Below are 55,208 nucleotides of genomic sequence, written 5' to 3' on the forward strand. Positions count from 1 at the left end.
TCGGCTGAGGAGCTGAAGCCGGAGCCCGGTGTTCCGGCGGTTGCCGTGATCAAGTCGGCCCACGTGGTCGTCGAGAGACCGCGGACAAGCTCGCAAGAACGTAGCCGAGTCCGTCAGGACCTCAAGGGAGTGGACCCGTGATGACCCGTTCCGTGCGTCGGACCCGCCGGATGGTGCAGGTGACCGGTGTGAGCGCCGCCGCGCTGCTGGCCCTGAGCTCCTGTTCGTCCTCCGACGACTCCTCGACGAAGTCGGCCCCCTCCCCGTCGTCCTCGTCCTCGCCGAAGCTGTCGGGCACGGTGACCGTCTTCGCCGCCGCCTCGCTGAAGGAGAGCTTCACGACGCTGGGCAAGGAGTTCGAGAAGGCCCACCCCGGCACCAGGGTGACCTTCAGCTTCGGCGGCAGCGACACCCTCGCGGCGCAGATCACCGGCGGCGCCCCGGCCGATGTCTTCGCCGCGGCGAGCCCCAAGACGATGAAGATCGTGACGGACAAGAAGGACGCGGTCGGCACGCCCGCCACCTTCGTCCGCAACCAGCTGGAGATCGCCACCCTCCCGGGCAACCCGGACAAGGTCGCCTCCCTCAAGGACCTCACCAAGTCCTCGCTGAAGGTCGTGCTGTGCGACAAGACGGTGCCCTGCGGCGCCGCCGCCCAGAAGGCGCTGGACGCCGGCAAGCTGAGGCTCACCCCGGTCTCCTACGAGCAGGACGTCAAGTCCGCCCTGAACAAGGTGGCGTTGAAGGAGGCCGACGCCGCGGTGGTCTACAAGACCGATGTGAAGGCCGCGGGCGGCAAGGTGCAGGGCGTGGAGTTCCCCGAGTCCGCCGACGCCATCAACGACTACCCGATCACCCTGCTCAAGGACGCGCCCAACGCCGCGGCGGCCAAGGCGTTCATCGCTCTGGTGCGGTCCGCCGAGGGCCGGCAGGTCCTGACGGCGGCCGGGTTCCTCAAGCCGTGAGCTCTCCCTCCCGGGACAAGGCCGGTGGCGCGGACACCCTGACCGGTGGCCCGCGGCGTCGCCGTGTCCTCAGGGGCGGTGCTCCGCTGCCTCTCCTGGTACCCGCGCTGATCGGCCTGGCGTTCCTGGTCCTGCCCCTGGTCGCCCTGCTGATCCGGGCCCCGTGGCGGAGCATGCCCGGCCTGCTGACCAGCACCGAGGTGTGGCAGGCGCTCCAGTTGTCCCTGGTCTGCGCGACGGCGGCGACCGCGGTGAGCCTGGTGATCGGGGTGCCGCTGGCCTGGCTGCTGGCCCGCGTCGAGTTCCCGGGACGCGGTGTCGTACGGGCCCTGGTCACCCTGCCGCTCGTGCTGCCGCCGGTGGTCGGCGGCGTGGCGCTGCTGATGGCGCTGGGCCGCAACGGGGTCGTCGGGAAGTGGCTGGACTCCTGGTTCGGCGTCACCCTGCCGTTCACCACGGCCGGGGTGGTGGTGGCGGAGGCGTTCGTCGCGATGCCGTTCCTCGTCATCAGCGTCGAGGGCACCCTGCGTGCCGCCGACCCGCGCTACGAGGAGGCGGCCACCACCTTGGGCGCCTCCCGCTTCACCGCGTTCCGCCGGGTCACCCTGCCCCTCATCGCCCCCGGCGTCGCCGCGGGCGCCGTGCTGGCCTGGGCCCGCGCGCTCGGCGAGTTCGGTGCGACGATCACCTTCGCCGGCAACTTCCCCGGCCGTACCCAGACCATGCCCCTCGCCGTCTACCTCGCCCTCCAGAACGACCCGGAGGCGGCGATCGCCCTCAGCCTCGTGCTGCTCGCCGTATCGATCGCCGTGCTGGCCGGGCTGCGTGACCGCTGGATGACCGCTTCATGACCGGTATCGAGAAGGCCGCCGTGGGCGCTCCCGCGTACACCCGTGAGGGACTCGACGCCCGGCTGCTGGTCGAGCGCGGCGCCTTCCGCCTCGACGTGACGCTGAGCGCGGCGCCCGGTGACGTGGTCGCCCTCCTCGGCCCGAACGGCGCCGGCAAGACCACCGCCCTGCGCGCCCTGGCCGGGCTCGTCCCGCTCACCGGCGGCCATCTGCGCCTGGACGGTGAGGAGCTGGACCGTACGCCGCCCGAGTCCCGCCCGGTCGGGGTCGTCTTCCAGGACTACCTGCTCTTCCCCCACCTCACCGCGCTCGACAACGTGGCCTTCGGCCCCCGCTGCCACGGCGCCACCAAGGCCGAATCGCGCGCCGCGGCCGCCGTATGGCTGGAGCGCATGGGCCTCAGCGACCACGCCGGCGCCAAACCCCGCCGTCTCTCCGGCGGCCAGGCCCAGCGCGTCGCGCTCGCCCGCGCCCTCGCCACCCACCCCCGTCTCCTGCTGCTCGACGAACCGCTCGCCGCCCTCGACGCCCGCACCCGCCTGGAGGTCCGGGCCCAACTCCGCCACCACCTGGCCGGCTTCGAGGCCGCCGCCGTACTCGTCACACACGATCCCCTGGACGCCATGGTCCTGGCCGACCGCCTGGTCGTCGTCGAGGACGGCCGCGTCGTCCAGGAGGGCACCCCCGCGCACATCGCCCGCCACCCCCGCACCGACTACATCGCCCACCTGGTCGGCCTGAACCTCTACCGCGGGCAGGCCGAGGGCCACACGGTCCGCCTCGACGACGGCCCCGCCATCACGACCGAGGAGGACCTCACCGGCCCCGTCTTCGTGGCCTTCCCGCCCGGCGCGGTCACCCTCTACCGGGACCGCCCCACGGGTGCCAGCGCCCGCAACCTCTGGCGCTGCGAGGTGGCCGGCCTGGAGAGCCACGGCGACCAGATCCGCGCCGCCCTCTCCGGCGGACTCCCCCTCGCCGCCGACCTCACCACGGTCGCCGCCGCGGAACTCGACCTGCACCCCGGCGCCACGGTCTGGGCGACGGTGAAGGCGGCCCAGACGCACGCCTATCCCGCCTGACGTCATCCTCGCGGCCGGCGCCTCCTGTCGTTGCGCCAGTCATCCGTGGAGTACCGGGCGCGTGCGCGCCGCCGGCGGGTCCGGCGGCGCGCACGGGCGGCGGTCAGTCCTTGGTCAGGGTGACCTCGTGCCGCTCGTCGGCGTGGATGCGGGGCAGCGGCAGGATCCCCTCGAAGTGGAGTTCCGCGACCGTGGCCTCGACGCCGACCTTGCCCGGGCCGATGGCCGGCGACGGTCTGCTCGTGTTCTCCCAGCGGTGTGTCACCCCGTCGCACACGGCGATCGTGCCGCCGATGCCCTGGATCAGGGTCGAGGTGCCGTGGGCCGCGGAGGTCTTCGTGGTGCTCACGGAGGAGCTGACGAAGGCCGCGCCCGTGCTGCCCGTGCAGCGGTAGGTGCCGGAGAGGGTGACGGTGCCGTCCGCGGAGACATGGCCCGTCGGGTCGACGGTCACCGTCTCCTCCAGCTCCGCGGGCCGGTACGGGGCCGCGGTCGCCGAGACGGCAGAAGCGGTGAGCAGGAGCAGGGCGGCGCCGGCGGCGAGGGCCAGGGCGGGTCGCTTGAACATCGGAAACCTCCAGTGGGTGGGGCTTCCACTGGTACCCGGCGAGCAGCTCCCTGGCCGTGACCGTCACCCACTCGGTGGCGAGTCCGCACCGAGGGTCCTGGAACCGTCCTGGTGTTGTCCGCGTGTTGTCACGCTTCACGCCCGGCCGTTCCGATGAGTTCGGCACGAGAGCATGGTCTACCCATGGGGCCGGCGGACGGTCCCGACCGACGTGGAGGTGCGCCATGTGTTCCCACCAGACTTCGTGCCCTTCCTTCGACGAGCTTGCCGTGCACGTCGTCGCCGCCCACCCCGAGCAGGGCTGGAGCCTCCTGTGCGACGGCGCGATCGTGTTCGACGACAGCGGTGAGCTGACGCCCGACGGCCGGGCCGTCGCACCGCACCGGGCACCGGCGGAGCGACTGGCCGTCGCCGCCTGAGACAGCACTCCTAGGGCAGGACGGCGAACCCGTCGAGCTCCACCATCGCCTCCTCGTCCCACAGGCGTACGACCTCCACGACCGCCATCGCCGGGTAGTCGCGGCCGGCCAGCTCCCGCCACAGGCGGCCCAGTTCGGGGGCGTGGGTGCGGTAGGCGGCGACATCGGTGGCGTAGACCGTGACGCGGGCGAGGTCCGCGGGGGTGCCGCCCGCCGCGCGCAGGGCGGTGAGCAGGTTGGTGAGGGCCCGTTCGAACTGGGCGGGGAGGGTGTCGCCGATGACCTTGCCGTCCGCGTCGAGCGCGGTCTGCCCGGCCAGGAAGACGACACGGGTGCCGGTGGCGACGACGGCGTGGGAGAAGCCGGCGGGCGGCGAGAGGTCGGGCGGGTTGACGCGCTCGGTGCTCACTCGGATGCCTCCACGTCGGCGGACGGTCCGTTGTCCGGCTCGCTGACCTGCTCCTTGTACAACTCCTTGGCGATGATGCCGCGTTGGACCTCGCTCGCGCCCTCGTAGATGCGGGGGGCGCGCACCTCGCGGTAGAGGTGTTCCAGGAGGTGGCCGCGGCGCAGGGCGCGGGCGCCGTGCAGCTGGACGGCCTGGTCGACGACGTACTGCGCGGTCTCGGTGGCGAGCAGCTTCGCCATCGCCGCCCGCTTCGGGACGTCGGGGGCGTTCTCGTCGTACGCCGTCGCCGCCGCGTACACCATGAGGCGGGCCGCTTCGGTGCGCAGCGCCATCTCGGCGACCTGGTGGGCGACGGTCTGCAGGTCCTTCAGCTTGCCACCGAACGCGTCCCGCCCGGCGGTGTGGGCGAGGGTCGCGTCCAGCGCCGCCTGCGCCATGCCGACCGCGAACGCACCGACGCTGGGGCGGAACAGATTGAGGGTTGCCATGGCGACCCGGAACCCGCGGTCGACCTCGCCGAGCACATCGTCCGCCGTGACGGGCACGGCGTCGAAGTCGAGGGCGCCGATGGGGTGCGGCGAGAGCATGTCGAGGGCCCTGCCGGTCAGGCCGGGACGGTCGGCGGGTACGAGGAAGGCGGTCACTCCGCGGGCGCCGGCGCCGGGGGTGGTGCGCGCGAAGACGGTGTAGAAGTCGGCCTCGGGGGCGTTGGAGATCCAGCACTTCTCGCCGGTGAGCCGAAAGCGTCCGGGGCCGTCGGGAAGGGCGGTCAGCGACAGCGCCGCCGCGTCCGACCCCGCCCCCGGCTCGCTCAACGCGAACGCGGCGACCGCACTCCCCTCGCTCACCCGGGGCAGCCAGCGCTCCCGCTGGGCGGGGTTGCCGTATGCATGGACCGGATGGGCGCCCAGCCCCTGCAGCGCGAGGGCCGTCTCCGCCTCCGTGCAGGCGTACGCGAGCGACTCGCGCATCAGACAGAGGTCGAGGGCCCCCGAGGTGAACAGCCGCTCCAGGAGGCCGAGTTGGCCGAGTTCGGCGACCAGGGGGCGATTGACGTGCCCCGGCTCGCTCCTGTCCGCCTTCGCGACGAGCGGGCGCAGCCGTTCGGCGGCGAGGGCGCGCAGCTCGGCACACCAGGCGGTTTGTACGGGATCGAGCGAGAATACGGGCATTGGCGGTCCCCTCTCTCGACATGACCCCTCGACGATATCGCGCACCGTTGACTGTCGTCACCAACACGATACGCTCGAACGAGCCCACCAGGACGCCCACAACGGCAAGGGGGCGCACCGCCATGAACGTCTCGGCCCACGTCGACACCTTCGCGCGCGACCACCTCCCGCCGCCCGAGGAGTGGCCTGAACTCCGGTTCGACCTGCCGGAGCTGCACTACCCCGATCGGCTGAACTGCGCCGCCGAGCTGCTGGACCACGCCGACCCGGGCCGCCCTGTCTTCCACACCCCTGCCGGGCCTTCGTGGACGTACGGCGATCTGCGCGCCCGCGTCGACCGCATCGCCCATGTGCTGACCGGGGACCTCGGCGTCCTTCCCGGCAACCGCGTCCTGTTGCGCGGCCCGACCACGCCGTGGCTCGTGGCCTGTTGGCTGGCGGTGCTGAAGGCGGGCGGGGTCGCGGTCACGGTGCTGGCCCAGCAGCGGCCGCACGAGCTGGAGGTCATCTGTGACATGGCCCTGATCCGGCACGCCCTGTGCGACATACGTGCCGTCGACGACCTCGCCAAGGCCGAGATACCGGGCCTGCACATCACGACATACGGCGGCGACGCCCCCGACGACCTGCTGCACCGCCCGGCGCCCGACACCCCGTATCCGGCCGTCGCCACCGCGGCCGACGACGTCGCGCTGATCGCGTTCACCTCGGGCACGACCGGCCGCCCCAAGGGCTGCATGCACTTCCACCGGGATGTGCTCGCCATAGCCGACACCTTCGCCACACATGTGCTGCGAAGCCGTGCGGGCGACGTCTTCGCGGGCAGTCCCCCGCTCGGCTTCACCTTCGGGCTCGGCGGCCTTGTGGTCTTCCCGATGCGGGCCGGCGCCAGTGCGCTCCTGCTCGAACAGGCCCATCCCCGGCAGCTGTTGGCGGCGGTCGCCGAGCACCGGGTCTCCGTGCTGTTCACCGCGCCGACGGCCTACCGCGCGATGCTCGACGAACTCGACGCCCACGACATCTCGTCCCTGCGCCGCTGCGTCTCGGCCGGCGAGAACCTGCCCGCCGCCACCTGGCAGGCCTGGTACGAGCGGACCGGGCTGCGCATCATCAACGGCATCGGCGCCACCGAGCTGCTGCACATCTTCATCTCCGCGGCCGACGAGCACATCAGGCCCGGCACGACGGGCGTGCCGGTACCCGGCTGGCAGGCGCGCGTGCAGGACGAGCACGGCAGGCCCGTGCCGGACGGCCGGCCGGGGCTGCTCGCGGTGCGCGGGCCCGTCGGCTGCCGCTACCTCAGCGACCCGCGCCAGCGCGTCTATGTACAGGGCGGCTGGAACGTCACCGGTGACACATACGTCCGCGAGAGCGACGGCTACTTCCGCTATGTCGCCCGCGCCGACGACATGATCATCTCGGCCGGGTACAACATCGCCGGGCCCGAGGTGGAGGACGCCCTGCTGCGCCACCCGGACGTGGTGGAGGCCGCCGTCGTGGGACGGCCCGACGAGGCGCGCGGGCAGGTCGTCGTGGCGTACGTCGTCCTCAAGGAGGGAGCCGAGCGGGATGTCGAATCCCTGCGCAGCTTCGTCAAGTCCGAGCTGGCGCCCTACAAGTGCCCCCGCGAGATCGTCTTCCTGGACGCCCTGCCCCGCACGGCGACCGGCAAGCTCCAGCGCTTCAGACTGCGCACCGAAGGTGACCAGCACTGATGCCGAAGACCTAAGATGATCAACGTGTCCGACCAGCATGCACCACGGTCTCTCATCGTCACGCTCTACGGCGCGTACGGCCGCTTCGCGCCGGGCCCCGTGCCCGTCGCCGAACTGATCCGGCTGCTGGCCGCGGTCGGCGTGGACGCACCCTCGGTGCGCTCGTCGGTCTCCCGCCTCAAACGGCGCGGACTGCTGCTGCCGGCCCGTACGGCGCAGGGCGCGGCCGGGTACGAACTGTCGCCCGACGCCCGCCAGTTGCTCGACGACGGCGACCGGCGCATCTACGCCACCGCCCCGCCCGAGGACGAGGGCTGGGTGCTCGCCGTGTTCTCCGTGCCGGAGTCGGAGCGGCAGAAGCGGCATGTGCTGCGCTCGCGGCTGGCGGGGCTGGGGTTCGGCACGGCGGCACCCGGGGTGTGGATCGCTCCCGCCCGGCTGTACGAGGAGACCCGGCACACCCTCGAACGGCTGCACCTCGACCCGTACGTCGACCTGTTCCGCGGCGAGCACCTCGGGTTCGCGGCGACCGAGGAGGCGGTGGCCCGCTGGTGGGACCTGGCCGCGATCGCCAAGGAGCACGAGGCGTTCCTCGACCGGCACGCGCCCGTGCTGCACGAGTGGGAGCACCGGGCGGACACCCCGCCCGAGGAGGCGTACCGCGACTACCTCCTCGCCCTCGACTCCTGGCGCCACCTGCCCTACATCGACCCCGGGCTGCCCGCCCGCCTCCTCCCCGAGGACTGGCCCGGCGCCCGCTCGGCCGCGGTCTTCCGGGAGCTGCATGCGCGGCTGAGGGACGCGGGGGCCGGGTTCGCGGGCGTATGACCTACGAGGTCCTCGCACACAACGGCGTGCTCGGTCAGGTCCCCAGCGTCAGACGCGGTTTGGGGGCGTCCGTACGGCCGGTCTGGGGGCGGCGGCTGCCCGCCCGGTAGGGGGCAGGCCAGACGGCGCCGGGGCCTTCGTAGCCCTGCTCGGCTGCCGCGTGCAGGGTCCAGTGCGGGTCGTAGAGGTGGGGGCGGGCGAGCGCGCAGAGGTCCGTACGCCCGGCCAGGATCAGGGAGTTGACGTCGTCCCAGGAGGAGATCGCGCCGACCGCGATCACCGGGATGCCGGTGGTGTGGCGGATGCGGTCCGCGTACGGCGTCTGGTATGAGCGACCGAACTCCGGGTGGTCGTCGGCCACGACCTGCCCGGTCGAGACGTCGATGGCGTCGACGCCGTGCGCGGCGAAGGCGCGGGCGATCTCGACGGCGTCCTCGGCCGTCGTACCGCCCTCGGCCCAGTCGGTGGCCGAGATACGGACGGTCATGGGCTTCTCCTCGGGCCACACGCCGCGTACCGCGTCGAAGACCTCCAACGGGAAGCGGAGTCGTTTCTCCAGCGAGCCGCCGTAGGCGTCGGTGCGGCGGTTGGTGAGCGGGGAGAGGAAGCCGGAGAGCAGATAGCCGTGGGCGCAGTGGAGTTCGAGGAGGTCGAAGCCCGCGCGGGCGGCCCGCCAGGCGGCGGCGGTGAACTGCTCGCGGATATCCGTGAGTTGGGCGCGGGTCAGTTCGCGCGGGGTCTGGCTGCCCGGCTTGTACGGCAGCGGGGATGCCGCCACCAGGGGCCAGTTGCCGTCGGGCAGCGGTTCGTCCATGCCCTCCCACATCAGCCTGGTCGAGCCCTTGCGGCCGGAGTGGCCGAGCTGCACGCCGATCGCGGTGCCCGGCGACTGGGCGTGCACGAACTCGGTGATCCGCTTCCAGGACTCGGCCTGCCGCCCGGTGTAGAGGCCGGTGCAGCCGGGGGTGATCCGGCCCTCCGCGCTGACGCACACCATCTCGGTCATCACCAGGCCGGCGCCGCCGAGCGCCCGTGCGCCGAGGTGGACGAGGTGGAAGTCGCCTGGGACACCGTCGACCGCCGAGTACATGTCCATGGGCGAGACGACGACCCGGTTGCGCAGGGTCAGTCCGCGCAGCCGGAACGGGGTGAACATGGGCGGCGTACCGGGCGGGCAGCCGAACTCGCGCTCCACGGCTTCGGTGAAGCGGGCGTCGCGCAGGCGGAGGTTGTCGTGGGTGACGCGGCGGCTGCGGGTGAGCAGGTTGAAGGCGAACTGGCGGGGCGGCTGGTCGAGATAGAGCCCCAGGTTCTCGAACCACTCCAGGCTGGCGCGGGCCGCGCGCTGGGTGGAGGCGACGACGGGTTTGCGTTCCTCCTCGTAGGCCGCGAGCGCCTCGGCCGGTGTGGGCTGTTCCTCCAGGCAGGCGGCGAGCGCGAGGGCGTCCTCGACGGCCAGCTTGGTGCCGGAGCCGATGGAGAAGTGGGCGGTGTGGGCGGCGTCGCCGAGCAGGACCACGTTGCCGTGGGACCAGCGCTCGTTGACGACCGTGCGGAAGGTGGTCCACGCCGACTTGTTGGAGCGGAGGGGGCGGCCGCGGAGCGCTTCCGCGAAGATCTTGGCGCAGCGTTCGACGGACTCCGTCTCGTCGAGCTCCTCGAAACCGGCGGCGCGCCACACGTCCTCGTGCATCTCGACGATCACAGTGGAGGCGTCGGGGGCGTACGGGTAGCCGTGGAGCTGCATCACGCCGTGCTCGGTCTCGGCGATCTCGAAGCGGAACGCGTCGAACGCGAAGTCGGCGGCGAGCCAGATGTAGCGGCAGCGGTGGGTGGCCACCTGCGGGCGGAACAGGTCGGCGTAGGCCTCGCGGGTGGTGCTGTTGACTCCGTCGGCTGCGATGACCAGGTCGTACGACTGCGCCAGCCAGTCGGGGTACGGGGCTTCCGAACAAAAGCGCAGGTCGACGCCCAGGTCCCGGCAGCGGTCGTGCAGTATCTCCAGGAGGCGTTTTCTGCCGAGCGCGGCGAAACCGTGCCCTGAGGAGGTCTGGCGGTTGTTGCGGTGGACGATGTGGATGTCGTCCCAGCGGGTGAAGTGTTTTTGCAGGGCCTCGTAGACGACGGGGTCGGCGTGTTCGATGCCGCCGAGGGTTTCGTCGGAGAGGACGACTCCGAAGCCAAAGGTGTCGTCGGGGGCGTTGCGTTCCCACACGGTGATTTCGCGCTGCGGGTCGAGCCGTTTCAGCAGGGCGGCGGCGTACAGTCCACCGGGGCCTCCGCCGATGATCGCGACACGCATGGCAGTCTCACCTCCCCTGCCACTTCGGCGGCCGCTTCTCGGTGAACGCCGCGTGGAACTCCGCGTAGTCCTCGCCGTTCATGAGGAGGGCCTGGGTCGAGGCGTCCAGTTCGACCGATGCCGCGAGCGGCATGTCCAGCTCGGCCGTGAGCAGGGCCTTCGTCTGGGCGTACGCCAGCGCCGGGCCGTCGGCCAGGCGGCGGGCGAGTTCCTGGGCCGCCTCGTCCGCATGGCCCTCTTCGGTCAGTTCGCTGATCAGGCCGATGCGTTCCGCCTCAGGGGCGCGGACCGGTTCGCCCAGCATCAGCAGGCGGGTGGCGTGGCCGAGGCCCACGACCCTCGGCAGCAGATAGGCCGCACCCATGTCGCCACCGGACAGGCCCACCCTGGTGAACAGGAACGCGAACCGGGCGGACGGGTCCGCGACGCGGAAGTCCGCCGCCAGGGCGAGGACCGCCCCGGCGCCCGCCGCCACCCCGTGCACCGCCGCGATCACCGGGAACGGGCACTCCCGTATCGCCCGTACGGTCTGGCCGGTCATCCGGTTGAAGTCGAGGAGCTGGGCGGTGTCCATGGACAGCGTCGCGCCGATGATCTCGTCCACGTCGCCGCCCGAGCAGAAGCCGCGGCCCTCGCCGGCCAGGACCAGCGCCCGTACGGACCGCTCGCGGGAGAGTTCGGCGAGCAGGTCGCGCAGGTCGGCGTAGGCGCCGAAGGTCAGCGCGTTGAGTTTCTCGGGGCGGGCGAGGGTGACCGTGGCGACCCCGTCGGCGGACTCCACGCGCAGATGCCGCCAGTCGGAGGTGCGGGCGGCGGAGCCGGTGAAGGGACTCATGACGTGCGGCCTCCTCGGGGGGCGGGCACTGCCTCACTGAGCTCTACCCTTCGAAGCTATCACCCATCCGTGACTGTCGTCACGAGGGCGCGATAGAGCTGTCCTGATCTGACCCGGCCCGGTCACATCCGTCACGGCTCGTCGACAGAGCGGCTACGACGGGAGCGGCGCCGCGAGGCAAGCCGTTGCTACGGGTAAGCCGCCCGTCAGCGGGGCCGAAGGTCCCGCACGGTGCCCGCCGGGCCGCTCGTCGGGCTGCGCCGTACCATTCGTAAAAGTTGAAAGCAGGACGGCCTGCTCATGAACGGACCCGCCTTGTACGACCGCCCCTCGTCGTCCGCCGCCTCCTGGCGCATCGCACTGCCGCACTCCGCCGCGGCCGTGCCCGTGGCCCGTGCGCTCGTGCGCACGGCGCTGGCCGAGCTGGAGCACGGGGCCGACTGCGACACCGCGGAACTGCTCACGGCGGAGCTGGTCGCGAACGCCGTGGAGCACACCGTCGTCGGGGACTCCCCGATAGAACTCGTGGTGCAGCTGCTGCCGAGCGGCTGCCAGGTCGAGGTGCACGACCCCGACCCGGTGCCGCCGTTCGATCTCACCTGGCCGGGCGCGGAGATGCCCGACCCCTGGCAGGAGCACGGGCGCGGGTTGCTGCTGATCCGCGCGCTCAGTTCGTCCTGCGGTCACCGGCCGACGACGTCCGGCAAGGCCGTGTGGTTCCGTCTGCCGGTGGTGCCCCGGCAGCGGCGTTCCGCCTGAGCACCGGGCCGGGTGTCACGCCAGGGTCGCGACCAGGACCGCCTTGATGGTGTGCATACGGTTCTCGGCCTCGTCGAAGACCACGGAGTGCTCCGACTCGAACACCTCGTCGGTGACCTCCAGCTCCGTCAGACCGTGCCGCTCGTGGACCTCACGGCCGACCCGCGTGCCGAGGTCGTGGAAGGCCGGCAGACAGTGCATGAACTTCACGTCGGGGTTGCCGGTGGCGCGCAGCACGTCCATGGTCACGGCGTAGGGGCCGAGCAGCGCTATGCGCTCGTCCCAGACCTCCTTGGGCTCCCCCATCGACACCCAGACGTCGGTGGCGACGAAGTCGGCATGGCGCACCCCCTCCTTCACGTCCTCGGTGAGCGTGACCTGGCCGCCGGAGGCGGCGGCGAGCTGCTGGGCCACCTCGACGATCGTCTCGTCCGGCCACAGCACCCGGGGCGCGACGATACGGACGTCCATGCCGAGCAGGGCGCCCGTGACCAGGTAGGAGTTGCCCATGTTGTAGCGGGAGTCGCCTAGGTAGGCGAAGACCGTCTCGCCGATCGGCTTGTCGCTGTGCTCGGTCATGGTGAGCACGTCGGCCAGCATCTGCGTGGGGTGCCACTCGTCGGTGAGGCCGTTGTAGACGGGGACCCCGGCGTATGCGGCCAGCTCCTCGACGACGCCCTGACCGTGCCCGCGGTACTCGATCGCGTCGTACATCCGCCCGAGCACGCGCGCGGTGTCCTTCACGGACTCCTTGTGCCCGATCTGCGAGCCCGCGGGGTCGAGACAGGTGGTCGAGGCGCCCTGGTCGGCGGCGGCGACCTCGAACGCGCAGCGCGTGCGCGTCGAGGTCTTCTCGAAGATCAGCGCGATGTTCCGGCCCCGCAGGTACTGCGTCTCGGTCCCGGCCTTCTTGGCGGCCTTCAGCTCGGCGGCCAGCTCGATCAGACCGAGGAACTCCTCCTGGGAGAAGTCGAGCTCCTTGAGGAAGTGGCGGCCGGCGAGGGCGGTCGGAACTGTCGCCATGGGGGCGCTCCAGGAGTGCGGGGACCAATACCGCTGGAAGTCTATACGATGAATTGCATTTCTATACGGCAGCCCGTTCGACGGGACAGCTCATACAGCGCGGGCCGCCCCTGCCCCGGCCCAGTTCGCTGCCGGGGATCTCGATGACCTCGATGCCCTGCTTGCGCAGATGGGTGTTGGTGGTGGCGTTGCGTTCGTAGGCGACGACGACGCCCGGCTCGACGGCGAGGACGTTGCAGCCGTCGTCCCACTGCTCGCGCTCGGCGGCATGCACGTCCTGGGTGGCGGTCAGGACCCGGATCTCGCTCAGCCCGAGGGCGGCGGCGATCGCGCGGTGCATGTGCTCCGGCGGGTGGTCGGTGACCTTGAGCTCCTTGTCGCCGGCGCCCGGCTCGATGGTGTACGAGCGGAGCATGCCGAGGCCCGCGTACTGGGTGAAGGTGTCGCCGTCGACCATTGTCATCACGGTGTCGAGGTGCATGAAGGCGCGGCGCTTCGGCATGTCGAGGGCCACGATCGTCTGCGCGGAGCCCGCCTCGAACAGCTTGTGGGCCAGCATCTCGACCGCCTGCGGGGTGGTGCGCTCGCTCATGCCGATCAGGACGGCGCCGTTGCCGATGACGAGTACGTCCCCGCCCTCGATGGTGGACGGGTAGTCGGCCTGCCCCTCGGACCAGACGCGGAAGTCCTCGTCACGGAAGAGGGGGTGGTGCCGGTAGATCGCCTCGAAGTGGACCGTCTCGCGCTGCCGGGCCGGCCAGCGCATGGCGTTGACGGCGACACCGTCGTAGATCCAGGCGGAGGTGTCGCGGGTGAAGAGGTGGTTGGGGAGCGGCGCGAGGAGGAAGTCGTCGAGGTCCATGACGTGGAAGCGGACGGAGGTGGGCTCCGCGTGGGCGGCCAGGAACTCGCGTTTGGTCATGCCGCCGACCAGGGCCTCCGCCAGCTCCTGCGCGGGGAGGGTCTCGAAGGCGGCTCTGAGGTGGTCGGTGGCGAGGACGCCGTACTCCTTCTCGTCGAAGACCCGGTCCAGAACGAGCGTTCTGGCCGCCGGGATCTCCAGGGCCTCGGTGAGCAGGTCACCGAAGAGATGGACGGCGACCCCGCGGTCGCGCAGGACGTCGGCGAAACCGTCGTGCTCGGCGCGGGCGCGGCGCACCCAGAGCACGTCGTCGAAGAGGAGGGCGTCCTTGTTGCTGGGGGTGAGCCTTTTGAGCTCGAGATCCGGCCGGTGGAGTATGACGCGGCGCAGCCGCCCGGCCTCGGAGTCGACATGCATTCCCATGCCTCCATCCTGACCACCGGGGGCCTTCTTGACCCGCTGGTCGACCGGTTTCTTCGCTTCTTGTTTTCGTCCTCTTGACGATAAACGCTTGCGGCGATTATCGTCGAACGGACGAGAACCGAGGGGGTTCGATGGCCGACATCACACGGCGTCTGGGCTGGCGCCATCTGCGCGGGGCGCCGACGGCGCACATCCGGCACCAGCGCGCGGGGAAGCTGCTGCACGACGGCCCGGGGCTCAGCTTCTGGTTCCGTGCGCTGACCGCGGCGCTCTCCGAAGTCCCGGTCGACGACCGGGAGCTGGCGATGACCTTCCATGCCCGTACGTCCGACTTCCAGGACGTGGCGGTGCAGGCGACGGTGACGTACCGGATCAGTGACCCGGCGCTCGCCGCCGCCCGACTGGACTTCTCCGTCGACCCGGACACGGGGGTGTGGCGGGGGGCGCCGCTGGAGCAGCTGGGGACGCTGCTGACGGAGACGGCCCAGCAGCATGCGCTGGACGTCCTCGCCCGTACGTCGCTGTCGTCGGCGCTGGTGGACGGGGTGGCGGCGGTGCGGGAGCGGGTCGCGGCGGGGCTGGGCGCGGAGCCGCGGCTGCCGGCGACCGGCATCGAGGTGGTCGCCGTCCGTGTGGTGGCGCTGCGTCCCGAGCCGGAGGTGGAGCGGGCCCTGCGCACGCCCGCCCGTGAGCAGATCCAGCAGGAGGCGGACCGGGCGACGTACGAGCGGCGGGCCGTGGCCGTCGAGCGGGAGCGGGCGATCGCCGAGAACGAACTGGCCAGCCAGATCGAACTCGCGCGCCGCGAGGAGCAGTTGGTCGAGCAGCGCGGCACGAACGCGCGGCGCGAGGCCGAGGAGCACGCGGCGGCGGACGCGGTACGGGCCGAGGCGGAGGCGGCGCGGACGGTGAAGCTGGCTCAGGCGGAGGCAGACCGCTCGCTTCGGCTGGCCGACGCGGAGGCCACGCGGTCGGTACAGCTCGCGGACGCCGAGGCGCGGCGTACCGAGCGGCTGGCGGAGGCGGAGGCGGCGCGGACGGTGCGGATGGCCGATGCCGAGGCGGCTCGTTCGGTCCGGCTCGCCCGCGCCGAGGCCGAAGGTGCGCGCGAGGTCGGGGAGGCACGGGCCCAGGCGCAGGCGGCCTGGCTGCGGGTGCATGGAGAGGTGGACGTCGCGACCCTGCACGCCCTCACCGGGACCCGGCTGGCGGAGAACCTGCCGAACATCGACAGCGTGACCATCTCGCCGGACGTACTGACGGGACTGCTCGCGCGGCTCGGCAACGGGGAACGGGCATGAAGACGGAAGCCGGACGGGCCGGCTTCCCCGACACGAGACCGCTCGACCAGCCATCGACCGCCCCGACCAGGCTCCGCGACGCGCGCCCGGGCAGCGGTCAGCCGCCGCCCGCCGCCGGGCCGACGGGGGCGCTCTCCTGGCTCGCCCGCAGCGCGGACCCAAGCGGCGGTCAGCCGGCGTCCGCCGCCCGGCCGAAGAGAACCCTCCCCCGACCCGCCCGCAGCACGGACCCGAATGCCGGGCAACCGCCATCCACCGCCCGGCCGACGAAAACCCTCCCCCGGCCCGCCCCCAGCACGGACCCGAATGCCGGGCAACCGCCATCCACCGCCCGGCCGACGAAAACCCTCCCCCGACCCGCCCCCAGCACGGACCCGAATGCCGGGCAACCGCCATCCACCGCCCGGCCGACGAAAACCCTCCCCCGGCCCGCCCGCGGCACGGACCCGAGCGGCGGTCAGCCGGCGTCCGCCGCCCGGCCGACGAAAACCCTCCCCCGGCCCGCCCGCGACGCGGACCAGAGCGGCGGGCACCCGCCATCCGTCCCTCGGCCGACGGGGGCGCTCTCCTGGCCCGCCCACAGCGCGGACTCGAGCGGCGGGTACCCGCCATCCGTCGTCCGGTCGGCGGGGGCGCTCGGTGTGGAGTGGGGCGTATGAGTCTCGCCCCGCGTGTTGTCCTCGTTCATCGGACCACGGAGTACGAGGAGCTGGTGGCCCACCACGGTACGCATGGACAGGCGGACTTCTTTCTCTCCTCCCGGGGCCGGGACATCGCGGAGGTCGCCGAGCGGCATCGCCGCACCCGGCGTGCGCTCGCCGAGGTGACCGCGGCCATTCCGCTGACCTGGCGTCAGACCCTGGTGGAGAGGGCGGACTTGGACCGCTTTTTGTTCGCGCCGGAGGACGTCGTGGTGGTCGTCGGGCAGGACGGGCTGGTGGCGAACGTCGCCAAGTACCTCGACGGGCAGCCCGTGGTGGGCATCGACACGGACCCCGGGCGCAACCCGGGCGTCCTGGTACGGCACCGGCCCGCGGACGCGGCGGCACTGCTGGCGGCGGCCCGCACGACCGCCGTGGACGAACTCACCATGGTCGAGGCCGTCGCCGACGACACTCAGCGGCTCGTCGCGCTCAACGAGATCTACCTGGGCGCCGCCGGACATCAGACGGCCAGGTACCGCCTGGGCCTCGAGGACGACGGGGGTGTCGTCGAGGCCCAGGCTTCGTCCGGGGTGCTGGTGGGGACGGGGACCGGCGCGACGGGATGGATCCGCTCGGTGTGGCAGGAGCGGGGCGCCGCGCAAAGTGCCCTGTCGCTGCCCCGCCCGACCGACGACCGGCTGCTGTGGTTCGTACGGGAGGCGTGGCCGTCCCCGGCCACCGGAACGTCGCTGGTCGCGGGCGAACTCGCGGACGCGGCACGTCTCACCCTCACCGTCGAGTGCGAGCGGCTGATCGCCTTCGGCGACGGGATGGAGCAGGACGCGTTGCAGCTGACCTGGGGGCAGTCGGTGCGCGTGGGCGTGGCGGGCACCTCACTGCGCCTGGTCGGATAGCGCAGCCGCCTGCCCCACCCCCTCGAACTCCCCTGATTCACAAGGTCGTTCAAGTCGGGCGGGGCCGCGCATGTGACACCAGGTTTCCCTGGCGCCTGTGTGAACACGGCTCACGATCGGCTCAGAGCCGCGGGTCCACCGGCTCCGACTCCAGCGCCAGCACCCCGAACACGGCCTCGTGCACCCGCCACAGCGGCTCACCCTCCGCCAGCCGGTCCAGGGCCTCCAGGCCCAGGGCGTACTCCCGGATCGCCAGCGACCGCTTGTGGTTCAGGAAGCGGCCGCGCAGCCGGACGAGGTTGTCGGGGCGCGTGTACTCCGGACCGTAGATGATCCGCAGGTACTCGCGGCCCCGGCACTTGATGCCGGGCTGCACGAGCCGCCCCTCCTCGCTCCTCACGAGCGCGCCCAGCGGCTTGACGACCATGCCCTCGCCGCCGCGGCCGGTCATCTCCAGCCACCAGTCGACACCCGCCCGCACCGACTCCGGGTCACCGGTGTCGACGTAGAGCCGTCGGGTGGTCTGCAGCAGGCCGCCGGAGTCGTGCTCGACGAGCCGGTCGAGCAGCGCGAGCTGCTCGTCGTGCGGCAGTCCGGCGAGGCTGCGGCCCTGGACGGCCAGGATCTGGAAGGGCGCGAGTCGTACGCCGTCCAGGCCCTCGGTCGTCCAGCAGTAGCGGCGGTACGCCTCCGTGAACGCGGCCGCGTTCGACGCCCGTTCCCGCTGGCGGGCCAGCAGGTCGGCCACCTCGACACCCCGGGACGCGGCACCCTCCAGCGCGGCGAGCGCACCGGGGAACACCGCCCCGGACGCGGCGCCGACGGCCGCGTACTGGGACCGCAGCAGCCCGGAGGCCTTCAGCGACCACGGCATCAGCTCGGCGTCGAGCAGCAGCCAGTCCGTGTCGAGCTCCTCCCACAGACCGGCCTCACCGATCGCCGCCCGCACACGCCCGAGGATCTCCTCCGTCACCGACCCGTCGTCGAAGAACGGCCGTCCCGTACGGGTGTACAGCGAGCCCGTGGGCCCGTCCGCACCGAACCGCTTGCGCGCCGCCTCCGCGTCCCGGCACACCAGGGCGACCGCCCGCGAGCCCATGTGCTTCTCCTCGCACACGACCCGCGCGACCCCGTCCGCCGCGTACTGCGCGAACGCCTCGGCCGGGTGTTCCAGGTAGCCCTCGACGTGACTGGTCGCCGTCGGCGCCATGGTCGGCGGGAGGTACGGCAGCAGCCGCGGGTCGACGGCGAAACGGCTCATGACCTCCAGGGCCGCGGCCGCGTTCTCCTCGCGGACGGCGACCCGGCCCGAGTGCCGTGTCTCCACGACCCGCCGCCCGTGCACGTCGTTCAGGTCCAGCGGCCGGCCGTCGTGCCCGCCGGGCGCCTCGGCCCGCAGCGGGCGCGTCGGCTCGTACCAGACCTGCTCGGCCGGTACGTCGACCAGCTCACGCTCCGGCCAGCGCAGCGCGGTGAGCTTGCCGCCGAAGACGGCCCCGGTGTCCAGGCAGATGGTGTTGTTGAGCCAACTCGCCTCCGGGACGGGTGTGTGGCCGTAGACGACCGCCGCCCGGCCCCGGTAGTCCTCCGCCCACGGGTAGCGCACCGGCAGCCCGAACTCGTCGGTCTCGCCGGTGGTGTCGCCGTACAGCGCGTGCGAGCGAACCCGGCCGGAGGTGCGGCCGTGGTACTTCTCGGGCAGGCCGGCGTGGCAGACCACCAGCCGGCCGCCGTCGAGGACGTAGTGGCTGACCAGCCCGTCGATGAACTCCCTCACCTGAGCGCGGAACTCGTCGCTCTCGCCCTCCATCTGCTCGATGGTCTCGGCGAGGCCGTGGGTGTGCTGGACCTTGCGGCCCTTGAGGTACCGGCCGTACTTGTTCTCGTGGTTGCCGGGTACGCACAGCGCGTTGCCGGACGTGACCATCGACATCACGCGGCGCAGCACGCCCGGGCTGTCCGGGCCGCGGTCGACGAGGTCGCCGACGAAGACGGCCGTACGGCCCTCGGCGTGCACGCCGTCGACGTAGCCCAGCTTGCCGAGCAGCGACTCCAGTTCGGCGGAGCAGCCGTGGATGTCGCCGATGATGTCGAAGGGGCCGGTGAGGTGGGTCAGGTCGTTGAAGCGCTTCTCGGTGACGACGGAGGCGTTCTCGATGTCCTCCACCCCGCGCAGGACGTGCACCTTGCGGAAGCCCTCGCGCTCCAAGTGCCTCATGGAGCGGCGGAGTTCACGGATGTGCCGCTGGATCACCCGGCGCGGCATGTCGGCCCGGTCGGTGCGGGCCGCGTTGCGCTCGGCGCACACCTCCTCCGGGACGTCCAGCACGATGGCGATGGGCAGCACGTCGTACTGCTTGGCCAGGTCGATCAGCTGACGGCGGGCGTCCTGCTGCACGCTGGTCGCGTCGACGACGGTACGACGGCCGGCCGCCAGGCGCTTTCCGGCGATGTAGTGCAGGACGTCGAAGGCGTCCTTCGTCGCGCTCTGGTCGTTCTCGTCGTCGGAGACCAGGCCGCGGCAGAAGTCGGAGGAGATGATCTCGGTCGGCTTGAAGTGCCGGCGGGCGAAGGTCGACTTGCCGGAGCCGGAGGCGCCGACGAGGACGACGAGGGAGAGGTCGGTGACGGGCAGGACGCGCCCCTTGGTCTGGTTCTCGGTCATGCCGCCTTCGCCTCCTTCTCGGTCCTGATACGGAAAACAGCCATCTGGGTGGGCGGTCCGACCTCGGGGTCGTCGGGGCCGACGGGCTCGAACTCCACGTCGTACCCGTGCCGTTCGGCCACCGTCCCCGCCCAGGTGCGGAACTCCTCCCGCGTCCACTCGAAGCGGTGGTCGCCGTGCCGGACGTGGCCGGCCGGGAGGGACTCCCAGCGGACGTTGTACTCGACGTTGGGGGTGGTCACCAGGACGGTCCTCGGGCGGGCCGCACCGAACACCGCGTACTCCAGGGCGGGCAGCCGCGGCAGGTCGAGGTGCTCGATCACCTCGCTGAGCACGGCGGCGTCGTACCCCTTGAGCCGGTTGTCGGTGTAGGCGAGCGAGCCCTGGAAGAGCTTGACTCGCGCGGCCTGCCGCTCCCCCATGCGGTCCAGTTTGAGCCGCCGGGAGGCGATGGTCAGCGCGCGCATCGACACATCGACGCCGACGATCTCGGTGAACCGCGGGTCCTTGAGCAGGGCCTGCACCAACTGGCCCTGTCCGCAGCCGAGGTCGAGCACCCGGGCGGCGCCGGACGCGCCGAGCGCGGCGATGATCGCGTCCCGTCGCTGCACGGCGAGCGGGGTGGGCTTCTCCTCCGTCTCGGTCTCCTCCTCGACGGCGTTGTCGATGTCCTCGACCTCGCTGTCGTCCGCCTCGGCGAGCCGCACCAGCTCAAGCCGCTCCATCGCCTCGCGCGTCAGCGACCAGCGGCGGGAGAGGTAACGGCTGGTGATCAGCTTCTGCTCCGGGTGCTCGGGCAGCCAGCCCTCACCGGCCCGCAGCAGCTTGTCGACCTCGTCGGGGGCCACCCAGTAGTGCTTGGCGTCGTCGAGGACCGGGAGCAGGACGTAGAGGTGGCGCAGGGCCTCGGCGAGGGTGAGGGTCTCGCCCTCCAGGACGAGCCGCACATACCGCGAGTCGCCCCACTCGGGGAACTCGGTGTCCAGCGCCACCGCTTCGACGGTGACGGTCCAGCCCAGCGGCTCGAAGAGCCGTCGCACCAGCCCCGGCCCGCCGCGGGCGGGCAGCGCGGGCACCTCGATGCGCAGCGGCAGCGGCTGGGCCGCACGCTCGGGGCGGGCGTTGCACACGCCTCGCATGGCGCTCGAGAAAACGGCGCTCAGCGCCACCGCGAGCAGCGAGGAGGCCGCGTACGGGCGGTCGTTGACGTACTGCGCGAGTGCCGCGTCGGGCGCCCCGCCGCGTCCCTTGCCCTTCCCCCGCCGCACCAGCGCCACCGCGTCGACCTCCAGCAGCAGCGCCGCCGTGCAGCGCTCGGCATCGGCCTCGGGGTAGAGGACGTGCGCCGTGCCGTAGGAGGTGGAGAAGGCCTGCGCCTTGTCAGGGTGCTTGTGGAGCAGGTAGCCGAGGTCGGTGGCCGGTGAGGCGGCGGTGCCGCGCGTGGAGATCGTCAGGAACACACGTCCGAGTCTCCCGGCTGTGCCCCCACTGTGACCACTGGTTTTCCCCGTCCGGCGCGTGCCTCACTGCGGCAGTGCGGTGAGGACGTCCGTCGCCCGGTCGAGCAGGTACCGCAACGGTTCGGCGGTCCACGGGCCGCGCCCGGCGATGAGTTGTCCGGCGTGCCGGCCGAGGTCCTCGGCGCTGAGCCGGCTCGGGCTGTCCGCGCCCATGGCGGCGCGCGGGCCGGTGCGGATCGGACCGATGACGAGTTCATGGATGCGCGGGCCCTTGCCGCCGAGTTCGGCGGTCAGCGTGCGCAGCAGGGACTTCTTGGCGGCGTTGGTGGCGCCCACGAGCGCGTTGCCCGGATAGGGGGCTCTCGGCGTGCCGGGCACAGGCCCTCGTACTGGATGTACTTGGGTCTGTGCCCGGTGCGGCGAGTGGGGGCACCTCCCACGCCCTTCAGGCAGTGGGGGGCGGTGCGGCCGGGCGGTCCCCAGTTGCCGATGGCGAGCACGGCGCCGTCGAACCGGCCGTACCCCTGGACGAGTTCGGCGCGTACCGCGGTGCTGTCGGGGTCCGACACATCGATGACGTGGGTGGGCAGGACGCCGGGCCCGGTGTCGCCCGCGTAGTCCGCGAGGAGGCGCAGCCGGCCCCCGTCCCGGCCGGCCGCGACCACGGTGGCACCCAGCGCCAGCAGCGCCCGCGTCATGCCCTCCCCTATGCCGCCGGTCGCGCCGGCGACGAGCACGTGGCGGCCGCGCAGGAACGGCTCTCCGAACTCCGCAACCCCGGTGAAACGACTGGTCATTGGATCGATCGTAGTCCCGCGGCACGCTAATGACCAGATGTACATTAGGAGCGTGAGCAAGGAGAACACAGCCTCCGGGCCGCCGGGCACCGCTCCGGCCCGGAAGCGAGTACGGGCCCCCGAGGCACATCGGGAGGCGATCCTCAGCGCGGCACGTGCCGCTTTCGCCGAGCGGGGTTACGCGCGCGCCACCATCCGGGAGATCGCCGGCCGGGCCGGGGTCACCCACGGCCTGGTCATGCGCCACTTCGGCTCGAAGGAGCGTCTGTTCCTGGCCGCCGTGCCCGGCACCCGGGACCTGCCGGAGCTGGTGCCCGGGCTGCCCGGCACACTGCCCGACCGGATCGCCCGGGCGTTCGTCGAGCGCATGGAGCGCGCCGACGGCAGCGACCCCTTCCTCGCCCTGATCCGCAGCGCCGCCTCCGACGAGGACGCGGCGACCGCGCTGTACACGGCGATGCGGGACAGCAGCATGGCGGCGTACCGCACGGTGCTGACCGGGCCGGACGCGGACGAGCGCATCGACCTGGTCGGCGTGCAGCTCATCGGGGTCGCCTTCAACCGGTACGTGCTGCGCAGCGGGCCGGTGGCGGAGATGGCACCGGAGCGGCTGGTGCGGTATCTGACGCGGGCCCTGCGCTGCGCGCTGGAGCCGCTCGACGAGGCGGACGTGCCCGGTGAAGCCCAAGAGTCCGATGAAGCCCACCGAGGGAGATCCCCGTCATGACGTCCACGCTGCCGCCGGTGCCGCAGTCCCTGGCCGGGCGGATCGTCGTGCCGGACGACGCACGGTACGAGCGGTTACGGCACTGCTATGTGCACCGGGGCTCCCCCGCCGCGGTACTGCTGCCCGAGACCGCGCGGGAGACCGCCGAGGCGCTGAGGTACGCGCGTGCGCTGGGCTCGGTGGTCTCGGTGCGCAGCGGCGGGCACGGCATCAGCGGTCGCTCGACCAACGACGGAGGTGTCGTCGTGGACGTGTCGCGCCTGGACGGAGTGCGGGTCGTGGACCGGGCCCGGCGGCGCATACGGATCGGGGCGGGCGCCCGCTGGGGGCGGGTGGCGCAGGCCCTCGAGCCGCACGGGCTCGCCATCGGCTCCGGGGACACCGGAGACGTGGGGGTGGGCGGGCTGATCACGGCGGGCGGCATCGGCTGGTTCGCGCGACTGCACGGGATGACCGTCGACCATGTCACGGCGGTCGAACTCGTCCTGGCCGACGGCGAGTCGGTACGGGCGGACGCCGAGCGGGAGCCCGATCTGCTGTGGGCGGTGCGCGGCGCCGGCGGCAACTTCGGCGTCGTCACCGCGGTGGAGCTGGAGGCGTACGAGACGGGTGACGTGGTCTTCGCCGACCTCGTCTTCGACGCGCGGGACGCGGCCGCGCTGATCGAGGAGTGGGGTGCGGTCCTCGAGGCGGCGCCCCGCGAGCTGACCAGCTTCCTGACCTTCATGCCCGCCGGGCCGGGCCTTCCGTCTCTGGCCCATGTCTCCGCCGTGTACGCGGGCGAACACAGCGCCGCCGAGCGGGTGCTGACTCCGCTGCTGCGGCTGGGGCCGCTGCTGCGGCAGCGGGCGGTGCTCGCGCCGTACTCGGGCCTTGTGCCGGTGAGCGGCGCCCCGCACCACGGTCAGCAGCAGCTCGGCGCCACCCGCTCCGGCCTGCTGGACCATCTCACCGCGGACGCGGCGCGGGCGGTGGCGGGCGCCCTGGAGTCCGGGCAGGTGCTGATGGAGCAGTTCCGCTCGGTGGGCGGGGCGGTCAACGACCTGGATCCGGCGGCGACCGCCTACGCCCACCGCACCCAGAACTTCTCGCTGCTCTCCGCGACCGTCCCGGAGCTGGAGCAGGCGCTCGACGCGCACTGGGCCCGGCTCGCCCCGCACCTGAACGGCATGTACCTCAGCTTCGACACCCGGCGCACCCCGGACGTGCTGCGCGAGGCGTTCCCCGAGCCGACCCTGACCCGGTTGCGCGAGCTCAAGGACCGGTACGACCCGGAGAACGTCTTCGACCGCAACTTCCCGCTGCGGTAAGGGATTTCAGGCGGCCCCGTGGGTCCGGGCGGCCTCCAGCGCCGCCTGGTACGACGCGGCGGCCTTCTCCTGGAACTGGGCGAGCCGCGGCACATGCGCCGACTTGGTCAGCTCGGCGTGCAGGAAGGTGAGGTCGGTCGCAAGGCCGACCATGCCGAGGGCCGCCCTGAGATAGCGCTCCTGATGGTCGCTGTCGTGGCGGGGCGTGCCGGGGCCGTAGGCACCGCCGCGCGCCGAGGCCACGACGACCTTCTTGCCCGAGAGCGGGCCCTGGCCGGTGGCCGGATCGGCGATCAGCGGGGCGATCAGGACCCGGTCGAACCACGCCTTGAAGGTCGACGGCACCGAGAAGTTGTACATCGGCACACCCAGCAGGATGGTGTCGGCGGCGAGAAGCTCCTCGATCAGCGGCCAGGTCACCGCCCAACTCGCCTTCTCCTCGGGCGTCTGCGCCGCGGCCCGGGCGACCGCGAGGTCGCGCACACCCTCCGTCTCCAGGCGGTGCATCACCCCGATCTGCGCGTCGTCGACATGGGGAACGTGGTCGGCGGCCAGGTCGCGGTAGACGTAGGCGCCCTCGGGGTTGGCCTTGCGCCAGGCCTCGGCGAACTCGCCCGAGATCTGGCGGGAGACGGAGCCCGCGCGCGGGCTGGAGTCGAGGTGGAGCAGCGTCGGCATGGTGGAGTTCCCCTGTCTGATCAGGTCGTTCGGGTCGGGCCGAGAACCGTGGTCCGGGTCGGGCCGAGCTCCATTGAAAGTCCCGGCGAAACCGTTGTCCCGTAATCTGGCGTGACTGTTTGTAACCGGAAGCGTTAGCGAGGATGACGGTGCTGGACGTACGGAAACTGGTACTGCTGCGTGAGGTCGGCGTCCGTGGATCCATCGCCGCGGCCGCGCAGGCCCTCAACTACACCCGTTCCGCGGTCTCCCAGCAGCTCTCCGCGCTGGAGGCGGAGACCGGCACCGCCCTGCTGGACCGCGGCAGCAGGCGGGCCGAACTCACCCCGGCCGGGCGGTTGCTGGTGTCCCACACCGACCGGATCCTGGCCCAACTGGAGGCCGCCGAGGCTCAGTTGCGTGCCCGAGACGGGCGGATCAGCGGTGAGCTGCGGGTGGGCGTGCCCCTGCACGAGGGGCCCGCGCTACTGGTGCCGGCACTGAACCGGCTGCGCCAGGACCATCCGCGGCTGCGCATCACCCTGCACGGCGTGGCCCCCGACGAGGGCCGGCAGACCGTGCGGCTCGGCCGGCTGGACGCCGTGCTGGCCGCCGGCTATCCGCAGGTGCCCGAGCCCCGGGTGCCCGGGCTGTACGAGGAGGAAGTGCTCAGCGACCGCCTCCGCCTCGTCGTCGCCCCCGGCCATCCGCTGGCCACCGGTGAACTCCCGCGCCGTCTCGAGGAGTTCGCCGGGGAACCATGGCTGCTCGACCGTACCTCGCGGCTCGGCAGGCTCGCCCTGCACGCCTGTGCCGGCGCCGGTTTCGTGCCCGACATCGTCTCCGACATCGGCGACATGCAGGCGGTCTTCGGGCTGGTCTCGCTGGGCTGGGGCGTGGCGCTCGTCCCCGACCTGGTGCCCGGCCGGCCGGGCCATCCGGTCGCCCGGGTCACGCTGGAGGGGCCCCAACTCGCCCGCCGCATCACCCTCGTCGTGCGCGAGGGCGCCCTGCAGACCCCGCCGGTCGCGGCGCTGCTGCCGGCCGTGCGGGAGGCAGCGGCGGAGCTGAGCAGGTCACTGACGGAACATCAGGACCCCGCGTCCCAGTAGCGGGACCCCTCTCATCACGAAGCCGCCGGCCGACGCGGGCAGCTCCCCGAAAACCGCACCTCCACCGCCGGCACCTCGACATCCGCCATGGCGAGCCGCAGCCTGACCGGTGGGCCAGGACTGGATCCAGGACAGGGCGACCGCGCGGGCACGGAAGGCCTGCGGGACGACGGGCAGCAGCGAGGTGCGTTCGTGCGGCGAGCGGGCCGGACGGTGCCGGCGCGGCACCACCGACACGAACCGGGTCACCGCTCCGGCCTCCCGGCCGGGCCCGGCGGCGAGGATCCGTAACCCGTACGGCTTTGCGGCGGCCGGTGCCGCGATGGCCGCCCGACCGGGGATGCCGGCCTCGGCGGCCTCCCGAGCGGCCGCCGCGGTGGAGGCGGCCGCCCGGGGGCGGGCGCCGGGCAGCCGGGCGCGCGGTCAGTGCTCGCACCGGCCGAGTGCGTGCGGATGGCTGAGCATCGGTGACCGACGTGAGGCGCGAACCGCACCGGCACCTCGACCGCGGCGTTGATGTGCGTGTCGCGGCGGCCGGCGGGTATGACCCCGCGCACCGAGGTCTCCAGGGCACCACGGCCGCCTCCAGCGCGGCGGGGACCGTGGGGAACGGACGGTGCGGACCCAGCCGCCCCCGGGGGGGGACCACCGACGGCAGCCGGCGTACGGCGCCCGCGTGAAGGTCCCCTCGGGGCCGAGACAGCCGTAGGGCAGCTCGGGCCGTCAGCTCTCGATGACGCGGTGGAAGGCGACGGTGTCGAAGATGTCCTCCATCCGCACGGCACGGCCCCCGCGCAGCACCCAGGAGTGGACGAACGGCTGGGTCTCGGTGTGGCCGCGCAGCGAGGTGATGTCCCGGTGGCCGAAGACGACCACCCGCTCGCCCTCGCGGACGAACTCCTCGGGGTGCAGCTTCATCCCGCCCAGGACGGTCGGTACGTGCGCCAGGAACTCCTTGACGCCGGCGTGCCCGTGCTTGGTGCCGCCGAGGCCGTACTGGGCCATGCCCTCGGGGTGCACCCACTCGATGTCCGGGTCGAAGGCGTCGAGCAGCGCGCCCACGTCCCGGGCGGCGAAGGCGGCGTAGGCGGCGTGGATCGGGGCCAGCGGATCGGTGCTGTCGGTCATGTGTGTCAGTCCTTGAGGTGTTCGGGATACAGGGCGGCCAGGGTCCGTCGGATGCCCTCGCGCCATGGCACCTTGCAGGGTCCGGTGAGTGAGCGGCGCAGGGTGGGGTCGAACTGATAGGTCTCGCGGGTGACCTCGCTCGGGACGAGGTTCGCCGTCACCCCGGTGAGCTCCTCCAGATACCGGACGCAGTCGGTGATGCCGACCGGCTCGTCGCCGCCCCAGTTGGTCAGGGTCACCGGGACGCTCGCCGCGTTCCACAGGTGCGGGACCTGCTCGACGAGGTCGTCGGTGTACAGCAGGGAGCACCAGTTCTGGCCCTCGACGGGGACCGGGATGGGCTCGCCGGCGAGCATCCGCTTGAAGTAGAGCATCGGGACGCCGCCGTAACCGCCGGGGCCGTAGGCGATGTTGAGGCGGGCGATGACGGTGGGCAGGCCGAGGGTGTGGGCGAAGGCGCGGACCGTGCCCTCGGCGGCGATCTTGACCACGGGGTAGGCGGGCAGCCAGTCGGCCCTGCCGTCCAGCGGGTCTGTCTCGGTGTACTTGTGGTCGAGGGTCTGCCGGGCGTAGAGGGCGCCCGTGGAGACGTACAGGAACGCCTCGGCGGTACGGCAGTGGGTCATCAGGCGGCCCGCCGCGACCGAGTTGACCTCGACGGCCGCGTTGAAGTCACCGTCCTCACCGCGCCGGACGGCTGAGTGGAAGACATGAGTGAAGTCCTCCGGCAGACCCTTGAGGGAGCCCTCGCCGGTGTCGTCCATGTCCCAGCGGAAGGTGCGGATGCCGTGCCGGGTGAGGTCCTCCTCGGCGCCGGGGCTGCCGAAGCGGCCCAGTGCCCATACCTCGTTGCCCTGGGCGAGGGCTTTGGCCACCGGTCCGGCGACCTGCCCGGTCGCGCCGGTGACCAGGATCTTCTTGCCGTTCACTGGATGCTCTCCTGGAGAGTGGTGGGGGTCAGGCGTCGCCGAGGGCGCGGTCGAGTTCCCTGCGGAGGATGGACTGGAAGGCCGCCACGTGCTGCGGGCCCATCAGGGTGTAGTGCTCGCCGGGCACGTCGATGTAACGGTTCTCCTCGGTGGTGTGCTCGTCCCAGCGGCGCAGCTCGTTCTCGAGCCAGTCCTCCTTGGTGCCGCGCAGCGGGATGGCGTAGAAGACGCTCATCGAGCGGACCTTGCCGCTGGGCGCGTAGCTGCGGCCCAGGTCGGTGAGGCTGTCGGCGAGTTCGGCCCAGGCCTTGAACTTCTCGAAGGTCAGGTCCAGTTCGGCGAGCCGACCCTCGGGCGCGTGGTCGATGAAGTACGCCAGCTGCTCGTCCCTGGTCAACGGGCGCAGCCGGTCGGGGAGTTCCAGGGACTGCTTCTTGTCGATGAGATCCAGGAAGAACGCCAGATTGGCGGCGGTCTCGACGAAGTCCAGTTCCTCCATGCGGTACTTGATGTGCGGGGGCAGGTTGAAGCTGCCGACGAAGTCGACGCGTTCGCCCTGGTCCTGGAGCGCCTTGGCGATCTCGAAGGCGACGGCACCTCCGTAGGAGTATCCGGCGACGGCGTACGGGCCGTGCGGCTGGCGTTCGCGGATCGCCCGTACGTAGGTGTCGACCATCTCGGCGAAGCTGGTGAAGGGCGTCTCGCCGGGGTTGAAGCCGCGGGCGCGCAGGGCGTAGAAGGGCCGGTCGCCGACGAAGTACTTGGCGAGGTTGACGAAGACGAGGACCTCGCCGACGCCGGGGTGGACGCAGAACAGCGGTGTCTTGTCGCCACTGACCTGCATGGGCACGATCGGGTCGTACTCCCGCTCGCCGCTCGCGGCACCGTCGAGGTGGGCGGCGAGGGCACGCACGGTCGGGGACCGCAGCACGGTGATGATCTGGAGGTCGGCGGCGCCGAGGCGCCGGGCCACCAGCGAGCGCAGCCGCAGGATGTCCAGCGAGGTGCCGCCGAGGTCGAAGAAGTTGGCGGTGGCGCTCAGCCGCTCCGGGTCGGTGTCGAACATCTCGGCGTAGATGCCGGCGAGGACCTTCTCGGTGTCGCCCTCGGGCGCGTCGTAGCCGCCGAGCCGGCGCAGCACCAGGTCGTCGACGGCGGCCCGGATCTCGTCGTACACGCCCGTCTCCAGGCGCCTGCGCATCAGGGAGCGCTGGATCTTGCCGAGGCTGGTCTTGGGGAAGGCGTCCTCGGGCAGGGGCAGGATGAGGGCGGGCCTGAAGCCCCAGTGCATGACGACGCTGCTGCGGACGGCGGTCAGCACCCGGTAGAGGGCGAGTTCGTCGTCGGCCGCGCACTCCGGGTGGAAGGCGATGACCAGTTGCTCGGTGTCACTGCCGGGGGCGCGGGTGGGGAAGGCGGCGACATAGGAGCGGGCCACGTCGTCAAGGCCTTCGAGGACCGACTCGATGTCGTGGCTGAAGTAGTTGACGCCATTGACGATGATGCTGTCCTTGCTGCGCCCGACCAGGGTGAGCCGGCCGTCGTCGATGCGGCCGAGGTCGCCGCTGCGGAACCAGCCGTCGGGGGTGAAGGCGTCCCGGGTGGCCTGCTCGTTGTTGTAGTAACCGGCCGTGATCATCGGGCCGTTGAGCTGGAGTTCGCCCACCTCGCCCTCGCCCAGCTCGTGGTGGTCCTCCTCGTCGGCGATCCGGATGCGCAGCCCCTCGACGGGCCGGCCCAGGTTGGCGAACTCCTGGCCCTGGTCGGCCGCCGGGAACTGTGTGGAGTAGATGCTGCCGGCGCAGGTCTCCGACATCCCGAAGGCGGGCCAGAGGGCGTCGGCGCGCAGTCCATGGGCGGCGAAGCGGCTGAGGAACGTCTCGCCGGTGGTGCGGACGACGGCCTCGCCGCCGCTGATGATGTGCCGCAGCCGGGACAGGTCGAGGGCCTCGCCGGCCTCCTCGTGGAGCCCCTCGGCCTGCGCATTGATCAGCCCCAGCAGGAAGTTGGGCGTGAAGGTCATGGTGACGCCGAAGCGGGAGACGATCCGCAGGAAGTTCAGCGGCTCCTGGAGGATGACGGGCGCTTCCACGTGCAGCTGGGTGCTGCCGGCGTACAGCGGGAGCATGTGGCACTCCAGCAGGGCGGCGACGTGGTCGAAGGAGACCCAGTTGAGGGTGGTGTCCTCGGCGGTCAGCCGGTGGTAGCCGTTCTTGCCGGCCATGGAGGCGAGCAGGTTGGCGTGCGAGAGCATCACGGCCTTGGAGTTGCCGGTGGATCCGGAGGTCAGCACCAGGACGGCGGTGTCCTTGGGGTCGGCCTCGTGGCAGGTGCCGTCGGGCGTCTCGGCGTACAGCTGCTCCAGGGCGGCCACCGACAGGCCCTCGGTGCGCGGGAGTTCGGCGGCGAGGGTCTCGCTGGTGACGATCAGCGGGTGGTCGAGGAGGGTGTCGACATGGGCGAGCTGGGCGGCCCAGCGCTCCGGGTCGCCGCCGAGCGCGGCCATCGGGCAGGGTATGAAACCGCCCAGCTGGCAGGCCCAGAACGCGGCGAGGAACTCCCTCGGCTTCTCGAGGAGCAGCACGACCTTGTCCCCGACGGCGAGACCCTGTCCGCGCAGGCCACCGAGCACGGAGCGGGCCGCGTCGAGGAGTTCGGAATAGCTCTGGAAGGGTGCGTCGGGGTCGGTCGCGCCCCGGGGGTAGCGCAGCCCGGAGGCCGGGTGGTTCCGGGCGGCGTCGCGCAGCAGATCCACGATGGTCCGTGTGGTCGAAACGGCTGTGGTCATGTCGATGCCTTCTCTTCCTGTCGCGTCGGTGGCCGGGTTGTGGTGGCCGTTGACGGGTGGGGCACGGATGACGGCCACGGGTGGTGACCGCGACGCCGTGGCGATACGGCGGGTCGAATGGCATGCGGGGGCCCGTACTCAACGGCGCGCGACGCACCGTTCAAGCGGGGAGGCCGAGCCGCGAAAATCTCCGGAAAAGCACATCGGAACAGCGCATGCGCAGGCTACGACGGAACCCCGACAAGAGAGATCGAGCGTTCCGGAACACTGGGCAAGTACCTGTACATCGTCCCCCACCGACCAGGTCAGCGCCGAGAGCCACGACGCCGGGGCTCTGAATACCCGCCGAGAATAGAAACCGGCACACCGGCTTGTCAAAGGACCCTGGGAATGCGGAAGAAAAACCGGAAGAGGCGGGAGAGTGCGGCGCCGGCAACTCAATCCCGGATTTCTGCAACTTGCCCGTTACATTACGGCCCAGAAGGCCCTGAATTGCGCCTGAGCAATTTTTCCTTACGGGCGGTGTAAGCAATCAAGACGCGTCCGGAAAGGGAACCGCCCCGACCCTGAGGCCGGGGCGGAGGGCCGGGCGGCTACGACAGCTGTGCCTGTACCCGGGAGGAGATCAGCTCCAGGTGGTCCAGGTCGGCGAGGTCGAGGACCTGGAGGTAGAGGCGGCTTGAGCCGGTCTCGGCATAGCGGCCGATCTTGTCGACGACCTCGGACGGGGTGCCCGCCAGGCCGTTGGCCTTCAACTCGTCGACCTCGCGGCCGATCGCGGCGGCGCGACGGGCCACCTCCTGGTCGTCCTTGCCCACGCAGACGACCAGGGCGTTGGAGTAGACGAGGTCCTCGGGCCGCCTGCCTGCCTCCTCGGCGGCGGCGCGGACGCGGGCGAACTGCCGCTCGCTGTCCTCGACCGAGGCGAACGGCATGTTGAACTCGTCGGCGTACCGGGCGGCCAGCCGCGGGGTGCGGGTCGCGCCGTGGCCGCCGACCAGGACGGGGATCTTCTCCTGGGCGGGCTTGGGCAGCGCGGGCGAGTCGGTGAGGTCGTAGTACTTGCCGTGGAAGTCGAAGGTGTCGCCGACCTTGGTCTGCCACAGGCCCGTGACGATCTCGAGCTGCTCCTCCAGCCGGCCGATCTTCTCCTTCGGGAACGGGATGCCGTACGCCTTGTGCTCCTCCTCGAACCAGCCGGCGCCGAGGCCGAGTTCGACGCGGCCGCCGGACATCTGGTCGACCTGCGCGACCTGGATGGCGAGCACGCCGGGCAGGCGGAAGGTGCCGGCGGTCATCAGGGTGCCCAGCCGGATGCGCTTGGTCTCGCGGGCCAGTCCGGCGAGGGTGATCCAGGCGTCGGTGGGGCCGGGCAGGCCGTCCACGGAGCCCATGCGGAGATAGTGGTCGGAGCGGAAGAAGGCGTCGAACCCGAGGTCCTCGGTGGCCTTGGCCACCGCGAGCAGCGTGTCGTAGGAGGCCCCCTGCTGGGGCTCGGTGAAGATGCGAAGATCCATACCTCCATCCTGCACGCCACGGTGCCGGTCAGCCCCACCGGTCCCTCCGGGCACTCCCGTCCACGGTCGGGTGAAAAACCGTGGTCGCCCGGCTGGGTGCGTACCTGCGCCAGTACTGCATTTTCCCGGGGGACGCCCCGCTGATTGCCGCTGCGCGGCGGGCCGGACCCCCGGCAGAAGAGCGGGCCGGCCACCGTGACCGGCGCGGACATCGCGAGGCAGACCTGAGTAACCCGCTGTGGTGGTGATCGTTGGCTCGTGCGGAGCCGGACCGCCCGGCGCCCGCGCCGGCGGCCGTCGCCGGGATGTCATCCGATCGGCCTCCTGGCGGGGGCCTGGGGCCGAGGAGGCCGTCATGTCCGAAGAGTCCGTGCCGCAGCAGGGCGGCGGCACCGGCCGGCCGAAGGGCCTGCTGCAGCAGATGGAGGAGCTGATGGCGGCGCTGAACGCGGACCTGTCGGCCCTGGACGCGGATCTGCAGTCCGCGGGGCGGGGCGCGGAGGAAAGCGAGGCGGGCTGAGATCCCGTCCCTAGCCGGCCTCCCTCTCGGGTAACACCTCCTCCCGGTCCGCGAGTCTGCGCAGCATCTCCCGGACCCGGTCCCTGGACTCGTCCGCCGCGTCGATGGCCTCCATGCACTGCCAGTAGGTGCTCTCGTCGTCCGCGGCACAGGCGAGTCCCACCAGGGCGATGCCCACCTCGCCCAGGAGGCCGCCGAGGCAGAGAAGGGCCTGGCGGGCGTCGCCGAGGTCGGTGAGCTGGGCCGCGCGCAGGTCCTCGGTGGCGAGGTGCGGGTTGTCGAGGACTCCGCAGCCGCGGCCCGCCAGCTCCGTCAACCCCAGTGCCTCGCCGCGCAGTTCGGGCGGGCCGGAGACCGCGAGGCGGCTGCCTATCGCCTGCGCCAGTGCCTGCGCCTGCCACACCTCGGTCATGGTCTCCGGAGCACCGCCGCTCCCCGCAAGGGCACGTCTGCTCGTCACGATGAGCCGCACAGCGTCCATGCCGCTGCCCCCGTCTGTCTGGACGCGCTGCCCGCACGTCCGCCCGAACTCCCTTGTCCACTACCCAGAGTGAGGGTGTGCGGGACGAAAAGCCAGAGGAAGACCGAAATCTGTGGACAACAAATCGATTTCGGACCGGTTGTTGACTCCGGAGAGTGAAAGTGGACTGAACCACTCCCGGCGGCTGCCCTGTTCGGCTACGGCGCCGGGAACCTCCGTTCGTTGCGGTCGATCTTCGCGTCCAGCGCCGCGAGCGGGTCGATGTCCAGTACGTCGCACAGCTGCAGCAAGTAGGCGAGGACGTCCGCGACTTCGTCCGTGACGCGGTGCGCGGTGTCCGGGTCGTCCATGACGCGGGCGGACTCCTCCGGCGTCAACCACTGGAAGATCTCGACCAGTTCGGAGGCCTCCACGCTGAGCGCGGCGACGAGGTTCTTGGGGGTGTGGTACTGCCGCCAGTCGCGGGCGGCGGCGAAGTCGGCCAGCCTGCGCTGCAGTTTCGCCACGTCGAGATGATCGGTCACGGCTCCAGGTGTACCACCGTGACGGGCTCCGGGCCGTCCAGCCCGGCGGCCCAGGAGGCGTCGCTGACCGCGGCCACGACGCGGATGTGGCCGCGGCCGGCCGTCCGCAGGGCCAGCCGCAGCAGTTCCCTTCGCTGCCGCGGGTCCAGTGAGCGGTCGAAGCCGTCGGCGAGAACGGTGAGCGTCTGCATGGCCGCGGGCACCTCGCCCGCGGTGTCCACCTCCAGGACGCCCGGCCCGGTCAGCAGGACCAGCGCGAGGGCGAGGTATCTGAGCTCGCCGTCGCCCAGGCGCCGCAGAGCCGTCCGGAAGCCGTCGCCGCGGTCGAGGAGTGCCTGGACGGTCCCGTCGCCCAGCGGCTCGGCGAGCACGTCGGTCACCGGCCCCGCGCATCCGGCGCGCACCGCGTCGACGAGCTGCGCGTGCCGTCGCGCGCACTCGGCGCGGGTGCGCCACAGGACGTCGGCGAGGTTGTCGCAGCCGCCGAGGAGCAGACCGGAGCCGAGCGGGACCGGGGCGCGCATCCGGCCGGGGCGCGGATCGCAGGCGAAGACGGACCGCAGGGCGACGACCATCTGTTCGGCGGCGGCGAGCACCCGGCGCTGCCCGGCGGTCTTGCCGGCCACGCGCAGCGGCAGCAGCGCCGTGCCGAGCCGGTCGTCGGGCAGTGGCGCCCGCGTCACCGGTGCCGAACCCGCGGTGTGCCAGGCGGCTTGCACGGTACGGCGGGAGGGGTCGCGCAGGGCGGTCTCCAGGAGCACAAGGCCGCCCGCGGTCAACCGCTCGCCCACGATGCGCAGTTCCGGCTCGGCCTGCACGGCGACGTCGAGCCGGACCGGCCCCTCGGGCCCGTCGGCCGTACAGCCGATGCGGAACCCGCGCCGCCGCTGCGCGTCGGGCCGCGCCCGCTGCGGCACACAGTCGGCCGCGTCGGGAAACACCTCCCCGACCTCGGCACCACCGCCCAGCCGGGCCAGCGCCTCGTAGGCCCGCAGCGCGCTCGTCTTCCCGCAGCCGCTGCCCCCGGCGAAGAGGGTGACCGGCCCGAGCTCGAAGCCGGCCCGCCGGTGTCCGGCGAAGGCGGACAGCCGCAGCTCGGTGACACAGGGGCGGTCCGGGCGGGCGAGGTCCGCGAGGGTGCGGACCGGGGACTGCGGAACCCTGGCCTCCGGCACGCGGGTCTGCGGCCCGGCCGTCCTCCTGCGGGCAGCCGGCACCGACGACGTCCGGACACCGGACGGGGCAGGGCCGCTTGTTCCGGAAGAGGTGCCGGTGTCGGGCTCGAGCGGCAGGCACGCCTGCCTGCCGGACGCCTCGCTCACGGTTCGGTCGGAGGGCCCGCACGGTACAGATGACACGGTCATGATCCGGACCGTAGGGCTCCGCCCCGAAGACGAACCGTTACGGCGTCGGGAGCTTCCTACGATCGGGGGACCACGGTCAGGAGCCGGCCACTCCGGCGCTCTCCACCAGGTCGGTGACCTCGGTGTCCGCGGGGGCCAGCAGGAAGACGTTGCGGTCGACGCGGTGCATCCCGCTCCCGAGGCCGAAGACGACTCCGGTGCTGAAGTCGAGGACGCGCTTGGCGACCTCGCTCTCCGCGCCGCTCAGGTCGAGCAGGACGGGGACCCCGGCCATCAGGGTCTCGGCGACCTCGCGGGCATCGGCGAAGACGTTGACCCTGAGAACGACGAAACGGCGGCGGGCTTCGGTCAGCGCTTCCGGGTGGGCGCGATGGTCCACCGCCGACGGCCAGGCGTCGCGCCCCCGCAGCGGCACGACCTGGGCGAGCCCCTCCCACTGTTCATCGGTGACGTCGTGGCTGTTCACCGGCTCCCCCCGAACTGACTCGCACTCATTGCCTGCACCAGCCAATTCTTACGCCAAGTCACCCGTTCGGCCCAACAGCGACACGGTCCGCGACCGTCACAACCGTTTCACGGCGACGAGAACCGGTCAGGTATGGACCGGTTCCTACCCGAACGGGGCTTCTTACCCGCCTCACACCGGACTCTTCACCTCCGGCCACGTACTGCTCACCGGGCGCGACTAGCGTCCTCTGACGTGCACTTGGCAGAAACCCAGCTGGTGACACCCGGCCGGCGGACGCAGTCGGCGGTGTCCGCCGCACCGGAACCCCCCGCGCAGTGGCACCGCGTACTGACGCTGCTGGCGAACGTCAGCCTGTTCATCGGCACCCGCGCGGTATGGACGCAGGCGGCCAGTCACCGGCCGCCCGTGGCCGCCGCCATCTCGGTGTGTTACGCCTCGATCCTGGTCTGCGGAGTGCTGACGCTCGTCGTGCGCCGGGCCCGGTCGCTGGCGCGGCTGGACGCGGTCGTGCTGGTGACCGCCGTGGTCCTCGCCCTGTGCGCTTGGGCCATGAACCACGGCGGCTCGGACGAGGCGGTGCTGACCACCCAGGCCGCCAAGGAGCTGGTCGCCGGCCACCACGTCTACGGGCATCCCTGGCCCTGGCTCTTCAAGAAGGGCATCGCCCTCACCACGACCTTCGACGGCGGCTACGACTACACCTACGGCTATCCCCCGCTCGCCCCGCTGCTCACCGCACCCCTGCTGTGGATCGGCCACGGCGGCGCCCCGGCGACGGCGGTCAGCACGGGCGCGCTGATCGTCGGCACGGTGGTGCTGTGGCGGATGCTGCCGGTGCAGTGGCGGTCGGCGGCGACCATGGCGTGCCTGGGCTTCGGGTTTCTGCCGACCTACGGCCGTGAGGGCTACCCGGCGATCACCGCGCTGGCCCTGCTGATCCCGGTGGTGGTGCGCTGGCCGCGGATCGGACAGGGCGGACGGCTCGGGGCGGCCGGTGTGGCGCGGGCCGCCTGCTTGGGTGCCGCGTGTGCCGCACAGCAACTGCCCTGGTTCCTGACGCCGTTCCTGCTGGCCGGGATCTACGCGGTTCGCCGCGGTGAGCTGGGCGGACGCGCCGCGGTGCTGGTGGTGGCGCGGATCGCCGCGGTCGCCGCGACCGTGTGGCTGCTGATCAACACGTACTTCGTCGTGAGCGAGCCCGGCACCTGGATCAGTGGCATCGCGCTGCCCCTGACCCAGGGGGCGACGCTGCACGGGCAGGGCCTCGTGGGTGTGTCGCTGTACTACACGGACGGCAGCGACCGGGTGGACTGGTACGGGCACGCGAGCATGCTGCTGGCCGCGGCCCTGCTCGGGCTGATGGTCCTGTTCATGCGCCGGCTGGGGCCGGCCGCGACCGTGCTGCCCTGGTGTGCCTTCTATCTGGCGACCCGGTCCCAGGACGGCTACTACCTGATGATGACGCCGCTGTGGCTGGCGGCCGCCATCACCGCACCGCCGTCCGAGTTCGCGCGGGCCTGGCAGCCGCGCCCGCGTCTGCTCACTGGCCGCCATCGGCGCCCGGCGCTGGCCGCGGCGGCCGCGCTGCTGGTCGCCCCGGCGCTGGTGAGCGCCGTCCTGGCGGTCACCGGGAAGCCGCCGCTCAGGATGGAGATCGCCTCCGTGCGCCGGACGGCGGCGGACGCGAACGTCCTCACCCGGCTGAGCCTGCGGGTCACCAACAAGGACGACAGCGCCCTGGAACCGCACTTCATGCTCACCGTCGGCCAGGGCCTGCGGCAGTACTGGACGGTCCTCAAGGGACCGGCCACCCTGCCCGCGCACGCCACGGCCGACTATGTGATCCGGCCGCCGGACCATGGGAAGTTCACCCTGCCGGGGCCGAAGGCCCGGCTTCGGCTGCGGGTCTTCACCCCCACACCGCAGACGCTGTCCAGCATGGACCTCCACCTGCGGGTGGGCGGCACCGGCGGGCGGGCCGGCCGGGCCGGCTGACGGGCGTCAGGCCGCCGTACGCACGAAGCGGAGTGTGGCGGAGACCGTGGTCAGGCCGCGGATCATGCCCAGCTGGTTCCAGCCCAGGCCGAACTCGCCGCGGTCCACGGTGAACTCCGTGTCCAGGGTGAGCGCGTCGGCGTCCGCTCCCACCAGGCGCGCGGTGAGGGTCTGCGGGCGGCTGATGCCGCGCACGGTCAGCTGACCGGAGACCTCGACGGTGTCACCGGCGCCGGGCTTCGCGCTGCGGACGGCGAAGGTGATCTCGGGGTGGTTCTCGGTGTCGAAGAAGTCGGCGGAGCGCAGGTGCTCGTCCCGCTTCTTGTTCTTGGTGTCGAGGGTGGCGGCGTCCAGGGTCAGGGTGCCGGTGGCGGAGCCGTCGGGCTGCACCTCGCCCTGTCCGCCGACGGCGCCGAAGGTGCCCTTGACGGTGACGAGGCCCCACATCGTCTTGTGGCGCAGGGCGACGGTGGAAGCGGCGGCGTCGAGCTGCCAGACACCGGTTTCGACGGCGACGGTCATGATCTTCTCCAGTGAGCAGTGAGCGGGGATCCGGTGGATCTGGGGATCTGGGGATCCGAGGGGAAGCAAGCAAGTGCTTCAAATTTGGATGACTACGACCGTAGACCATTATCCAAATCTGGACAACCCTCCGGTCCAAAATTGGACAACAGGTAGACTCGACACCATGGCCGACCCCGAGGAGCACCCGACCGACCTGCCCGAATGTCCCTCCGCGCAGGCCGGCGGACTGCTGCCCAAGGAGCTGCGGGCCTGGATGGTGATGCTGGGCGCGGTGGGGGCGGTGGAGCAGGAACTGCGGTCGGTCGTGAAGGAGCGCCTCGACGTCTCGCACGACGAGTTCCTGGTCCTGTGCCTGCTCGCCGAGCAGCCCAGGACGGGTCTGCGCATGACGCGGATCGCGGAACTCCTCGGCCGCCCCAAAACCCGGCTCACGTACCAGATCGCCTGTCTCCAGCACGCCGGGCTGATCACCCGCAAGTCGGTCTGCGGCGACAAGCGGGGCATCGAGGTGGCCCTCACCGACAAGGCCCGCCGCCTCCTGGAGGAGGCCTCCGGCAGCCTCGCCTCGACGGTCACCCGGGCCCTGGCCCACGTCATGGGCCCGGACCAGCACGAGGCGATGTGCGGCCTGCTGCCGGAGCTGGCCATTGAGGTCGAACGCGCCAAGGAGTCCGCGCTCGCCAAGGAGTCGGCGCTCGCCGAGGAGTCCGAGGGTTCGTAACGCGGGGTGACCCGCCCGCTCCTGGGTACTCGGCGGTCCCGTGCCGGCGATCGCAGGAGGGCTCCATGGGCGCACTCGACCTGCCCGAACCCGTCGACCGCAGCGGAGCCGCGCCGCCGGTCGACGCGGCGGGGCTGGAGGCCGCGTTGCGCGAGAGGGTCGACGGTGAAGTCCGCTTCGACGCCGGGAGCCGAGCCGCGTACTCCACCGACGCCTCCAACTTCCGGCAGACCCCGATCGGCGTCGTCGTGCCCCGCACCCCTGAGGCGGCCGCGGAGGCGGTGGCCGTCGCCCGCGAGTACGAAGCGCCCGTCCTGTCGCGCGGCGGCGGGACCAGCCTCGCCGGGCAGTGCACCAACGCGGGCGTGGTGATCGACTGGTCGAAGTACTGCCACCGGGTCGAGTCCGTGGACCCGGACGCCCGCACCTGCATCGTCCAGCCGGGCATCGTCCTCGACGAACTCAACCGGCAGCTCGCCCCGACCGGCCTGCGCTACGGCCCCGAACCCGCCACCCATATGAACTGCACCATCGGCGGCATGATCGGCAACAACTCCTGCGGCGCCACCGCGCAGGCCACCGGCAAGGTCGTCGACAACATCGCCCGGCTGGAGGTGCTGCTCTACGACGGCACCCGCTTCTGGTGCGGCGAGACGAGCGACGAGGAGTACGCCGAGATCGAGCGGCAGGGTGATCTGCGGGCCGCCCTCTACCGGCAGTTGCGCGCCCTGCGGGACCGGTACGGCGACGAGGTCCGCCGCCGCTACCCGGACATCCCTCGCCGGGTCTCCGGCTACAACCTGGACTCGCTGCTGCCCGGGCACGGCTTCGACGTCGCGGGGCTGCTCGTCGGCAGCGAGTCGACGCTGGTCACCGTCCTGCGCGCGGAGCTGGAGCTGGTGCCCGTGGTCAAGGAACGGACGCTGGTCGTGCTCGGGTTCCCGGAGATCTCCGTGGCCGCCGACGCCGTACCGGCGATCCTGCCGTACGAGCCGATGGCGCTGGAGGGCGTCGACGCGCGGCTCATCAAGGACGAGCGGATCAAGCGCCTCAATCCGAAGGCCCGCGCCCAGATGCCCGAGGGCAACGCCTTCCTGATGGTGCAGTTCGGCGGGGACACGGTCGAGGAGGCGGACGAGCGGGCGCACCGGATGCTCGACGGGCTGCACGAGTCCGAGCAAGACGCCGAGGTCGCCTTCCTCGACGACCCCTCGCACGAGGAGGAGTTGTGGCAGGTGCGCGAGGCCGGTCTGGGCGCCACCGCGCACATCCCGGGAAAGCCCGACACCTTCGAGGGCTGGGAGGACTCGGCGGTGGCGCCGGAGCGGCTCGGCGACTATCTGCGCCGACTGCGCCGCCTCTACGACGAGTTCGGATATCTCAGCGACACCGGGCCCAGCCTGTACGGCCACTTCGGGCAGGGCTGTGTGCACACCAGGATCCCCTTCGACCTGTACTCGGCCGACGGGGTGGCGGCCTACCGGCGGTTCATGGAACGGGCGGCCGATCTGGTCGCCGAGTTCGGCGGATCCTTCTCCGGGGAGCACGGGGACGGGCAGAGCCGCGGTGAGCTGCTGCCACGGATGTTCGGCGAGGAACTGGTCGAGGCCTTCGGGCGGCTGAAGGCGGTCTTCGACCCGCTCGACCGGATGAACCCGGGGAAGGTCGTGGCACCGTACCGGCTGGACCAGAACCTGCGCCTGGGCGGCGACTGGGCCCCCTACGCCCCTCGTGACCTGCACTTCCGCTTCCCGGACGACGGGGGCTCCTTCGCCGAGGCCGCGGGCCGGTGCGTCGGCGTGGGCAAGTGCCGGCAGCTGACCAACAAGGGCGGCTCGGTGATGTGCCCCTCCTACCAGGTGACCCGGGAGGAGGAGCACTCCACGCGGGGGCGGGCGCGGTTGCTGTTCGAGATGCTCGACGGGCACGGCGACAGCGCGATCCGGGACGGCTGGCGCTCGGAGGCGGTACGGGACGCGCTCGACCTCTGTCTGGCCTGCAAGGGCTGCAAGAAGGACTGCCCGGCCGATGTGGACATGGCGACCTACAAGGCGGAGTTCCTGTCCCACCACTACGAGGGCCGGCCCTGGCGCAGGCCCCGCTCCGACCTGTCCATGGGCTGGCTGCCGGCCGTCGCCCAGGCGGTGGGCCGGACCCGGCTCGGCCCGGTCGTCAACGCGCTCACCCACACGCCGCCGCTGTCCCGGGCGGCCGTGGCGGTGGCCGGGGTCGAGAACCGGGAGGTACCGCTGTTCGCGGGGCGCACGCTGCAACAGTGGTTCGCCGGCCGTCGTGAGACGTACGGCGACGGTTCGCGCGGGAGTGTCCTGCTGTGGCCGGACACGTTCACCAACTTCTTCCACCCGCATGTCGGGCAGGCGGCCGTGGAGGTGCTGGAGCACGCGGGCTGGCGGGTCGAGCTGCCCCGGGAACCGCTGTGCTGCGGACTGACGTGGATCTCCACGGGTCAACTCTCGGCCGCCGAGCGGGTGTTGGGCCGCACGGTGCGCCGTCTCGCCGGGCATGTCCGGGCGGGCGGGCTGGTGGTGGGCCTGGAGCCGAGCTGCACCACCGTGTTCCGTTCGGACATGGGCGAGCTCTTCCCCGGCGACCGTGACGCGCGCCGGCTCCGCGACCAGACGGTGACGCTGGCCGAGCTGCTCACCGAGCACTCCCCCGGCTACCAGCCCCCGCAGGTGCCGGACCGTTCGGCGCGGGCGCTGGCGCAGGTGCACTGCCACCAGCACGCCGTGCTCGGCTGGGACGCCGACCGCGAACTGCTCGGCCGGGCCGGCGTGGACGCCGAGCAGCTGGAGTCCGGCTGCTGCGGGCTGGCCGGCAACTTCGGCTTCGAGCGCGGCCACCTGGACGTCAGCGAGGCCTGCGCGGAACGCGTCCTGCTGCCGCGGCTGCGCGAGACCGACCCGGCGACGGTGCTGCTGGCCGACGGCTTCAGCTGCCGCACCCAGGTCCACGAGTTCGACAGCGGCGGCCACGAGGCGGTGCACCTCGCGGAACTGCTGGCCTCGGCACTGCCCGACGGTGCGCACGGCAGCGCCTACGGCGTCGGCGCGGGCGTACGGCCGGCCCCGCCGGGCCGCCGCGCCCAGTCCCTCGCCCTGGCCGGGGTCGGGCTGGGCGCGGCGGCCGTCGCAGCCGGGGTCACCCGCGCGCTGCGGCGGTGAGGACCGCTGGGGTCAGGAGGCCTTGGCGGAGCGGCCCCGGACGAGCGCGAACGCCGCTGCCGCCAGGCCCAGTACGCCCACGACCAGCCCGGCGACACCGAGTCCGCGGGCGGTGGAATCGCTGCTCGCCGCGCTCGACGCGGAGCCGTCGGTGCTCTTGGGCGTCGGCGACGAGGCCGAGGTGCTGCCCTCCTCCGCGCCCTTGGCGGTCAGCTTGAGGACGGGGGCCGGGTTCTCCGGCTCGTCCGCACCGGACTGGGCCACATCGATCCAGCGGACGGTCTTCCCGTCCGAGTACGTCTGAAGGGTCTTGAAGGTCAACTGGTCGGTGTCGTCGGGTAGTTGACCGAAGGCGACGTTGAAGTCCTGGTACTGCCCGGCTCCGATTTTCCCGCCCGTCCAGGTGATCTCGGAGACGGCGTCGGTGATGGTGCCGTCGTCCGTCTTGACGGGCGTCTTCAGCTTGGTGTTGGTGACCTTCGCCGTCCAGCCGTTCTGCGGCGGCGACACGAGCACGCCGAGGACGGGGTGGTCGGTGGGCAGGAACACCTGCACCTTGGTGGTGCTCGCGGTGTCCTCCTCGTTCGGGACGCGGAAGGTGACAACGCCGTCCGTGGCGCCCTTCGCATAGCTCTCGGGGTGGACGGTGACGTGCGCGGACGCGATTCCCGCGGCGGCCAGGAGCCCCGCGGCGGTCAGCGCGGTGACGGTGCCTGCGCGGCGCAGGGCAGTGCGTGCGGTGGACATGGGTGAGCTGATCTCCGTACTGAGGAAGGGATGTCGAGGTCAGATCGCGTACGACATCCCCGGCGGCGGACCGCGCCGCTGCACCGCGTGCCGCAGCAGCAGCCGTCGCAGCGGCCGCGGGCCGTCGGCACCCGGGCGTACGGCGTCCGGCGCGGCCGGCAGGGTCCCCGCCCCGCCACCCACCCGCCACCAGGCGGCGAGGCCCGGTACGAGCGTGGCGGCCCGCCGCAGCAGCGACCACAGCGCGGCCTCACCGCGCCGCAGCCACCAGGTCAGCACCACCGCGGCGCCGACGTGGGCGGCGGTGGCGTGCGGGGTCAGGGCGTGCGAGTGGCCCATGTGCATGGCGCCCATGTCATGCATGCCGTACATGCCGCGCATGAGCATCATGGGGTGCGGGCGTACGGCGTCGAAGGTGAGGTGCAGCCCGGCCTGGGCCGTGAGCGTGCCCACGCCGATCGCGGCCAGCGAGCGCTCCCGGGCACCCAGCAGACAGCCCGCCCCGAAGACCGGTACGAACCCCGAGGCCTGCACCCACACGGGCGGTGCCGTCCCGGTCGCCAGCGCGTGTCCCCCGGCGGCGAGCAGCACGCACAGCGCGGCGAACACCGCCGCGCGCAGCGCGCGTACCGAAGGAGACGCCGTCATGGCGCCCGATCCTGCCATGCGCCGGGGCGGCGCCACCCGGCGGATCCCCAAGCGCACAGGTGCAGACTGGGGACCCACGAAGAAGTGCCGGGCAGAGGCGGTGACGGGGTGACGGCCGGACTGCGCATCCGTATCGACGGCGTCGACCTGCCGGGTCGTGCGTGCGGGCCCGACGGTGACATGCCGTCGTACCCCAACATCCATGTGGCCGTGCAGCGCCGGGACCGGCCGGGGGAACTTCTCGATCCGCAGCCCGGCGACGCCGTGTCCGTGAGCTGGACGCTGGAGTGCACGGTCACAGGTACGGACGTCAAGGGGCCCTATGTTCAAGGGCGTCCGAGCGATCGCTTCGTCTATCTGTCCTGGGGGACGGTCGACGGCTCCGGCGCCTTCGGCATGTTCCGGCGCGCCAAGCTGATGCTGGACGCCGTGCCGGCCGAGGTGCTGGGCGCCGCCGTGCGCGAAGGGCTGCTGGTGGGGCGGCTGCGGCTGACCGACGCCCGCGGGAACCCGTTGTGCGCACGGGTGGTGCCGCCGCACATCGTGTGGAGCGCGGGACAGGGGTAACGGCCTGGCGCCCACGGCGGTCTGCGTACCATGGGCGCCGTGACGGCCCTTGCACAGCATCGCGATGCGCCGCCGCCTGCTGTGCGGCGGCGGGTGTTGCTCGTGCTCGGGCTGCTGGCCGGGCTGCTCGCCATGCACGGTCTGGCACCCGGCGGCGGTGTCGTCGAGCACTCCGGCGCACGGCACATGACGGCGGCGGTCGCCCTGCACGGCGACTGTGCGGGCGACGACTGCGGTGGTGGCCATGCCCAGCACGCCGACCAGACCTGTGCGTCCGGCGCCCTGAGCAGCGGGCCCACGCTCCCCGCCCTCGTCGCCGACCCGGTGGCCGTGCCCGCGCCCTCCAACGCCCCTTGCCCCTACGCGGGCACGGCCCCGGACGGTGCACGCGCGCCGCCCTCCCTGGCGGAACTACAGCTCCTGCGGATCTAGACACCACGCGGCACCGCGCCCACGCACGACCGGCGACGCGGTGCGCCTCGGCACGTCCGGATCCCTTTCACGCAGCAACGCAGGAGTTCCAGCATGCGCAACACCCGTACATCCATGGCCCGTCGCACCGCCCTGATGGCCGCGACCCTCACCGCCGGGCTCGTCCTCACCGCCTGCGGCGGCAGCAGCAGCGACAGCGGGAGCGGCGGCCACGACAGCCACAGCGCCGGCTCGTCCTCGCCCTCGTCGAGCACGGCCGCTCACAACGCGCAGGACGTGTCCTTCGCGCAGGGCATGATCCCGCACCACCAGCAGGCCCTGGAGATGGCGAAGCTGGCCGCCGGCCGGGCCTCGTCCGCCAAGGTCAAGGATCTCGCCGCGCGCATCGAGAAGGCGCAGGACCCGGAGATCCGCACCATGAGCGGCTGGCTGAGGTCCTGGGGCCAGAGCGTGCCCTCGGCGATGCCCGGCATGGACCACTCGGCCCACTCCGGCATGGCCGGAATGATGGACAGCAAGGACATGGACGAGCTGGAGAAGGCGTCCGGCACGGAGTTCGACACCATGTTCCTGACCATGATGATCGAACACCACAAGGGCGCCGTGCAGATGGCCGGCACGGAGAAGTCAAAGGGCGCCTACGCCCCCGCGACCACCATGGCTGACGCCATCATCACCGGCCAGACCGCCGAGATCAAAGAGATGAACAAGCTCCTCGGCAAGAGCTGACGTCCTGAGGGGAGGGACCGCTGACCGGTCCCTCCCCGCCGCCCTGAAGGGACGCGCCCCAAAGGGGCGCGGGGCTGTATCCATATGCGGCTCCGCCGTGGGGCGCGACCAGCCACAACGGCGCAGCAGACAAAACAACACCGCGCCCCCACGGACCTCACCGCACAAGCGCTGCAAGCACCTCCGCACAGATGGCCATGGCCGTCTCCGCCGGCGTGCGCGCCCCGATGTCCAGCCCGATCGGCCCATGGATCCGCCCGAGCTGCTCCTCGTCCAGGCCCGCCTCCATCAGCCCGGCGGCGCGTCGCTCCTGCGTATGGCGGGAGCCCAGCGCGCCGACGTACGGGACACCGGAGGTCAGCGCGGTGTGCAGAGTAGGCACGTCCACGTCGGGCTCATGGCTCAGCATGATCAGACAGGCGGCGGGATGCGCGACAAGTAGCTTGCCCGCGTCCTGGGCGGCGGACGTCACCGTGGCCTGCCAGCCGAGCAACCCGGCCTGGGCGACGAGGAGTTCGGCGAGTTCGCCGCCGCCGACGACGACGAGGTGGGGTACGGCGGGGCAGGTCTCGACAAGGCAGAGTCCGGCCTCGGTCGCGTGCACCTCTCGGCCGGCGCGGTGGCGGGCGAGCAGGTCGCGGGCGCTGGCGGCGGCCTGGGGCGGCACGTCCGGGCCGTCGGCCTTGTCGTCCGGGGTCACGACGGCGCTGACGGCATGCGTACGCCGTTCGTCCAGCCAGGTGACCAGCGCCGCGTCGGCGCCCGCACCGAGCAGCTCCCACCAGCGGCCCGGCACGGCGGCCAGCGGCTGGAGAAGGATCTCGGCGCGGCCCCCGCAGGTCAGCCCGGCCTCCTTCACGCCCTCGTCGTGCACGGCCACCGCGACCACCCGGGCGGTGTGTCCGGGCGGCAGCGAGGCCGCCTCGGCCACCAGCTGCCGGTCGAAGGCGCCCCGGTAGAGCCTGCCGTGGCAGTGCCCGTCCTCGTCGACGAGGATCGCGTCGGCCGGATGGCGTGGCCCGAAGCCCCGCTCGCTGAGCGGCCGCGCGAGGACCGCCGCACGGCCCTGCGCCGCCCACTGTGCTGCCGTACCGGCCAGTTCACGCATGGATCCAGCGTAGTCCGCAGGTCAGTACACGTCCCTGACATAGCGCTTCTCGCTCGCGAGCTGTTTGACGTACGCCGCCGCGCCCGCCTCGTCCAGGCCGCCGTGCACGACGGCGATGTCGCGCAGGGCCTGGTCGACGTCCCTGGCCATGCGGGAGGCGTCGCCGCAGACGTAGAAGTGGGCGCCGTCCTGGAGCCAGGACCACAGCAGCGGGCCGTGTTCGCGCATCCGGTCCTGGACGTAGACCTTGGCGCGCTGGTCGCGGGAGAAGGCGGTGTCCAGACGGGTCAGGGTGCCGTCGGCGAGGAAGGCGGTGAGCTCCTCCTCGTAGTAGAAGTCGGTGGCCCGGTGCTGCTCGCCGAAGAACAGCCAGCCCGGGCCACGGTGGCCGAGCGCGCGGCGCTGTTCCAGGAAGCCGAGGAAGGGGGCGACTCCGGTGCCGGGGCCGACCATGACCATCGGGGTGGCGGGGTCGGCCGGCGGGCGGAAGTGGGCGGAGCGCTGGACGTGCACCGGTACGGGTGTGTCCTGCTCGGCGTCGGCCAGGAAGGGGGAGCAGACGCCCTGGCGGGGGCGGCCGTGCAGGTTCTCGTAGCGGACCACGGAGACGGTCAGCGAGACCAGGTGGGGGTCGGTCAGCGGGCTGGACGATATGGAGTACAGGCGTGGCTGCAGACGGCCCAGCGCGTCCGCCCACTCCTGGGCGCCGGCCCTGACCCGGTGCTCGGCGACCACGTCCACGGCCTGCCTGCCCCAGGACCACTTCGCCAGCTCGCCCTTGTTGTCGGGGCGCAGCAGCTTCTTCAACTCCCGCGGGTCGCGGGCCCGTTCGGCGACGAAGCGGAGCAGGTCGGGGCTGACACGGGTGATGTCGAGGTGCCGGAGCAGGGCCTCGCCGAGGGGGACCTCACCGGCGCCCTTCACCTCGACCGCCGTCTTTGCGTCCAGGCCGGTGACGGCCAGCCACTCGCCCACCAGGTCACGGGAGTTGAGGGGCCGTACGCCGAGCGCGTCGCCCGCCTCGTAGAGCAGCGGGGTCTCGCTGTCGCGGGTGTCGAAGGTGAACCGGCGGACCTCCTTGCCGGCGCCGGGGCGGCTCAGCAGGCGGTTGCCGGTGAGGCGGGCGGTGACGGGGGCGGGTTTCTTCGAGCGCGGGGCGGGGGCGGGCGGGGCCGCCGGAGCGAGGGCGGGGCGTTCCGGCGTACCGGACAGGGCCGTGAGGACCTGGTCGAGCCAGGCGTGTGCCGCGTCCTCGTAGTCGGGTTCGCAGTCCGTGCGCGGGGCGAGGCGCAGTCCGCCGAGCTCGTCGAGGCGCTGGTCGAGGCGGCGGCCATGGCCGCAGAAGTCGTCGTAGGAGGAGTCGCCGAAGGCGAGCACCGCATAGCGTCGCCCGTCCATGCGGAGGGTGTCGGACGCGGCCAGGGTCTCCCAGAACCCGCTGCCGTTGTCGGGCGCGTCGCCGTCGCCGAAGGTGCTGGTGACCAGGAGCAGATCGGCGCCGGACGGCAGCGCCGCGGGGTCGGCCTCGTCCATGCCCAGCAGCGAGGCGGCGTGCCCGTCGGACTTGACCCGCTCGGCGACGGCGGCGGCGAACTCCTCGGCGTTGCCGGTCTGCGAGGCCCAGAGGATCACGACCTCACGGCCGGGGGACGACGTGGCCGGTGCGGCGGTGCCGGCGGCCCGCGAGTACATGCCGGCCAGCACCCCGTTGACCCACAGGGCGTGCTCGGGGCTGAAGGGCGCGGAGGGCGGAAGCACCGGAACGCCGGGGGCGCCGGAGGGGATGCCGGCGAGGAATCCGACGAGGTACTGCCGTTCCTGCGCGGTGAGCACGGGCGGCGGGGCGGGCGCGAGCCCGAACGGGTCGGAAGCGGGCGCCGCAACCGGTACGGCCTCAACTGCCGCTTCCACGGCCGGAGTTCGCACTGTCACCGGCGTCGACACCTTGGTCAGCGACACCGCGCACACCTTCAGCTCGGGCTGGAAGGACAGCGGGTCGACGGCGTCGCTCGTCACGGCGTTGACGCTGAGGTACTCGCCGAACAGGTCGTTCCAGTGGAACGGCGCGAAGCAGCTCCCGGGCCGCACCCGGTCGGTGACCACGGCGGGCAGTACGGCCCGGCCGCGCCGCGAGGCGACCTCCACCGAGTCGCCCTCGGCGATGTCCAGTCGGTCCGCGTCCTGCGGGTGGAGCTCCACGAACGGCCCGGGGTTGAGCTTGTTCAGCTTGGGCACCTTCGCCGTCTTGGTCAGCGTGTGCCACTGGTGCTGGAGCCGCCCGGTGTTCAGTACGAACGGGTAGTCGTCGTCGGGCATCTCGGCGGCCGGCAGGTGCGGGCGGGCGAAGAAGGCGGCGCGGCCGCTCGCGGTGGGGAAGGTGAGGGAGCCGTCCTCGCCTACGTAGCGGACGGGGTTGCGGTCGGGCCCGTCCTCGCTCGCGGCGGGCCATTGCACGGGGGTCTCGCGAAGCCGCTCGTAGGTCACCCCGCGCAGGTCCCAGCCGGTCCTCGGGTTCCAGGCCTGCTTGATCTCCTCGAAGATCTCCTCGGCGCTGTCGTAGGAGAAGCCCTTCTCGTGGCCCATCTCCCGTGCGACGGCCGCGATGAGCCGCCAGTCCGCCGTGGCCTCGCCGGGCGGGTCGGCGGCGGGCCGGGCGAGGGTGAGGTTGCGCTCGCTGTTGATGAGGACGCCCTCGGTCTCGGTCCACAGGGCGGCGGGCAGGACGACGTCGGCGTACGCGTTGGTCTCGGTGTCGGCGAAGACGTCCTGGGTGACGACGAACTCGGCGGCCTCCAGGCCCTCGATGACCGTCCTGCGGTTGGCGACGGAGGCGACCGGGTTGGTGCAGATGATCCAGCAGGCCTTGATCTCGCCGTCGGCCATCTTCTGGAACATCTCGACGGTGCCCTTGCCGACGCCGTCGGCGCGGATGGTGCCGGGTTCCAGCTCCCAGAGCTTCTCCACGAACGCCCGCTCCTCGTCGACGAGCACGGAGCGCTGGCCCGGGAGCCCGGGGCCCATGTAGCCCATTTCGCGGCCACCCATGGCGTTGGGCTGGCCGGTGAGGGAGAAGGGCCCGCTGCCCGGCCGGCAGATCGCGCCCGTCGCGAGATGCAGGTTGACCAGGGCGTTGGTGTTCCAGGTGCCGTGCGTGGACTGGTTGAGGCCCATGGTCCAGCAGCTGGTCCACTCCCCCGCCTCGCCGATCATCCGGGCGGCCTCCCGGATGTCGTCCTCGGGGATGCCGGTGATCCGGGCGACGGTGGCGGGCGGGTAGTCGGCGAGGAAGGCGGGCATCTCCTCCCAGCCGTCGGTGTACCGGGCGATGAACTCGGGATCCGTGTGGCCGTTCTCGTGCAGGAGGTGCAGCAGGCCGTTCAGCAGCGCGAGGTCGGTTCCGGGCTTGATCTGCAGGAACAGGTCGGCCTTGTCGGCGGTGGCGGTGCGGCGCGGGTCGACGACGACCAGCTTGGCGCCGGCCGCTTTCACCCGTTCCATCATGCGCAGGAAGAGGATCGGGTGGCAGTCGGCCATGTTGGAGCCGATGACGAGGAAGAGGTCGGCCTTGCCCAGGTCCTGGTACGAGCCGGGCGGTCCGTCGGCGCCGAGCGACAGCTTGTAGCCGGTGCCCGCGCCGGCCATGCACAGCCGCGAGTTCGACTCGATCTGGTTGGTCCGCACGAACCCCTTGGCCAGCTTGTTCGCCAGGTACTGCGCCTCCAGGCTCATCTGCCCGGAGACATAGAAGGCGATCGCGTCCGGCCCGTGCTCGTCGACGATGGCGCGCAGCCGGCGGGCCGTCTCGCTGACGGCCGCGTGGACGGCGTCCGGCACGGGCTCCTCGCCCCGCTCGTGCCGCACGAGGGCCGTGGTCAGCCGTCCGGGAGCCGCGAGCAGGTCGGCGGTGGTCGCGCCCTTGGTGCACAGGCGGCCGAAGTTCGCGGGGTGCTCCTTGTCGCCGGACGCCTTCAGGACCGTACGGCGACCGTCCGGTCCGGACCCGACGTCCAGCACGATCCCGCAGCCCACCCCGCAGTACGAGCAGACCGTCCGCACCTTCGTCGCCGTCGTCGTGTCGGTGTTCCGCGAGTCCGGCGCGGCCACGGGCACCCCTGCCTCTCATGATCGTCCCGTACGGGTGGAGCTTCCGTGACGGTACGAAATGCCCATTACACGGGTGTCTCCTGGGCCGGTCATCAGGGGTTACGCCGGGCGCACAGGGGTCGGGCGGGCGGTGTGAGAGGTCTTCCGGGAAGCAGATCAGGGCGTGAGAGGTCAGCTGCCGACTCCGCAGGCCGCCAGCAGCACCAGGACCAGGGTGGTCGCGCCGAGCAGGCCGTGGGCGGCGACGACCGGCACGGGCAGGTGCCGTTCGGCGGGTGTCGTCGCCCCGGTGGTGGCGGGGGCCGCTCGGTACACGGGGATCCAGCGGGCGAGCAGGGTGAAGCCGAGCAGGGCGACCGCGACGAGCACGCCGAAGGACGTCCAGGCCAGGGCGTCCTTGTCGGCGGCGAGATAGACGATCCAGACCACCAGTCCGGCGGCCGCCAACAGGAAGTGCCCGAAGACCAGCGGCGCCGGGAAGCGGGTGGTCCCGGTCTGCTGCTGGCGCAGGCCGCCGCCGGAGATCCAGCGGGCCAGGAGGACGAATCCGCCGAGGGCGGTGACGATCCAGGCGACGAGAGCGGCGAGGTCCATGTCCGGCTCCAGTGGCTCGAGCCCAGTGGTTCTGGTCAGAGCGTCGTACGGGTCCTGCGGTAGCCCTCCGCCTGCACGGATTCGACGGCCACCCGGACGCCGTAGCGGTAGGCCAGCTTGCCGCCCAGGTATCCGGAGACACCGAGGGCGGCCAGGGCGACGGCGGAGAGTGCCAGCTGCCCGTTGCCGACACTCTGCCCTCCCGCGTAGCCGTCGCCCTGACGCCAGGCGAAACCGGCCGCGTATGCCGCGGTCACGGTGAGATTCAGCGCCATGTGCACCAGCGCCGTACGGAAGGCCGGCGTCCCGGTGGGGATGGCGAACAGGTCGAGGAAGCCGACGGCGGCCGCGGCCAGGGCGCCGAGCACACCGATCGCGATCAGCCAGGCCGAGCCGTGGGCCAGGAAGCCCGGCCGGTCGACGATCTTGGAGGCGATGTCGAAGACCAGGCTGCACACCCAGGCTCCGATCGGCACGGTGACCAGGATCGGATGGAACGGATGCCCGTACGGACCCGCCAGCGCACCGCTGACCGGCTGCTTCGCCTGACGTAGCTCACCGTCGACCGTCATGGGCCACCTCGCCTGAGAGGTATTTCACCAACAAGTGTTGGTCTTATTTCGCCGAGGGTCAAGAGAAACCAGCCCGTCCGGCGTTTGGAGACGAGGTCGTTCAGGGCCGAAGCGGAGGTCTGGGGCGGCGGCCCCCAGCGAGGGACACACCACCGCCGGGTGCCACATCGGCGTTACGGTTACCTCGTGACCGGCTCAGACCCATTCGCCGCGCTCGCCGTCCTCGGCGACGAGTCACGGCGCCGGCTGCTGGACTTCGTACGGCGGGCCCGGCGGCCGGTGACCCGGGAGGAGGCCTCGGCGGCGGTCGGGATCTCCCGCAAGCTGGCGGCCTTCCACCTCGACAAGCTGGTGGCATCGGGCCTGCTGCAGTCCCGGCACGGCGGCCACGGCCCGCGCCGGGTCGGCCGCGCCCCGAAGGTGTACGAGCCCACTCCGCACACCCTCTCCCTGAGTCTCCCCCCGCGCCGCCACGAATTGCTGGCCTCGCTGCTGACCGAGGCCCTGACGGCGCAGAAGCAGGGGGAGAGCGCGCGGGAGGCGGCTTTGCGCGTGGCCGCGGAAAGGGGCGAGGCCGTGGGCGCCGAGGCCCGTTCCGGCGACATCATGGCCACCCTGGAATCGCTCGGATTCGAGCCGGCCGAGGAGGGAGCGGGCCGCACGGTGCTGCACAACTGCCCCTTCCATCCGGTCGCCGCCCAGGCGCCGGATCTGATCTGCGGCATGAACCAGGCCTTCCTGCGCGGCTGTCTCGCCGCGTCCGGCCACCCCGAGACGACTGCCGTTCTGACTCCGCAACCCGGTATCTGCTGCGTCGAGTTGCGCACCGCGCGATAAGAACCGGCAGGAGTCGGCGGGGAAATGCCGTGCGCGTTCGAATTCACGGTCCCTTCGTTTTCTCCACGGAATACCACCGGAATGCAATGCGTGCATTGGGGCGGGGAGGTCCGTTCTCACAGTGACCCCCCGGCCGGAAATGAGGCAACGAAACGACCGATTAACTGACGCGTAGCGGACGGGAATCGTCACAACGGTGCACTCCTGGTCACCGCCGTTCACGCACAGCGTCAGGAGGGACCATGTCCTTCTTTGCCAGGGGATCCTGGCCAGCAGACCATCGCGACGAGATCGTCGCGGGCGCGCTCGTCGCGGCCGTCGTCGTGGTCCTCGGATACGCCTCGGGCATCGGCGCCCAGGCTCCGGCGACCGTCGACACCGCGTCCCCGCCGGCGTCCGAGGCCTCTCCGCAACCGCACCAACCCACGGCCCGCTCCGCAACCGGACCTCCCGACACCGCCGTCGGGAATTACGGCTCCGGTTCGGCGGGCGGTTATTGGCCGGGCGGCAACGACTCCGGAATTCCCGCGCCGGGCGGCATGCCACCCACAGGCGGGGAAAACGGCCACGATCACGGTTCGGGCGGATCGGGCGGCGGACATACCAACGGCCCCTCGCCCTCCCCCACTCCGACCCCCACGCCCTCGGACCACTGCGAGGAGGGTGAACTCCGTCTCGTACAGCCGCTGTTGAACGGCGTGGCCACTCCGGTCACCGGCCTGCTGGACGGGCTCCTGACCCCGGCCTCCCCGAGTCCCTCGCCCTCCCCGTCCCCTGCGTCGTCGACCGGCCCCCTCTCCTCGCTGTGCGTCGGTATCGCCGCCTCGCCCTCGGTCGTCCCGGAGGTGCTCCCGTGAGACGCCGCGCCCCGTCCCTGCTCACCCTGCTCCTGACCGCGCTCGCGGCCCTGCTGCTCGCGGCACCTCCCGCCGCGGCCCACACGGAGCTGGAGTCCTCCACGCCGAAGGACGGCGCCCGGCTCCCGCACACCCCCGCCACCGTGCGGCTCACCTTCAGCGAACCGGTCGAACCGGCCGACGTGCACATCAAGGCGGCCGGCAAGCGGCTGACCGTGTCCCGTGGCGACCACGGCGACGACACCGTCGAGGTCACCGTCCCGAAGATCTCGGCGCGGGAACAGAGCAAGGACCGGGACGATCTGACCCTGGTCTGGCGGGTTCTTGACATGGAGGACGGGCATCTCACGTCCGGGACGCTCTCCTTCCGTCTCACCGCGAAGGCGGCCAGCTCGGCCCGGGCAGCGGCGATCCCTAAGCCGTCCGAGGCGGTGCACACCGCCTGGGTCGCCGCCCGCTGGACCGGCTATCTCTCGCTCGCCCTGTTCGTCGGCGGCCTCGCGTTTCTCGCGCTGCTCTGGCCGCAGGGGGCGTGGGACCGCCGTACCCGCCGCGTCCTCACGCTCTCCTGGGCCGCCGGCCTCGCGTCGAGTCTGCTCGCGCCCGGGCTCCAGGGCGCGTACGGAACGATGGGCACGCTCGGCGACGTGTTCCGGCCCGGCACCTATACGGACCTGTTGAACACGGAGGTCGGCACAGTCGCCGCCTGCCGGGTGCTGATGTGGGTGCTCGCCGCCATCGCGCTGGCCGCCCTGCTGCAGGGCGGGGACCGGGCGGCACGGTCGCCCGGCTGGCGCGTCGGCGCGCTCGCCGTCGGCCTCGGACTGCTGCGGACGACGAGCATGACCGGCCACAACTCCGAGGGCACGCACCCCGGTTGGGGCGCGGTGGCCGACCTGGTCCATCTGCTCGGCGTCTCGCTGTGGCTCGGCGGTCTGACGGTGCTGCTGCTCGGGGTGCTGCCCCGGCGCCGTCCCGACGAGCTGTCGGCCGTCGTGACCGGCTACTCCACGCTCGCCGGGGTGTCGGTCGCGGCGATCGTGGCGGCGGGGGCGGTCCTGACCTGGCAGGTCGTCGGGTCGTTCGACGCCCTGTTCCACACCGGCTACGGGCAGCTGCTGCTGGTCAAACTCGCCGTACTGGCCGCCGTGTTGCTGATCGCCCAACGCAGCCGCGGCTGGGTGCGGACACGGCTCGACATCGCCGTACTGCTGCGCGGCGACCGCGCCACCGTGCGGCCCTTCGTCCACTCGGTCGCGGCCGAGACGGGGCTCGTCCTCGTCGTACTCGCCGCGACGAGTCTGCTGGTCACGTCCGCTCCCGGCCGCTGACCCGCGCCCCTGTCCCACCCCTCTCCCCTCACCAGGGAACTCACAAGGGAGAAGCACCACCATGCACACAGAGGAAACCACCGCACCCGCGCCGCACCACGGGCGTTCCCGTGCGGGCAACCGGGTGCTGCTGGCCACCGGTCTCGGCGCCGGTCTCGCCGCCGTCGCCGGTCTGGGCCTGCTCCAGGCGTCCGCCGGGGCCGCGGCCCCGCAGACCGCCGCCCCGGCGGCCGAGGCCAAGTCGATGTCGGACATGGACCACTCGTCCGGAAAGGCCGCGGCGGCCGACTACACCATCGAGATCAAGAACTACAAGTTCGCCCAGCCCAAGCTGACGGTGAAGGTCGGCGACACCGTGAAGTGGGTCAACGAGGACTCCGCCCCGCACACCGTCACCACCACCAGCGGCCCGGCCAAGTTCGACTCCGGGACCCTGCAGAAGGGCGACAGCTGGTCGTACACCTTCACCAAGGCCGGTACCTACGAGTACTACTGCGCGGTCCACCCGGACATGACGGCGTCGATCACCGTGGTCGCGAACAGCGGCGGCGGCTCGGGCGGCTCCACCGGGGGCGGCACCGGCGGCTCGACCGGAGGATCCACCGGCGGCTCCACGGGCGGTTCCACCGGCGGCTCCACGGGTGGCTCGACCGGCGGCTCCACGGGCGGTTCGACCGGTGGGGGCAGCAGCTCCGGCGGTACCGGCGGCGGGGGCGACGGTGACTGCGTCAGCGTC

General features: G+C 72.1%; 51 protein-coding genes and 1 pseudogene (2 of these 52 cut by a window edge). 24 read left to right on the plus strand and 28 right to left on the minus strand.

What is annotated here, in order from left to right; genetic code table 11:
* The 4 genes and pseudogenes from ABT254_RS46530 to ABT254_RS13020 form a co-directional block, all read left to right on the plus strand.
* A pseudogene (locus ABT254_RS46530) lies at nt 1-81 on the plus strand (MerR family transcriptional regulator); its annotated part reaches 33 nt to the left of the window's first position; the annotation flags it as partial.
* Between the two features lie 59 nt (nt 82-140).
* Nucleotides 141-965, plus strand: coding sequence for a molybdate ABC transporter substrate-binding protein (gene modA / locus ABT254_RS13010; RefSeq protein WP_351467804.1), 825 nt, complete (start codon nt 141-143; stop codon nt 963-965).
* A complete protein-coding gene (modB, locus tag ABT254_RS13015) occupies nt 962-1,816 on the plus strand; it encodes a molybdate ABC transporter permease subunit (protein WP_351467806.1) in 855 nt (284 codons plus the stop codon). The genes modA and modB overlap by 4 nt, the downstream gene beginning before the upstream one ends.
* On the plus strand, nt 1,813-2,898 hold the full coding sequence (locus ABT254_RS13020; RefSeq protein ID WP_351467808.1) for an ABC transporter ATP-binding protein: 1,086 nt from the start codon (nt 1,813-1,815) through the stop codon (nt 2,896-2,898). Before modB ends, ABT254_RS13020 begins: the two co-directional genes overlap by 4 nt.
* A gap of 103 nt (nt 2,899-3,001) precedes the next feature.
* On the opposite strand, the gene ABT254_RS13025 is transcribed toward ABT254_RS13020, so the two are convergent.
* Nucleotides 3,002-3,466, minus strand: coding sequence for a DUF6299 family protein (locus ABT254_RS13025; RefSeq protein WP_351467810.1), 465 nt, complete (start codon nt 3,464-3,466; stop codon nt 3,002-3,004).
* Nucleotides 3,467-3,690: 224 nt separating this feature from the next.
* Here ABT254_RS13025 and ABT254_RS13030 point away from each other — a divergent pair, with 224 nt between their 5' ends.
* The gene (locus ABT254_RS13030; RefSeq protein WP_344401823.1) at nt 3,691-3,885 is read left to right on the plus strand and encodes a DUF5999 family protein; all 195 of its coding nucleotides are present in this window, start codon (nt 3,691-3,693) and stop codon (nt 3,883-3,885) included.
* Between the two features lie 10 nt (nt 3,886-3,895).
* Here the strand turns inward: ABT254_RS13030 and ABT254_RS13035 are convergent, their stop codons facing one another.
* On the minus strand, nt 3,896-4,294 hold the full coding sequence (locus ABT254_RS13035; RefSeq protein ID WP_351467812.1) for a RidA family protein: 399 nt from the start codon (nt 4,292-4,294) through the stop codon (nt 3,896-3,898).
* Nucleotides 4,291-5,466: an acyl-CoA dehydrogenase family protein gene (locus tag ABT254_RS13040; RefSeq protein WP_351467814.1), complete on the minus strand. Its 1,176-nt coding sequence runs from the start codon at nt 5,464-5,466 to the stop codon at nt 4,291-4,293. The genes ABT254_RS13035 and ABT254_RS13040 overlap by 4 nt, the downstream gene beginning before the upstream one ends.
* A gap of 122 nt (nt 5,467-5,588) precedes the next feature.
* Here ABT254_RS13040 and ABT254_RS13045 point away from each other — a divergent pair, with 122 nt between their 5' ends.
* On the plus strand, nt 5,589-7,181 hold the full coding sequence (locus ABT254_RS13045; protein WP_351467816.1) for an AMP-binding protein: 1,593 nt from the start codon (nt 5,589-5,591) through the stop codon (nt 7,179-7,181).
* A 15-nt stretch (nt 7,182-7,196) separates the two neighbouring features.
* On the plus strand, nt 7,197-8,009 hold the full coding sequence (locus tag ABT254_RS13050; protein ID WP_351467819.1) for a PaaX family transcriptional regulator: 813 nt from the start codon (nt 7,197-7,199) through the stop codon (nt 8,007-8,009).
* A gap of 34 nt (nt 8,010-8,043) precedes the next feature.
* On the opposite strand, the gene ABT254_RS13055 is transcribed toward ABT254_RS13050, so the two are convergent.
* Together ABT254_RS13055 and ABT254_RS13060 are read right to left on the minus strand one after the other, a co-directional pair.
* Entirely contained in the window at nt 8,044-10,311 is a 2,268-nt protein-coding gene (locus tag ABT254_RS13055) for a bifunctional salicylyl-CoA 5-hydroxylase/oxidoreductase (RefSeq protein ID WP_351467822.1), read from the minus strand.
* Nucleotides 10,312-10,318: 7 nt separating this feature from the next.
* Nucleotides 10,319-11,146 carry an enoyl-CoA hydratase family protein gene (locus tag ABT254_RS13060; RefSeq protein ID WP_351467825.1) on the minus strand — a complete coding sequence of 276 codons (828 nt, stop codon included), beginning with the start codon at nt 11,144-11,146 and terminating at the stop codon, nt 10,319-10,321.
* A 300-nt stretch (nt 11,147-11,446) separates the two neighbouring features.
* On the opposite strand from ABT254_RS13060, the gene ABT254_RS13065 reads away from it, so the two are divergent.
* Complete coding sequence (locus tag ABT254_RS13065; RefSeq protein ID WP_351467828.1) at nt 11,447-11,905, plus strand: ATP-binding protein; 459 nt, start codon at nt 11,447-11,449, stop codon at nt 11,903-11,905.
* Between the two features lie 15 nt (nt 11,906-11,920).
* On the opposite strand, the gene argF is transcribed toward ABT254_RS13065, so the two are convergent.
* Nucleotides 11,921-12,928, minus strand: coding sequence for an ornithine carbamoyltransferase (gene argF / locus ABT254_RS13070; protein WP_351467831.1), 1,008 nt, complete (start codon nt 12,926-12,928; stop codon nt 11,921-11,923).
* A 61-nt stretch (nt 12,929-12,989) separates the two neighbouring features.
* The gene (locus ABT254_RS13075) at nt 12,990-14,213 is read right to left on the minus strand and encodes an arginine deiminase (RefSeq protein ID WP_351467834.1); all 1,224 of its coding nucleotides are present in this window, start codon (nt 14,211-14,213) and stop codon (nt 12,990-12,992) included.
* A gap of 131 nt (nt 14,214-14,344) precedes the next feature.
* On the opposite strand from ABT254_RS13075, the gene ABT254_RS13080 reads away from it, so the two are divergent.
* Nucleotides 14,345-15,514 carry an SPFH domain-containing protein gene (locus ABT254_RS13080; RefSeq protein ID WP_351467836.1) on the plus strand — a complete coding sequence of 390 codons (1,170 nt, stop codon included), beginning with the start codon at nt 14,345-14,347 and terminating at the stop codon, nt 15,512-15,514.
* 655 nt (nt 15,515-16,169) lie between these two features.
* The gene (locus ABT254_RS13085; RefSeq protein ID WP_351467839.1) at nt 16,170-17,072 is read left to right on the plus strand and encodes a hypothetical protein; all 903 of its coding nucleotides are present in this window, start codon (nt 16,170-16,172) and stop codon (nt 17,070-17,072) included.
* A 121-nt stretch (nt 17,073-17,193) separates the two neighbouring features.
* Here ABT254_RS13085 and ABT254_RS13090 read toward each other — a convergent pair whose 3' ends face one another.
* From ABT254_RS13090 to ABT254_RS13105, 4 genes are all read right to left on the minus strand, one after another.
* The gene (locus tag ABT254_RS13090) at nt 17,194-19,737 is read right to left on the minus strand and encodes a polynucleotide kinase-phosphatase (protein WP_351467842.1); all 2,544 of its coding nucleotides are present in this window, start codon (nt 19,735-19,737) and stop codon (nt 17,194-17,196) included.
* Nucleotides 19,734-21,197, minus strand: coding sequence for a 3' terminal RNA ribose 2'-O-methyltransferase Hen1 (locus ABT254_RS13095; protein WP_351467845.1), 1,464 nt, complete (start codon nt 21,195-21,197; stop codon nt 19,734-19,736). Before ABT254_RS13095 ends, ABT254_RS13090 begins: the two co-directional genes overlap by 4 nt.
* Before the next feature lie 63 nt (nt 21,198-21,260).
* Nucleotides 21,261-21,533 carry a Rossmann-fold NAD(P)-binding domain-containing protein gene (locus tag ABT254_RS13100; RefSeq protein ID WP_351467847.1) on the minus strand — a complete coding sequence of 91 codons (273 nt, stop codon included), beginning with the start codon at nt 21,531-21,533 and terminating at the stop codon, nt 21,261-21,263.
* On the minus strand, nt 21,488-21,994 hold the full coding sequence (locus ABT254_RS13105; protein WP_351467850.1) for an SDR family NAD(P)-dependent oxidoreductase: 507 nt from the start codon (nt 21,992-21,994) through the stop codon (nt 21,488-21,490). The genes ABT254_RS13100 and ABT254_RS13105 overlap by 46 nt, the downstream gene beginning before the upstream one ends.
* Nucleotides 21,995-22,046: 52 nt before the next feature.
* On the opposite strand from ABT254_RS13105, the gene ABT254_RS13110 reads away from it, so the two are divergent.
* Both ABT254_RS13110 and ABT254_RS13115 read left to right on the plus strand, forming a co-directional pair.
* A complete protein-coding gene (locus ABT254_RS13110; RefSeq protein WP_351467852.1) occupies nt 22,047-22,721 on the plus strand; it encodes a TetR/AcrR family transcriptional regulator in 675 nt (224 codons plus the stop codon).
* Nucleotides 22,718-24,031 carry an FAD-binding oxidoreductase gene (locus ABT254_RS13115; RefSeq protein ID WP_351467855.1) on the plus strand — a complete coding sequence of 438 codons (1,314 nt, stop codon included), beginning with the start codon at nt 22,718-22,720 and terminating at the stop codon, nt 24,029-24,031. The genes ABT254_RS13110 and ABT254_RS13115 overlap by 4 nt, the downstream gene beginning before the upstream one ends.
* A 6-nt stretch (nt 24,032-24,037) precedes the next feature.
* Here the strand turns inward: ABT254_RS13115 and ABT254_RS13120 are convergent, their stop codons facing one another.
* Entirely contained in the window at nt 24,038-24,709 is a 672-nt protein-coding gene (locus tag ABT254_RS13120; protein WP_351467858.1) for an FMN-dependent NADH-azoreductase, read from the minus strand.
* Between the two features lie 143 nt (nt 24,710-24,852).
* On the opposite strand from ABT254_RS13120, the gene ABT254_RS13125 reads away from it, so the two are divergent.
* Nucleotides 24,853-25,800, plus strand: coding sequence for a LysR family transcriptional regulator (locus tag ABT254_RS13125; protein ID WP_351467861.1), 948 nt, complete (start codon nt 24,853-24,855; stop codon nt 25,798-25,800).
* Here the strand turns inward: ABT254_RS13125 and ABT254_RS13130 are convergent.
* From ABT254_RS13130 to ABT254_RS13150, 5 genes are all read right to left on the minus strand, one after another.
* Entirely contained in the window at nt 25,765-26,211 is a 447-nt protein-coding gene (locus tag ABT254_RS13130; protein ID WP_351468090.1) for a prephenate dehydratase domain-containing protein, read from the minus strand. The genes ABT254_RS13125 and ABT254_RS13130 overlap by 36 nt on opposite strands.
* 312 nt (nt 26,212-26,523) lie before the next feature.
* A complete protein-coding gene (locus tag ABT254_RS13135; protein ID WP_351467864.1) occupies nt 26,524-26,928 on the minus strand; it encodes a nuclear transport factor 2 family protein in 405 nt (134 codons plus the stop codon).
* A gap of 5 nt (nt 26,929-26,933) precedes the next feature.
* Nucleotides 26,934-27,857, minus strand: a complete 924-nt coding sequence (locus ABT254_RS13140; protein WP_351467867.1) for an NAD-dependent epimerase/dehydratase family protein — start codon at nt 27,855-27,857, stop codon at nt 26,934-26,936.
* 28 nt (nt 27,858-27,885) lie between these two features.
* Nucleotides 27,886-30,645 (minus strand): alpha/beta fold hydrolase, encoded by a 2,760-nt coding sequence (locus ABT254_RS13145; protein WP_351467870.1) that lies wholly within the window; start codon nt 30,643-30,645, stop codon nt 27,886-27,888.
* Between the two features lie 593 nt (nt 30,646-31,238).
* The gene (locus ABT254_RS13150) at nt 31,239-32,162 is read right to left on the minus strand and encodes an LLM class F420-dependent oxidoreductase (RefSeq protein WP_351467873.1); all 924 of its coding nucleotides are present in this window, start codon (nt 32,160-32,162) and stop codon (nt 31,239-31,241) included.
* Nucleotides 32,163-32,517: 355 nt separating this feature from the next.
* Between ABT254_RS13150 and ABT254_RS13155 the strand changes: the two genes are divergently transcribed.
* The gene (locus tag ABT254_RS13155; RefSeq protein ID WP_181922541.1) at nt 32,518-32,682 is read left to right on the plus strand and encodes a hypothetical protein; all 165 of its coding nucleotides are present in this window, start codon (nt 32,518-32,520) and stop codon (nt 32,680-32,682) included.
* A gap of 10 nt (nt 32,683-32,692) precedes the next feature.
* Here the strand turns inward: ABT254_RS13155 and ABT254_RS13160 are convergent, their stop codons facing one another.
* From ABT254_RS13160 to ABT254_RS13175, 4 genes are all read right to left on the minus strand, one after another.
* Nucleotides 32,693-33,163: a DUF6099 family protein gene (locus tag ABT254_RS13160; RefSeq protein ID WP_351467876.1), complete on the minus strand. Its 471-nt coding sequence runs from the start codon at nt 33,161-33,163 to the stop codon at nt 32,693-32,695.
* Between the two features lie 197 nt (nt 33,164-33,360).
* Nucleotides 33,361-33,687 (minus strand): nucleotide pyrophosphohydrolase, encoded by a 327-nt coding sequence (locus tag ABT254_RS13165; protein WP_344401805.1) that lies wholly within the window; start codon nt 33,685-33,687, stop codon nt 33,361-33,363.
* Nucleotides 33,684-35,051 carry an AAA family ATPase gene (locus ABT254_RS13170; protein ID WP_351467879.1) on the minus strand — a complete coding sequence of 456 codons (1,368 nt, stop codon included), beginning with the start codon at nt 35,049-35,051 and terminating at the stop codon, nt 33,684-33,686. The genes ABT254_RS13165 and ABT254_RS13170 overlap by 4 nt, the downstream gene beginning before the upstream one ends.
* A 76-nt stretch (nt 35,052-35,127) precedes the next feature.
* The gene (locus ABT254_RS13175) at nt 35,128-35,517 is read right to left on the minus strand and encodes a cell division protein SepF (protein ID WP_351467882.1); all 390 of its coding nucleotides are present in this window, start codon (nt 35,515-35,517) and stop codon (nt 35,128-35,130) included.
* 234 nt (nt 35,518-35,751) lie between these two features.
* Between ABT254_RS13175 and ABT254_RS13180 the strand changes: the two genes are divergently transcribed.
* Nucleotides 35,752-37,515, plus strand: coding sequence for a hypothetical protein (locus ABT254_RS13180; RefSeq protein WP_351467885.1), 1,764 nt, complete (start codon nt 35,752-35,754; stop codon nt 37,513-37,515).
* Nucleotides 37,516-37,521: 6 nt separating this feature from the next.
* On the opposite strand, the gene ABT254_RS13185 is transcribed toward ABT254_RS13180, so the two are convergent.
* The gene (locus ABT254_RS13185; RefSeq protein WP_351467887.1) at nt 37,522-38,037 is read right to left on the minus strand and encodes a YceI family protein; all 516 of its coding nucleotides are present in this window, start codon (nt 38,035-38,037) and stop codon (nt 37,522-37,524) included.
* Between the two features lie 166 nt (nt 38,038-38,203).
* On the opposite strand from ABT254_RS13185, the gene ABT254_RS13190 reads away from it, so the two are divergent.
* Together ABT254_RS13190 and ABT254_RS13195 are read left to right on the plus strand one after the other, a co-directional pair.
* Nucleotides 38,204-38,761 carry a MarR family winged helix-turn-helix transcriptional regulator gene (locus ABT254_RS13190; protein WP_351467890.1) on the plus strand — a complete coding sequence of 186 codons (558 nt, stop codon included), beginning with the start codon at nt 38,204-38,206 and terminating at the stop codon, nt 38,759-38,761.
* Between the two features lie 65 nt (nt 38,762-38,826).
* Nucleotides 38,827-41,946 (plus strand): FAD-binding and (Fe-S)-binding domain-containing protein, encoded by a 3,120-nt coding sequence (locus tag ABT254_RS13195; protein WP_351467893.1) that lies wholly within the window; start codon nt 38,827-38,829, stop codon nt 41,944-41,946.
* Nucleotides 41,947-41,958: 12 nt separating this feature from the next.
* Here ABT254_RS13195 and ABT254_RS13200 read toward each other — a convergent pair whose 3' ends face one another.
* A complete protein-coding gene (locus tag ABT254_RS13200) occupies nt 41,959-42,693 on the minus strand; it encodes a YcnI family copper-binding membrane protein (protein WP_351467895.1) in 735 nt (244 codons plus the stop codon).
* 39 nt (nt 42,694-42,732) lie between these two features.
* Complete coding sequence (locus ABT254_RS13205; protein WP_351467898.1) at nt 42,733-43,341, minus strand: hypothetical protein; 609 nt, start codon at nt 43,339-43,341, stop codon at nt 42,733-42,735.
* A 108-nt stretch (nt 43,342-43,449) separates the two neighbouring features.
* On the opposite strand from ABT254_RS13205, the gene ABT254_RS13210 reads away from it, so the two are divergent.
* The 3 genes from ABT254_RS13210 (at nt 43,450) to ABT254_RS13220 (ending at nt 45,069) form a co-directional block, all read left to right on the plus strand.
* Nucleotides 43,450-43,908 carry a DUF5990 family protein gene (locus tag ABT254_RS13210; RefSeq protein ID WP_351468092.1) on the plus strand — a complete coding sequence of 153 codons (459 nt, stop codon included), beginning with the start codon at nt 43,450-43,452 and terminating at the stop codon, nt 43,906-43,908.
* A 30-nt stretch (nt 43,909-43,938) separates the two neighbouring features.
* Complete coding sequence (locus ABT254_RS13215) at nt 43,939-44,340, plus strand: DUF6153 family protein (protein ID WP_351467901.1); 402 nt, start codon at nt 43,939-43,941, stop codon at nt 44,338-44,340.
* A 93-nt stretch (nt 44,341-44,433) separates the two neighbouring features.
* Nucleotides 44,434-45,069: a DUF305 domain-containing protein gene (locus ABT254_RS13220; protein ID WP_351467904.1), complete on the plus strand. Its 636-nt coding sequence runs from the start codon at nt 44,434-44,436 to the stop codon at nt 45,067-45,069.
* Between the two features lie 157 nt (nt 45,070-45,226).
* Here the strand turns inward: ABT254_RS13220 and ABT254_RS13225 are convergent, their stop codons facing one another.
* The 4 genes from ABT254_RS13225 to ABT254_RS13240 form a co-directional block, all read right to left on the minus strand.
* Entirely contained in the window at nt 45,227-46,177 is a 951-nt protein-coding gene (locus ABT254_RS13225) for an XdhC family protein (RefSeq protein WP_351467907.1), read from the minus strand.
* Nucleotides 46,178-46,198: 21 nt separating this feature from the next.
* Nucleotides 46,199-50,281: a bifunctional nitrate reductase/sulfite reductase flavoprotein subunit alpha gene (locus ABT254_RS13230; protein ID WP_351467910.1), complete on the minus strand. Its 4,083-nt coding sequence runs from the start codon at nt 50,279-50,281 to the stop codon at nt 46,199-46,201.
* A gap of 171 nt (nt 50,282-50,452) precedes the next feature.
* Entirely contained in the window at nt 50,453-50,875 is a 423-nt protein-coding gene (locus ABT254_RS13235) for a hypothetical protein (protein WP_351467913.1), read from the minus strand.
* 35 nt (nt 50,876-50,910) lie between these two features.
* Nucleotides 50,911-51,447, minus strand: a complete 537-nt coding sequence (locus ABT254_RS13240; RefSeq protein ID WP_351467916.1) for a DUF2231 domain-containing protein — start codon at nt 51,445-51,447, stop codon at nt 50,911-50,913.
* A gap of 186 nt (nt 51,448-51,633) precedes the next feature.
* Here ABT254_RS13240 and ABT254_RS13245 point away from each other — a divergent pair, with 186 nt between their 5' ends.
* From ABT254_RS13245 to ABT254_RS13260, 4 genes are all read left to right on the plus strand, one after another.
* On the plus strand, nt 51,634-52,284 hold the full coding sequence (locus ABT254_RS13245) for a helix-turn-helix transcriptional regulator (protein ID WP_351467919.1): 651 nt from the start codon (nt 51,634-51,636) through the stop codon (nt 52,282-52,284).
* Nucleotides 52,285-52,526: 242 nt separating this feature from the next.
* On the plus strand, nt 52,527-53,141 hold the full coding sequence (locus ABT254_RS13250; protein ID WP_351467922.1) for a hypothetical protein: 615 nt from the start codon (nt 52,527-52,529) through the stop codon (nt 53,139-53,141).
* Complete coding sequence (locus tag ABT254_RS13255; protein ID WP_351467925.1) at nt 53,138-54,472, plus strand: copper resistance CopC/CopD family protein; 1,335 nt, start codon at nt 53,138-53,140, stop codon at nt 54,470-54,472. Before ABT254_RS13250 ends, ABT254_RS13255 begins: the two co-directional genes overlap by 4 nt.
* 61 nt (nt 54,473-54,533) lie before the next feature.
* Nucleotides 54,534-55,208, plus strand: partial view of a cupredoxin domain-containing protein gene (locus ABT254_RS13260; RefSeq protein WP_351467928.1) — the 5' portion only. It continues 339 nt past the right edge of the window; only the first 675 of its 1,014 coding nucleotides appear in the window; its start codon is at nt 54,534-54,536; its stop codon lies beyond the right edge, outside the window.

The organism is Streptomyces sp. NPDC001137, from assembly GCF_040298885.1.
GTDB lineage: Bacteria > Actinomycetota > Actinomycetes > Streptomycetales > Streptomycetaceae > Streptomyces.

What these genes read in the sequence shown, in the direction of transcription:
- ABT254_RS13025 (WP_351467810.1), bottom strand. Translation starts at nt 3,466, where the DNA reads ATGTTCAAGCGACCCGCCCTGGCCCTCGCCGCCGGCGCCGCCCTGCTC.
- ABT254_RS13075 (WP_351467834.1), bottom strand. Translation starts at nt 14,213, where the DNA reads ATGGGAATGCATGTCGACTCCGAGGCCGGGCGGCTGCGCCGCGTCATA.
- ABT254_RS13055 (WP_351467822.1), bottom strand. Translation starts at nt 10,311, where the DNA reads ATGCGTGTCGCGATCATCGGCGGAGGCCCCGGTGGACTGTACGCCGCC.
- ABT254_RS13250 (WP_351467922.1), top strand. Translation starts at nt 52,527, where the DNA reads ATGTCCTTCTTTGCCAGGGGATCCTGGCCAGCAGACCATCGCGACGAG.
- ABT254_RS13120 (WP_351467858.1), bottom strand. Translation starts at nt 24,709, where the DNA reads ATGCCGACGCTGCTCCACCTCGACTCCAGCCCGCGCGCGGGCTCCGTC.
- ABT254_RS13160 (WP_351467876.1), bottom strand. Translation starts at nt 33,163, where the DNA reads ATGGACGCTGTGCGGCTCATCGTGACGAGCAGACGTGCCCTTGCGGGG.
- ABT254_RS13170 (WP_351467879.1), bottom strand. Translation starts at nt 35,051, where the DNA reads ATGACCGTGTCATCTGTACCGTGCGGGCCCTCCGACCGAACCGTGAGC.
- ABT254_RS13060 (WP_351467825.1), bottom strand. Translation starts at nt 11,146, where the DNA reads ATGAGTCCCTTCACCGGCTCCGCCGCCCGCACCTCCGACTGGCGGCAT.
- ABT254_RS13090 (WP_351467842.1), bottom strand. Translation starts at nt 19,737, where the DNA reads ATGACCGAGAACCAGACCAAGGGGCGCGTCCTGCCCGTCACCGACCTC.
- ABT254_RS13205 (WP_351467898.1), bottom strand. Translation starts at nt 43,341, where the DNA reads ATGACGGCGTCTCCTTCGGTACGCGCGCTGCGCGCGGCGGTGTTCGCC.
- ABT254_RS13215 (WP_351467901.1), top strand. Translation starts at nt 43,939, where the DNA reads ATGGGCGCCGTGACGGCCCTTGCACAGCATCGCGATGCGCCGCCGCCT.
- ABT254_RS13190 (WP_351467890.1), top strand. Translation starts at nt 38,204, where the DNA reads ATGGCCGACCCCGAGGAGCACCCGACCGACCTGCCCGAATGTCCCTCC.
- ABT254_RS13020 (WP_351467808.1), top strand. Translation starts at nt 1,813, where the DNA reads ATGACCGGTATCGAGAAGGCCGCCGTGGGCGCTCCCGCGTACACCCGT.
- ABT254_RS13195 (WP_351467893.1), top strand. Translation starts at nt 38,827, where the DNA reads ATGGGCGCACTCGACCTGCCCGAACCCGTCGACCGCAGCGGAGCCGCG.
- ABT254_RS13200 (WP_351467895.1), bottom strand. Translation starts at nt 42,693, where the DNA reads ATGTCCACCGCACGCACTGCCCTGCGCCGCGCAGGCACCGTCACCGCG.
- ABT254_RS13145 (WP_351467870.1), bottom strand. Translation starts at nt 30,645, where the DNA reads ATGACCACAGCCGTTTCGACCACACGGACCATCGTGGATCTGCTGCGC.
- ABT254_RS13040 (WP_351467814.1), bottom strand. Translation starts at nt 5,466, where the DNA reads ATGCCCGTATTCTCGCTCGATCCCGTACAAACCGCCTGGTGTGCCGAG.
- ABT254_RS13220 (WP_351467904.1), top strand. Translation starts at nt 44,434, where the DNA reads ATGCGCAACACCCGTACATCCATGGCCCGTCGCACCGCCCTGATGGCC.
- modA (WP_351467804.1), top strand. Translation starts at nt 141, where the DNA reads ATGACCCGTTCCGTGCGTCGGACCCGCCGGATGGTGCAGGTGACCGGT.
- ABT254_RS13185 (WP_351467887.1), bottom strand. Translation starts at nt 38,037, where the DNA reads ATGACCGTCGCCGTCGAAACCGGTGTCTGGCAGCTCGACGCCGCCGCT.
- ABT254_RS13115 (WP_351467855.1), top strand. Translation starts at nt 22,718, where the DNA reads ATGACGTCCACGCTGCCGCCGGTGCCGCAGTCCCTGGCCGGGCGGATC.
- ABT254_RS13065 (WP_351467828.1), top strand. Translation starts at nt 11,447, where the DNA reads ATGAACGGACCCGCCTTGTACGACCGCCCCTCGTCGTCCGCCGCCTCC.
- ABT254_RS13030 (WP_344401823.1), top strand. Translation starts at nt 3,691, where the DNA reads ATGTGTTCCCACCAGACTTCGTGCCCTTCCTTCGACGAGCTTGCCGTG.
- ABT254_RS13225 (WP_351467907.1), bottom strand. Translation starts at nt 46,177, where the DNA reads ATGCGTGAACTGGCCGGTACGGCAGCACAGTGGGCGGCGCAGGGCCGT.
- ABT254_RS13080 (WP_351467836.1), top strand. Translation starts at nt 14,345, where the DNA reads ATGGCCGACATCACACGGCGTCTGGGCTGGCGCCATCTGCGCGGGGCG.
- ABT254_RS13240 (WP_351467916.1), bottom strand. Translation starts at nt 51,447, where the DNA reads ATGACGGTCGACGGTGAGCTACGTCAGGCGAAGCAGCCGGTCAGCGGT.
- ABT254_RS13105 (WP_351467850.1), bottom strand. Translation starts at nt 21,994, where the DNA reads ATGACCAGTCGTTTCACCGGGGTTGCGGAGTTCGGAGAGCCGTTCCTG.
- ABT254_RS13085 (WP_351467839.1), top strand. Translation starts at nt 16,170, where the DNA reads ATGAGTCTCGCCCCGCGTGTTGTCCTCGTTCATCGGACCACGGAGTAC.
- ABT254_RS13135 (WP_351467864.1), bottom strand. Translation starts at nt 26,928, where the DNA reads ATGACCGACAGCACCGATCCGCTGGCCCCGATCCACGCCGCCTACGCC.
- ABT254_RS13235 (WP_351467913.1), bottom strand. Translation starts at nt 50,875, where the DNA reads ATGGACCTCGCCGCTCTCGTCGCCTGGATCGTCACCGCCCTCGGCGGA.
- ABT254_RS13125 (WP_351467861.1), top strand. Translation starts at nt 24,853, where the DNA reads ATGACGGTGCTGGACGTACGGAAACTGGTACTGCTGCGTGAGGTCGGC.
- ABT254_RS13150 (WP_351467873.1), bottom strand. Translation starts at nt 32,162, where the DNA reads ATGGATCTTCGCATCTTCACCGAGCCCCAGCAGGGGGCCTCCTACGAC.
- ABT254_RS13155 (WP_181922541.1), top strand. Translation starts at nt 32,518, where the DNA reads ATGTCCGAAGAGTCCGTGCCGCAGCAGGGCGGCGGCACCGGCCGGCCG.
- ABT254_RS13045 (WP_351467816.1), top strand. Translation starts at nt 5,589, where the DNA reads ATGAACGTCTCGGCCCACGTCGACACCTTCGCGCGCGACCACCTCCCG.
- ABT254_RS13050 (WP_351467819.1), top strand. Translation starts at nt 7,197, where the DNA reads ATGATCAACGTGTCCGACCAGCATGCACCACGGTCTCTCATCGTCACG.
- argF (WP_351467831.1), bottom strand. Translation starts at nt 12,928, where the DNA reads ATGGCGACAGTTCCGACCGCCCTCGCCGGCCGCCACTTCCTCAAGGAG.